This is a genomic window from Xanthomonas floridensis, assembly GCF_001642575.1.
GTDB classification, from domain to species: Bacteria; Pseudomonadota; Gammaproteobacteria; order Xanthomonadales; family Xanthomonadaceae; genus Xanthomonas; species Xanthomonas floridensis.
Window position 1 is genome coordinate 1 of sequence record NZ_LXNG01000013.1, and the last position, 57,671, is coordinate 57,671.

Annotated in this window: 33 protein-coding genes, 4 other RNA genes and 2 pseudogenes (1 of these 39 running past the window's edge); 31 read left to right on the forward strand and 8 right to left on the reverse strand. The window is 64.8% G+C overall.

Annotated features, from left to right (window positions below; translation table 11 throughout):
* Positions 1-113: 113 nt before the first annotated feature.
* The gene (locus A7D17_RS24840; protein ID WP_323209961.1) at positions 114-731 is read right to left on the reverse strand and encodes a DUF6531 domain-containing protein; all 618 of its coding nucleotides are present in this window, start codon (positions 729-731) and stop codon (positions 114-116) included.
* 476 nt (positions 732-1,207) lie between these two features.
* On the opposite strand from A7D17_RS24840, the pseudogene A7D17_RS08810 reads away from it, so the two are divergent.
* Positions 1,208-1,552, forward strand: a pseudogene (locus A7D17_RS08810) (chemotaxis protein CheW); the annotation flags it as partial.
* A gap of 302 nt (positions 1,553-1,854) precedes the next feature.
* On the opposite strand, the gene A7D17_RS08815 reads toward A7D17_RS08810, so the two are convergent.
* Positions 1,855-2,265: a SymE family type I addiction module toxin gene (locus A7D17_RS08815; protein WP_064508732.1), complete on the reverse strand. Its 411-nt coding sequence runs from the start codon at positions 2,263-2,265 to the stop codon at positions 1,855-1,857.
* A gap of 642 nt (positions 2,266-2,907) precedes the next feature.
* Between A7D17_RS08815 and A7D17_RS08825 the strand changes: the two are divergent.
* Both A7D17_RS08825 and A7D17_RS08830 read left to right on the forward strand, forming a co-directional pair.
* Positions 2,908-3,252 (forward strand): annotated as a pseudogene (locus A7D17_RS08825) (integrase core domain-containing protein); the annotation flags it as partial.
* A gap of 140 nt (positions 3,253-3,392) precedes the next feature.
* Positions 3,393-4,244, forward strand: a complete 852-nt coding sequence (locus tag A7D17_RS08830; protein ID WP_204377352.1) for a hypothetical protein — start codon at positions 3,393-3,395, stop codon at positions 4,242-4,244.
* Between the two features lie 181 nt (positions 4,245-4,425).
* On the opposite strand, the gene A7D17_RS08835 is transcribed toward A7D17_RS08830, so the two are convergent.
* Positions 4,426-7,527 (reverse strand): TonB-dependent receptor, encoded by a 3,102-nt coding sequence (locus tag A7D17_RS08835; RefSeq protein ID WP_064508807.1) that lies wholly within the window; start codon positions 7,525-7,527, stop codon positions 4,426-4,428.
* A 1,073-nt stretch (positions 7,528-8,600) separates the two neighbouring features.
* On the opposite strand from A7D17_RS08835, the gene A7D17_RS08840 reads away from it, so the two are divergent.
* The 12 genes from A7D17_RS08840 to A7D17_RS08895 all read left to right on the forward strand — a co-directional run bounded on the left by A7D17_RS08840 (position 8,601) and on the right by A7D17_RS08895 (position 23,977).
* On the forward strand, positions 8,601-9,341 hold the full coding sequence (locus A7D17_RS08840) for a flagellar motor protein (RefSeq protein WP_064508734.1): 741 nt from the start codon (positions 8,601-8,603) through the stop codon (positions 9,339-9,341).
* Between the two features lie 6 nt (positions 9,342-9,347).
* Positions 9,348-10,322, forward strand: coding sequence for a flagellar motor protein MotD (motD, locus tag A7D17_RS08845; protein ID WP_064508735.1), 975 nt, complete (start codon positions 9,348-9,350; stop codon positions 10,320-10,322).
* A gap of 1 nt (position 10,323) precedes the next feature.
* Complete coding sequence (locus A7D17_RS08850) at positions 10,324-11,106, forward strand: ParA family protein (RefSeq protein ID WP_064508736.1); 783 nt, start codon at positions 10,324-10,326, stop codon at positions 11,104-11,106.
* Complete coding sequence (locus A7D17_RS08855; protein ID WP_064508737.1) at positions 11,103-12,428, forward strand: chemotaxis protein CheW; 1,326 nt, start codon at positions 11,103-11,105, stop codon at positions 12,426-12,428. The genes A7D17_RS08850 and A7D17_RS08855 overlap by 4 nt, the downstream gene beginning before the upstream one ends.
* A gap of 114 nt (positions 12,429-12,542) precedes the next feature.
* Positions 12,543-12,851, forward strand: a complete 309-nt coding sequence (locus A7D17_RS08860) for an STAS domain-containing protein (protein WP_003489692.1) — start codon at positions 12,543-12,545, stop codon at positions 12,849-12,851.
* The gene (locus A7D17_RS08865) at positions 12,848-13,213 is read left to right on the forward strand and encodes a response regulator (protein ID WP_002806565.1); all 366 of its coding nucleotides are present in this window, start codon (positions 12,848-12,850) and stop codon (positions 13,211-13,213) included. The genes A7D17_RS08860 and A7D17_RS08865 overlap by 4 nt, the downstream gene beginning before the upstream one ends.
* Before the next feature lie 33 nt (positions 13,214-13,246).
* The gene (locus A7D17_RS08870; RefSeq protein WP_064508738.1) at positions 13,247-15,262 is read left to right on the forward strand and encodes a chemotaxis protein CheA; all 2,016 of its coding nucleotides are present in this window, start codon (positions 13,247-13,249) and stop codon (positions 15,260-15,262) included.
* A 246-nt stretch (positions 15,263-15,508) separates the two neighbouring features.
* On the forward strand, positions 15,509-17,779 hold the full coding sequence (locus tag A7D17_RS08875) for a methyl-accepting chemotaxis protein (RefSeq protein ID WP_064508739.1): 2,271 nt from the start codon (positions 15,509-15,511) through the stop codon (positions 17,777-17,779).
* 329 nt (positions 17,780-18,108) lie between these two features.
* Positions 18,109-20,379: a methyl-accepting chemotaxis protein gene (locus A7D17_RS08880; protein ID WP_064508740.1), complete on the forward strand. Its 2,271-nt coding sequence runs from the start codon at positions 18,109-18,111 to the stop codon at positions 20,377-20,379.
* 448 nt (positions 20,380-20,827) lie between these two features.
* Positions 20,828-21,361, forward strand: coding sequence for a hypothetical protein (locus tag A7D17_RS08885; RefSeq protein WP_064508741.1), 534 nt, complete (start codon positions 20,828-20,830; stop codon positions 21,359-21,361).
* A gap of 60 nt (positions 21,362-21,421) precedes the next feature.
* Positions 21,422-21,497: non-coding RNA, sX9 sRNA (locus A7D17_RS08890), on the forward strand.
* Between the two features lie 305 nt (positions 21,498-21,802).
* On the forward strand, positions 21,803-23,977 hold the full coding sequence (locus A7D17_RS08895; RefSeq protein ID WP_064508742.1) for a methyl-accepting chemotaxis protein: 2,175 nt from the start codon (positions 21,803-21,805) through the stop codon (positions 23,975-23,977).
* A 4-nt stretch (positions 23,978-23,981) separates the two neighbouring features.
* Here A7D17_RS08895 and A7D17_RS08900 read toward each other — a convergent pair.
* A non-coding RNA gene (locus A7D17_RS08900) (sX9 sRNA) lies at positions 23,982-24,056 on the reverse strand.
* 115 nt (positions 24,057-24,171) lie between these two features.
* Here A7D17_RS08900 and A7D17_RS08905 point away from each other — a divergent pair.
* On the forward strand, positions 24,172-26,961 hold the full coding sequence (locus A7D17_RS08905) for a methyl-accepting chemotaxis protein (RefSeq protein WP_064508743.1): 2,790 nt from the start codon (positions 24,172-24,174) through the stop codon (positions 26,959-26,961).
* Positions 26,962-26,965: 4 nt separating this feature from the next.
* Here A7D17_RS08905 and A7D17_RS08910 read toward each other — a convergent pair.
* Positions 26,966-27,039, reverse strand: a non-coding RNA gene (locus A7D17_RS08910) — sX9 sRNA.
* A gap of 518 nt (positions 27,040-27,557) precedes the next feature.
* On the opposite strand from A7D17_RS08910, the gene A7D17_RS08915 reads away from it, so the two are divergent.
* The 6 genes from A7D17_RS08915 to A7D17_RS08945 all read left to right on the forward strand — a co-directional run bounded on the left by A7D17_RS08915 (position 27,558) and on the right by A7D17_RS08945 (position 41,254).
* The gene (locus A7D17_RS08915; RefSeq protein ID WP_064508744.1) at positions 27,558-28,319 is read left to right on the forward strand and encodes a transporter; all 762 of its coding nucleotides are present in this window, start codon (positions 27,558-27,560) and stop codon (positions 28,317-28,319) included.
* Positions 28,320-28,332: 13 nt separating this feature from the next.
* On the forward strand, positions 28,333-30,624 hold the full coding sequence (locus A7D17_RS08920; RefSeq protein WP_239692158.1) for a methyl-accepting chemotaxis protein: 2,292 nt from the start codon (positions 28,333-28,335) through the stop codon (positions 30,622-30,624).
* A 261-nt stretch (positions 30,625-30,885) separates the two neighbouring features.
* Positions 30,886-33,135, forward strand: coding sequence for a methyl-accepting chemotaxis protein (locus A7D17_RS08925; protein WP_064508745.1), 2,250 nt, complete (start codon positions 30,886-30,888; stop codon positions 33,133-33,135).
* Positions 33,136-33,546: 411 nt separating this feature from the next.
* Positions 33,547-35,796, forward strand: coding sequence for a methyl-accepting chemotaxis protein (locus A7D17_RS08930; RefSeq protein ID WP_064508746.1), 2,250 nt, complete (start codon positions 33,547-33,549; stop codon positions 35,794-35,796).
* Between the two features lie 108 nt (positions 35,797-35,904).
* Complete coding sequence (locus tag A7D17_RS08935; protein ID WP_064508747.1) at positions 35,905-38,376, forward strand: methyl-accepting chemotaxis protein; 2,472 nt, start codon at positions 35,905-35,907, stop codon at positions 38,374-38,376.
* A 628-nt stretch (positions 38,377-39,004) separates the two neighbouring features.
* Entirely contained in the window at positions 39,005-41,254 is a 2,250-nt protein-coding gene (locus A7D17_RS08945; RefSeq protein WP_064508749.1) for a methyl-accepting chemotaxis protein, read from the forward strand.
* 4 nt (positions 41,255-41,258) lie between these two features.
* Here A7D17_RS08945 and A7D17_RS08950 read toward each other — a convergent pair.
* Positions 41,259-41,335, reverse strand: a non-coding RNA gene (locus A7D17_RS08950) — sX9 sRNA.
* A 534-nt stretch (positions 41,336-41,869) separates the two neighbouring features.
* Here A7D17_RS08950 and A7D17_RS08955 point away from each other — a divergent pair.
* From A7D17_RS08955 to A7D17_RS08995, 9 genes are all read left to right on the forward strand, one after another.
* Positions 41,870-44,542: a methyl-accepting chemotaxis protein gene (locus A7D17_RS08955; RefSeq protein ID WP_064508750.1), complete on the forward strand. Its 2,673-nt coding sequence runs from the start codon at positions 41,870-41,872 to the stop codon at positions 44,540-44,542.
* Positions 44,543-45,087: 545 nt separating this feature from the next.
* Positions 45,088-45,873, forward strand: a complete 786-nt coding sequence (locus A7D17_RS08960; protein WP_064508751.1) for a flagellar brake protein — start codon at positions 45,088-45,090, stop codon at positions 45,871-45,873.
* A 122-nt stretch (positions 45,874-45,995) separates the two neighbouring features.
* The gene (locus A7D17_RS08965; protein ID WP_029219732.1) at positions 45,996-46,481 is read left to right on the forward strand and encodes a chemotaxis protein CheW; all 486 of its coding nucleotides are present in this window, start codon (positions 45,996-45,998) and stop codon (positions 46,479-46,481) included.
* Positions 46,482-46,789: 308 nt separating this feature from the next.
* On the forward strand, positions 46,790-47,173 hold the full coding sequence (locus A7D17_RS08970) for a hypothetical protein (protein WP_003486337.1): 384 nt from the start codon (positions 46,790-46,792) through the stop codon (positions 47,171-47,173).
* 82 nt (positions 47,174-47,255) lie between these two features.
* On the forward strand, positions 47,256-49,634 hold the full coding sequence (locus A7D17_RS08975) for a methyl-accepting chemotaxis protein (RefSeq protein WP_064508752.1): 2,379 nt from the start codon (positions 47,256-47,258) through the stop codon (positions 49,632-49,634).
* A gap of 213 nt (positions 49,635-49,847) precedes the next feature.
* Positions 49,848-50,714, forward strand: a complete 867-nt coding sequence (locus A7D17_RS08980) for a CheR family methyltransferase (protein WP_064508753.1) — start codon at positions 49,848-49,850, stop codon at positions 50,712-50,714.
* The gene (gene cheD, locus A7D17_RS08985) at positions 50,711-51,307 is read left to right on the forward strand and encodes a chemoreceptor glutamine deamidase CheD (RefSeq protein ID WP_024937701.1); all 597 of its coding nucleotides are present in this window, start codon (positions 50,711-50,713) and stop codon (positions 51,305-51,307) included. The genes A7D17_RS08980 and cheD overlap by 4 nt, the downstream gene beginning before the upstream one ends.
* Entirely contained in the window at positions 51,304-52,380 is a 1,077-nt protein-coding gene (locus A7D17_RS08990) for a protein-glutamate methylesterase/protein-glutamine glutaminase (RefSeq protein WP_064508754.1), read from the forward strand. The genes cheD and A7D17_RS08990 overlap by 4 nt, the downstream gene beginning before the upstream one ends.
* A gap of 6 nt (positions 52,381-52,386) precedes the next feature.
* Entirely contained in the window at positions 52,387-54,714 is a 2,328-nt protein-coding gene (locus A7D17_RS08995) for a sensor domain-containing protein (protein ID WP_064508755.1), read from the forward strand.
* 291 nt (positions 54,715-55,005) lie between these two features.
* Here the strand turns inward: A7D17_RS08995 and A7D17_RS09000 are convergent, their stop codons facing one another.
* Together A7D17_RS09000 and acnB are read right to left on the reverse strand one after the other, a co-directional pair.
* On the reverse strand, positions 55,006-55,851 hold the full coding sequence (locus A7D17_RS09000) for an alpha/beta fold hydrolase (protein WP_064508756.1): 846 nt from the start codon (positions 55,849-55,851) through the stop codon (positions 55,006-55,008).
* A 195-nt stretch (positions 55,852-56,046) separates the two neighbouring features.
* Positions 56,047-57,671, reverse strand: the 3' portion of a protein-coding gene (gene acnB / locus A7D17_RS09005) for a bifunctional aconitate hydratase 2/2-methylisocitrate dehydratase (protein ID WP_064508757.1). The gene runs 967 nt beyond the window's last position; the window shows 1,625 of its 2,592 coding nt (coding positions 968-2,592); its start codon lies off the right edge, out of view; the stop codon is at positions 56,047-56,049.

Genomic DNA, 57,671 nt, shown 5'->3' on the forward strand with positions numbered 1-57,671 from the left:
TCGCGCCGTGTCTGCTTGCGCTTGCCGTTGTACTCCGCGTCGCCAAAGCTCAGCTGCATCGAGATCGTCCGCTCGGTTCGTTGATCCATTGTGGCAGTATCAGATGGAGTTGTTCAGACCTTCCCTAAGGCGAAGCCTGCGCCATCTGGCCTTTCAACTAACGTCTCCGAGTAATCAGGGCTGGCCTTCCAAAGCCCATCACTCAGCTGGAAGGTTATAGAGCTTCCATCTGGCCGAAACGCATTGATAGACTGCGTGTCCGTAGTCGCGCTCGTAGAGCGCTGAACCTCAAGGCTCCGATCAAAGAAATGACGCCATTGCGGCCCTAAAGAAGTTGATGTTACAGCTTGAGAGCTATTGTAAAAACGACGGAAAACTAGCCCGCTTGCACCATCGTAGTCCGTGTCCTGACGATAGAAATTTCCAGTTGCGGTGTTGATCGGATCACCTTCGAAAACTGATCCAGGCTTGTTCGTAGCAGCCGCACTATCTCGGCTACCGCGCGGGCCGGTTCCATCTCGGCTAGCGCCGATGCCACCGCTACATGACATATTGCAGCTACCGAGATTCTTCTTCGGCGAGCCAACTGAATACTTTGTCGCCTCGACAAAATAACCTAGCCCTATTGGATCATTTGGCCACATCACGAAAGCGCCTGTGGTGGTCGAGCTATATTTAATAACTGGCCAAGACGAGCAACCGGCTGGTTTCGAGATGCATCCCTTCGTCATCTGGCCAACGAGCCACTCTGCGCCTGCGCTAGCAGACCCAAATGATCGGCTGCCATAAATCGAGTTTACGTAATAGGGTGCGCCATAGTAAGAAGCCGCACTTACATTAAATGAGGCCACTAACAACAGCCCTATTGAGGAAAAAAGCCTCAGAAGCTCAATAACTTTGGAATTAGTCTTCCCCACATCACTCTCCCTGTGAAAAATTTTAAGATGGCTTGCGTTTTTTATATTTCTTGAGTCAGAAATTTGACACCACGATTCGCGAAGGCTAGCTGTAACGCAACTCCACGTCAACACTCAATTAGAAAATTCTTATCTATTTCACTTCATCTCCATAAACTTGGTTAGCACGTCAATGTTGCTGCTTTTTGTCATTGGATAGATCTTCTTGAAAGTACTTTCAGATGTAGAGGTATCAGCATTTAGAGCAGTTAACAGAACCGCTGCGCAACCGTTCGGCGTGCGCAGGCGCCGCTCGGAATCCTCATGTACCGCACGCCCCGCAGACCTCGCTGGGCTGGTTCGACGGCCGCGCCGTGCTGGACCGCCGCTCGCACACCCTGCCGCTGATCGACCTGCGCCGCTGGCTGGGCGTGCCTGCCGAACAACCGCCGCTATTGACGGTGGTGCTGCTGCAGGCCGGCGAAACCCGCTTCGGCCTGGTGGTGGACCAGGTGCGCGGCCGCGAGGAAGTGGTGATCAAGCCCCTGCCCCGTGCCCTGCGCGGCCTGCCCGGCTACGCCGGCGCCACCCTGATCGGCGACGGCCGCATGGCGCTGATCCTGGATGTGGATGGCTTGCGCTCCAGCGATCATTGAGGTTGGGGATTCGGGATTCGGGAATCGGGAATCGGGAATCGGGAATCGGGAATCGTCAAGACGATCCTGGTCGCCTGATCTAACGACAACGGCCGCGTACTGCGGCCGTTGTCGTTTCACTACAAGCATCGCTGTTGATCTATGTCGCTACGCGCGCAGGCATGGGCGCGATGATTTGGCGACGGTCAGGCTGCCGTGGAAGTGAACCTGGAATCGTTATTTCCCGTTGTGCGCTGGTGTGGCTGCGACGCTAGTGGCATCCGGCACCGAGGTCAATCGCAAGGGGTCTGGCAGCCGCAGCATCATCGCCGCACGCTGCGCGCCTTGGCCGGCACCTCCACCGGCGGCAACACCTCCATCAGCAGCTGCCCTTCGCTGGCGGTGATGCGCAGCTTGGTGCCGATGGCAAAGCCCAGTTGTTCCAGCCATAGGCCGCTGAGGCGGACGTGCGGCACGTGCTGGTCGCCGGCGTGGTCGTGGGCCCCGGGGTAATGGGTGTAGCTGACGGTGCATTGGCGCGGGCGGCGGGCGCGGCGGGGTGCGCGTAGCGTGCCGGGGCCTTGCGGAGAGGCGTCCGGGTCGGGCGGCAGCATCGGTGGCAGCTTCGTGCGGTCGGGTTCCACAACAACCCACTGCACCCGCTTGGGCGGCGCGGGGCGTGTGCGGGTGGGCCGTGCGCTGGCAGATGCCGTGGGTGGGCGGCGGCGTGTCATGGCGCCTCCGGGTGGTCGTTGGTGGATGCGGCAACGCACTGCTGCAACGCCACGGCTCTGCGTGCGAACCAGCGGCGCAAGGTGTGCGGCAACACAGCGGACTTGCAACTCAGCGGATGCGCGCAATGGGCGCTCACCTGCTCAACAGCTGCGCGCGCGTCGAGCCGGCGCAGCACCTCGCCCACATTCCACCGCAAGCGGTGAGCGAAGGTTGGCAACAGATCAACCGGCACAGATGCCGGCATGGATGGTGCGGTAGACATGGCAACGCCCTCCTGGAACAACCCAAGAACCGCCGCCAACGGCGACGGGATGTCGGGAGGTTCGAAACCGCACGTAGCCGGCGGGCATATTCCCCTTGCGGGTGTTGTATTAGCCGCCCTCCCGACGCAGGCATTGCGTCGGCTTGTACCTGCGGGATGCAGGCACAAAAAACCCACCGGTTTGACGGAGGTGGGTACCGCTACGTGAGGAGTTTCGACGCTCCTTGGGCCTAGATTGCAAGTACGCGGTCCGGCGTGTCAATACACGCTGGCAGGCCTCGCGCGGCTATGTGCGCCGCTGGCGCAGTTCCATAAGAGCCACGCAAGCCGAGCGCCCTCGCCTGATAAGTGCACCTAACCCCATTACGCCATTACGCTAGCCCGGGTGATCCGGTCGCTGGAGCAGATCACCGAGTGGCGCGGCAAGCCCGCCGTGATCCGCTGCGACAACGGCCCTGAGTACATCAGTGGCGCGTTGCTGTCCTGCGCGCAGCGGCATGGCATCCGGGTCGAGCACATCCAGCCGGGCAAGCCGCAGCAGAACGCCTACGTCGAACGCTACAACCGCACCATCCGCTCCGCCTAGCTCGCCCGAACCCTGTTCGAAACCATCGACCAGGTGCAGGACAAAGCCACCCGCTGGCTATGGACGTACAACCACGAGCGTCCGAATATGGCGCTCGGCGGCATCACGCCTGCCATGAAGTTGGCGATGGCCGCTTAGCTCCACTTCTGGCGATCGCTAAAAGCGGAGCGATTACCGTTAGAGCACAGCCCGCCTGCACGGGTCCGTAGCAATTGGTCCTGTAGATGGCCCTTCCGCTGCCCAAGAATTGAGTGAGGAGAGCGTACGTCGTGAGATCCGTGAGGTTTTCGAAGCAGTTTTCGCTACTTCTTCAAGAGGCCCATCTTGCAAAGAATTCGATCCTGTCCGGATTTGATCTGCTCTTGAAAGCCGAGTTCGGTGCGGATAAGGACGGGTACTTCTATTCCGCCTTTTTCCACCTCTCCATCGGAATTGAGAGAATTCTGAAGCTGGCGGTAGTTGTGGACTACATGATCAAGAACGATCTGAAGGCCCCCACAAAGAGCCAGCTAAGGTCCTACGGCCATGACATTGCCGGCCTGTTCGCCACCCGCAATGGGTTGCTTAAGGTCTATCGACCTTCGGCCGCACAGAAGGACGCGGTAGGTGTTGATGATCAAATTGTAGAGTTCCTTTCTCGTTTTGCCGTGTCAACCAGGTACTTCAATCTGGACGAAATCTCCTCATCTGACGCAAGCAGTGCGTCGAAGTCGCCGTTGTACGAGTGGTGGAACATTTGCGCTGCCCTCTACGATGAGTTCACTCCTTGGAGCGTGCGAGAAAAGCAGTCCTTGCAGCTTATGTACTCTATGGATCGGCAGAGGATTCCCAATGGCTTCACATGGGAGCTAGATGCGACCGGCCACCCGATGACCGTGTTTGATCAGCTCAATCGTAGGCGTATTGGCAAAAAGTCTTCGCACCTTGCTGTATGGCGGATGGTCGAACTTCTTAGGCCGGTTCATTTCCTCTTGGATGACATGGGGCGGCTGGCCCATCAAAAGGAGGCTGAAAAAGGTGAGAGTCTTCCTCTAGTGCCGCACTTTGAAGACTTCTTCTGGTTCCTCTTGGCAAATCGGTCTGACATCATGAAGAGGAAGTCGTCGTGGTTGCGCCTATTCAATTCCTGAGCTGAAGGGGTCTACTGGGGGCTCTTATCGGCGTTCTGCGCCCTTGCGCAAGCGACTCCGTTTCTGCTCCCGTAGCAGGCTTGAACCGCCATTCCTGCTGCTTGAATAACGGTTCCAAGTTCACTTCTTTACCATCGCGCCCATACCGCCACGCGGCAGGCATGGGCGCGACACGTTGGCGCTAGAACTTGTAGGTCAGCCCGAGGTACGCCAGCCGGCCGGCGTAGCCGCCGGTATAGAAGCGGGCGCGGGTGTCTTCGCCTAGGTGCGAGCGTGACTCCTGCTTGGTCAGGTTCAGCACCGAGGCGGTGAGGCTGAGCGCCGGGGTGATGTTGTACGCCGCGTTCAGATCGACCTGGTAGTACGGCTCCTCAAAGACGTTCAACCCGTTGACCAGGCCTTGCACCAGCTCGCCGCGACGGTTGTACGAGGCGCGCAGCAGCAGGCTGTCGGTCTCGTAGAACACGGTGAGGTTGGTCTGGTTTCTGGCGCTGCCCGGCATGGAGGTCTTGCCGGCCTCGGTGCCATCCTCCAGCCGCACCGCCGCCTTGCTGGCATCGTTGTAGGTGTAGTTGAACTGCACACCAAGGCCGAACGGCAGCGTGTGCTGCGCGTAGAGCTCCACACCCTGCGAGACCGCGTCCTGGCCGCCGGCCTGGGTGCTGTAGTTCTGCACGGTGACCGGTTGCCCGTCGACCATCATGTTCACGTCGCTGATGACGTCGACCGCAAAGTTCTCCACGTTCTTGCGGAACAGTCCCACACCTGCCACCGAGCCCGGCTGGAAATACCATTCCAGCCCCAGGTCGAACTGGTTGGCCTTGTACGGCTCCAGGTTCTTGTTGCTGCCCGAGCCGTACCAGCCCTGCTCGCTGGCACCGCCGGTCAGGCGCCGGTCGGCCACGTACTCGGGACTGTAAAACTCCAGGCTGCCGGGCGCGGCGATGTCGTTGTAGCTGGGACGTGCGATCACCTTGGCGGCTGCCGCACGCAGCAGCAGGTTCTCGGTCAGGTCGTAGGCCAGGTTGAAACTCGGCAGCACGTCGGTGTAGTTGCGGTCCAGCCCGCTGACCACGAACGACTCGGTGCGTTGCACGCTGTCAGCCAAGCGCCAGTAGCCTTCGGTCCCGCAATAGGTGTCGGCCGGGGCGCCGCCGGGCATGGCGGCGCCCTGCTGGCAGGCCAGCGGATTGCCGTCGGCGCCATCGAAGAAGTAGTCGTTGTAGGCGGTCACCTTGTCGGTGGAATCGGCACGCTGGCCGGTGCGCGCCACCCGCACGCCGACGTTGCCACGCAGCCGCTCGGTGTGGAAGTTGAGTTGCAGGTAGGTGGAATAGATCTCCTCGTCGACGTTGTAGACGAAGTTGTCTTCGCTGCGGGTCTGCATCGCACCGTAGGTCTGGTTCAAATAGCCGATGTAGCCCGGGAAGTTGATCGCCGGGAACGCGCTGGCGTTGACGCCACCGGCCAGGTTGTCCTGCGCGAACAGCAGGCCCGGCGAGAACTGGGTGGCGATGGCATTGCAGCGCCCGTTCCAGTAGCGGTTTTCATAGTCGCTTGGATCGGTGCCCGGGCACACCCAGTAGTTGTTGCCGGTACTGCGGTGGATGCCGCCGTCGCGACGCTTGAGGCCGAACTGCAGCGAGTCGACGACCTCGCCATCGAAATGCCAGGTGGTATCGATCTGTGCGTACTGCTGCTGATTGGTGTTGCGGGTCCAGGACGAGCCGGTCGAGCCCAGGTCCACCTGCAGGATGCCGTCGCGCAGGTTCTGCATCAGCTGCGGCGAGAATGTCATGGACGGCGTGCCGGTCAGGTCCCAGGCGCTGGCGAAGTTGCCGTTGCTCCAGCTGCCGTCGGCGTTCTGCAGGCGCGGCTTGATCGGCAGGGAGAACTGCAGCTCCGGCCCGCCCTTGGCCCAGGTGCGGCCGACCTTGAACGCCACGTCCACCTGCTCGCCACGCCATTCGCCGCCCAGGTCCACCGTCTGCGACTGCGATTTCTCGATGTTGTAGCTGCCGGTGATCTGCGGCGTCGGCACGGTGCAATCGTCCGAGCCCCAGCCGCCCGGCGGCAGGCCGGCCGCGGCGGCCTGCGCCTCGCTGCAATAATAGGTCTTGCCCGGACGCAGGCTGTAGGCGGCGCCAGTGACGATGGTGCCGCTGGGATCGAACTGCAGCCCGTCGAGCAGACGGCCGCCGCGCCAGTTGCCGTCGCCGTTATAGCGGGCAATGTTCCACTCGGGAATCTTGATGGTATTGGTCTGCGAGTCCTGCGACAGGTCGAAGCGGAAGTAGTTCGCGGTCAGCGTCAGGTCGTCGGTCGGCTTGAACTGCAAGGTCAGTTGCCCACCCTTGCGCTCGCGCTCCTCGCGTTTGGCGTCCAGGCTGACCGCCGTCGGCATCATGAAACCGGTGTAGTAATTGCTGTCCTGGTCCCAGAAACCGGTACCGCCCCACCAGTTGGCGTTGAAGTCCGACGGATTTCCATTCACGTCGACCGCCGGGCCGACTTCGTCGCGGCCGTACCACTGCCAGCTCTCGGTACTGGCATTGAGCGTGCGAGCGGTGCGCTTCTGCTGCGTGTAGCCCACGAAGACACCGAAGCGGTTGTCCTTGTCGTGCCACGAGTACGAACCGGAGAACTGGCCGTCGGTCTTCTTGCTGGTATCCGACCAGGTGCCCTCGGCCGAGACGAAGCCGGAATGTGGCTCCAGTTCCAGCGGGCGCCGCGTCTGCAGGATCACCGTGCCGCCGATGCCGCCTTCGTCGATGCGTGCTTCCGGGGTCTTGTACAGCTCCGCACTGCCCAGCAGGTTCGATGGCAGCAGCGTGTAGTTGAACGAACGCGTCGGGTCGCCGTTGGATTCGGCGGTGGCAATGTAGTTGCCGTTCAATTCGGTCAGCACCAGCTCCGAGGACAGGCCGCGCACACTGACATTCTTGCCTTCGCCGCCGTCGCGGCTGATGACCACGCCGGGCACGCGCTGCAGCGCATCGGCCACGTTCTTGTCGGGGAACTTGCCCACGTCCTCGGCGGTGATCACATCGACCACGGCGTTGGCGTTGCGCTTCTGCTCCAGGCTTTTTTCGATCGCGTAGCGGTAGCCGGTCACCGTCACCGCGTCCAGGTCCGTGGCCTGCACCTGGGCCTGACCCGCGGGCGCTGGCGTGCCGTCGGCCTGCTGGGCGGCAGCGGTGGTAGAGGCGGCGCTCGCGAACAAGGCGATGGCGATACCGGCGGACAGCCTGCTGCGGTTGCGTGCGAATGGCGTGCAGTTCATTTCGATCATGCTCTCTCAAAAGTGATCGGCTTCGGCGGATTTGCGTCGATCCAACAAGCGGACAAGACCCCTACGCGAGTGACACAGAAACATCCGGCGCCGTTGCGGCAATCCGGCCCCTCCTCTTGCGTCCGCTTCCGCGCAACTACAATTAGATCGTTCTAATGCAGTGGAAAACTAAGTATCACAGCCCATGCGGCAGCGCATTCTGCCCCGCAACAGGCCGCGGCGTTGTAAGGCATCCACGATGACCGGTCGGGCTCGCTACGCTTGCATGCGGCACGGCACAGCCTGCTTCGTCGAAGGCAGCAGCAGCTCGATCACGGCCAGCAAAACGCCCTCGCCCGCATCCGCGCGCAAGCGGTTTACCGAAGCGCCTGCACACCCCCCATCATTTGCAACCGGGCTCAGCCATAGACAGGGTCGACATGCGTGTTGACTCATTCCAGGACATGGCCACCACACGCCGCTTGGCTGCCATCGCCATCGCCACGGCAATCCGTACAACCTCTGCCCCAAGGTGGCCCGTCCCCTCACCCCAACCCCTCTCCCGCAAGCGGGAGAGAGATAAGGGGCTTGTGCAGACGACTTCGTCCTTCTCCCGCGTTCGGAGAGGGTGCCCGAATGGCATGCGATTTCATCCATCTCCTGCATGCGTTCGTCCTCCTGCGTGCGTGCGTTCGTCCCTTCTCCCGCGCGCGGGGGAAGGTGCCCGAAGGGCGGATGGGGGCGGCATCGCCGACAGGGATGCCGCCGAGAGTCGATCAACACAGACGCTCCCCAGATGAAAACGCACCAGTCTTTTGGTATTGGCCGCGTGGTCACGATGCGCTACGGCTCCAATGAAGCGCAAGCGAAGCGCCCGCGCCCGCCAGTTCAACCCCGAGGTGCCCGTCCCCTCGCCCCACCCCCTCTCCCGCAAGCGGGATCGGGGCTCGTGCAGAACCGGCTCCAATGACGCGCACGCGGCGCGCACGCAAGGAAGCGGGCGCAGACCTCAGAACGACAACTTTCTGGCGCTCTCGACCATCTGGCTCTATCAAGTCCGCCGCGCCTGGGCCGATACCGCTTGCATGGACAGATTGAGCATCATCGGACTGGTGCTGGCGATCGTGGCGATCGTCGGCGGCAGCGTATTGAAAGGCGCCGGCATTTCGTCGCTGTGGTCGCCGGCTGCCTTCGTGATCGTGATCGTTGGCACGGTGGCGGCGATCCTGCTGCACACCTCGCCGGCGGTTTTCCGGCGCGCCTTCAAGATCCTGCGCTGGGTGATCCGGCCGCCTGCCAGCGACCGGCCGCAGCTGGTCGCCCGCATCGTGGAATGGAGCAATACCGCACGTCGCCAGGGCCTGCTCGGCCTGGAGGACCAGTTGCCGCGCCTGGATGATCCGTTCCTGCGCAAGGGCCTGCAGATGCTGGTCGATGGCGTGGAGCCGGAGGCCATGCGCCACATGCTGGAAATCGAAATGGACAACCAGGAGCGTCAGGATCTTGCCGCGGCCAAGGTGTTCGAGGGCATGGGCATCTACGCGCCCACGCTGGGCATCATCGGCGCGGTCCTTGGCCTGATGGCGGTGATGAAGAACCTGGCCGACCCGGCCATGCTCGGCCACGGCATCGCGGCGGCCTTCACCGCCACCATCTACGGCATTGCCTCGGCCAACCTGCTGTTTCTGCCGGTGGCGGCCAAGCTCAAGAGCGTGATCCATTGCAGTACCAACGAGCGCGAAATGGCGATCGAAGGGCTGATTGCGATCGCCCAGGGCGAGAACCCGCGCAACATCGAGTCGAAATTGGCAGGCTACTTGCATTAACCCGCCATGGCCCGTCGTCGCAAACACCACGAAGAACATGGCAACCACGAAGCGTGGGCGATTCCGTACGCCGACCTGATGACCTTGCTGCTGGCGTTCTTCGTGGTGATGTACGCCATTTCCTCGCTCAACGAGGGCAAATACAAGGTCATGGCACAGGCGCTGACCAGTGCGTTCGGCGGCTCGTCCACCAGTGCCAGCCCGGTGCAGCTGGGCAAGACCCAGAGCCTGGGCGCCGACTACGACCGCCCGTCGGTGATCAAGGCCGGCGCGCCGATGGCCGCCTCCAACGGCCCCACCGACCCCACCCTGCTGCCGTCGATGGCCGCGCAGATGCGCATGCCGGTGTCGCTGCGCAACCAGACCCAGCTGGCACGCGCGCAGCGGCAGATGGATGCGGTGGAGCAGCAGCTGAGCAAGACGCTGTCGCCGCTGATCGACAAGAAACTCATCACCATCCGCCGCAACGACCTGTGGATCGAAGTGGAGATCAACAGCGACATCCTGTTCGGCACCGGCTCGGCCACCCTGGCCGGCGGCGCCCGCGGGACGCTGTCCACCCTGGCGTCGGTGCTGCGCGATGCGCCCAACGGCGTGCGCGTGGAGGGTTATACCGACAACCAGCCCATCGCCACTGCGCAGTTCCCCTCCAATTGGGAGCTGTCGGCGGCGCGTGCGGCCAGCGTGGTGCACCTGTTTGCCGACGACGGCATCGCCCCGCAGCGATTGGCGATGGTGGGCTATGGAGAATTCCGCGCACGTGCCGATAACAGCACTGAGGCGGGACGGAATGCGAACCGGCGTGTGGTGTTGATCATCCTCGCTGACTCGGCTGGCTCACTCGCACCCGATCCGCCATCGCAGTTACATGCGACCGCCGCCGGGGCGCCCAAGCTTCCCAAGTCTGACGGCGGCCAAACGGCCGTCACCACCGAAAGCGGCACAAGTTCCGTCCCCGCCGTAATTCAAGGAGTGCAGTGACATGCGTATCTGGGCAATCGCCAACCAAAAGGGCGGCGTCGGCAAGACCACCACGACCCTGGCACTGGGTCGCGGCCTGGCCGCGCTCGGCCACCGCGTCTTGTTGATCGACCTCGATCCGCACTCCTCGCTCACCCGCGCGTTCGGCGTGGCGGTCGACCCGCCGCCGCGCGGGGTACTGGACCTGTTCGGCACCCCGCCGAGCGATCTGGCCAGCCTGGCGCACGAAAGCGCCATCCCCGGCCTGTCGTACGTGTGCGCGCAAGCCGCACTGGCCACGCTGGAGCGCCGTAGCGCCAATCAACCCGGCCTGGGCCTGGCGTTGCAGAACGCGATGACCCGCCACGCCGGCCAACACGACTACATCCTGCTCGACTGCCCGCCCACCCTCGGCCTGCTGATGATCAACGCATTGGCCGCCTGCGACCGCGTGGTGGTGCCGACCCAGGCCGAACCCCTTGCCCTGCATGGTCTTGCCAGCATGGTGCGCACCGCCGACATGGTGCAGCGCTCGCGTCGCCGCGAACTGCCGGTGTCGATCCTGCCGACCCTGTTCGACCGCCGCACCCGCGCCGGCAACGAAACGCTCAAGGAAATGCAGACCACCTACGGCCCGGTGGTGTGGGAAGACGCCGTTCCGATGGACACCCGTATCTGCAATGCCGCCGCACTCACCGTCCCCGCCACCGGCGGTGACTATCAGGGCCGCGGCCTGTCCGCCTATCGGCGCGCGCTGGAATGGGTGCTGGCCGATGACGCGATGCGCATGGAGCAAGCCGCATGAGCAACCACACCGCCAACGGTGAGCTGGACGATTATCTGGAAGGCTTGCTGCACGATGCCGGCGTGGAGATTCCCGCTGCCGTCGCAAGCACGCCGGTCGCTGTTCCCATCGCGGCAGAGCCGGCCGCCGAGCCGGCCGCGGCGCTTGCCGCGATCGAAGACAGCGACCTCGCTGTCGCCGACGCGCCGGTTGCGGTCGCCGCACCACCAGACGTCATTGCCGCCGATCTGCTGGCCGACATGCGTCCGGAGCCGGCCCTCGCCATGCCGGTTGTCGCCACACCCAGTGCTGCCGACATCGCCGCCGATTTCCTGGCCGAAATGGATGCCGATCCTGCCTTCGCGCCGGTCGCCGCCAAGCCCAGCGCCGACGACATCGCTGCCGACTTCCTCGCCGAAATGGATGCCGACCCCGCCTTTGCGCCGGTCGTCGCCAAGCCCAGCGCCGCAGACATCGCTGCCGACTTCCTGGCCGAAATGGATGCCGACCCCGCCTTCGGGCCGCCGGTGGTTGCCGCACCGAGCGCTGCCGACATCGCCGCCGATTTCCTGGCCGAGATGGATGCAGACCCGGCGTTCGCTCCGGCCACACCCAGCGCGTTCCTGAGCACGGCCGATCTGCTGGCAGAAATGGACGCCGACCCCGCCTTTGGAACCGCACCATCTTCGGTGGACCTGCTGACTGCCGATCTGCTGGCAGAAATGGATGCCGACCCGGCCTTCGGGCTGGAGCCCGCAGCGGTCGCCGTACAAGCGCCTGCGCCAGCTCCTGCCGCGCTGCCGCCACGCGCGGCCCCGGCACCTGCCCGCGCCGCGCCGGGGCCGATCGCACCGACCGGGCTGCAGGCGCTGCTGGCTCCTGGCCAGGCCGACAAGATCCACGCCGAACGCCGCGCCAGCGAACGCAGCACCCGCTGGCTGCGCCTGCGCTGTGGCGAACAGACCTATGCGCTGGAACTGCTCAAGGTGCAGGAAGTGGTGCTGCCAGTGCCATTGCTGCCATTGCGCGGCACGCCCAGCGCCATGCTGGGCATCATGAACCTGCGTGGCCAGGTGGTGCCGGTGATCGATCTGGGCATCCACCTTGGCTCAACGCCGGTGGACATGGACCTGCAGACGCGGGTGGTGGTGCTGGAAGAAAACGGCGAGACCATGGGCCTGCGCGTGTCGGCCGTGGAAGACGTCACCAGCCTCACCGACCAGCAGATCGAACCGCCGGACAACGCCCGGCTGTGCCGCATCTCCAACAACCTGTTCCGCGGCGTCGCGCGCCTGGGCCATCAGCCGATGATCCTGCTCGATGCCACGCACCTGCTGCACTGAAACGCGCGTGAACCTGACCCCAGGCTTGCACAATCTGGCGTCTGGCCGATTCACCGTTAAAGCTTTCCCGCCCCCCGCCGTTAGTACGCATAGAACCATCCGTTCGGAGCAACAATGAGCACAGTGACATTGGGTGAGGATCTCGGCATCGAGACCAGCGCCGACCTCAAGCAGAAGCTTGCCGGATTCCTCACCCAGGACGGCGACCTGGTGCTTGATGCCGGTGAAGTCCGGCGTATCCACACCGCCAGCGTGCAGTTGCTCTGCGCCTTCGTACAGAGCCGCCGCCAGGCCGGTCTGCATACCGAATTCGATGGCTGTAACGACACCTTTAGGGATGCGGCCCGTCTGCTCGGCGTCACTGACGCGCTCGGACTTCCCGCATCCAATGACAACCTGAAATCTGTGGAGAACGCCGCATGAGCGCACGTATCTTGGTGGTGGACGATTCGGCGTCGATGCGCCAGATGGTCTCTTTCGCCCTCACCTCTGCCGGCTTTGCCGTCGAAGAAGCCGAAGACGGCGCCGTTGCGCTGGGCCGTGCGAAGGGCCAGCGCTTCAATGCGGTGGTCACCGACGTGAACATGCCCAACATGGACGGCATCTCGTTGATCCGCGAGCTGCGCCAGCTGCCGGACTACAAGTTCACCCCGATGCTGATGCTCACCACCGAATCGGCGGCCGACAAGAAGTCCGAAGGCAAGGCCGCCGGTGCCACCGGTTGGTTGGTCAAGCCGTTCAATCCAGAACAGCTGATCGCCACCGTGCAGAAAGTTCTCGGTTAATCCTTACTCGCTTCACCATCGGATCTCACGCCCATGAGCATGGACCTGCAACGTTTCCACGCCACCTTTTTCGAGGAAAGCCGTGAAGGGCTCGACGCGATGGAGGCCGGGCTGTTGTCCCTTGAAGAGGGCAACCGCGACCCGGAAATCATCAACTCGGTGTTCCGCGCCGCGCACTCCATCAAGGGCGGCGCTGCCACCTTCGGGTTCGAGGCCGTCGCCGGCCTGACCCACGTGCTGGAAACGCTGCTGGACGAGCTGCGCTCCAACAAGCGCCAGCTCGAAGCCAATGCGGTCGATGCCATGCTGGGCTCGGTCGACGTGCTGCGCGCCCTGCTGCGCGAAGCCGAACACGGCACCCCGGCCGACCCGGCCGCGGTCAAGGCCGTGCATACCCGCCTCAACGCGGTGCTGGCCGGCGAAGCGCCGACCGCTGCGGTGGTGGCCAAGCCCAAGGAAGAAGAACCCGAAGCCTGGCACATCGGTTTCACCCCGGCGCCGTCGCTGTTCATGAGCGGCAACGACCCGCTGCGCATCATCCGCGAGCTGGAGCATCTGGGCCCGCTGCAGATCGCCGCGCGCCTGGAGCGCATGCCGGGCTTTGAAAACATCGACCCGCTGGAAGCGTATCTGGCGTGGGATCTGGGCCTGATCGGCAAGATTCCGCGCAGCAAGATCGAAGACACCTTCGCCTGGGTGGTGGACGATTGCGAGCTGGACATCCGCCCGATGGCGGTGCCCGGCCCGCCGCCGAGCCTGGCGGTGGACGCCGTCACTCCTGTGGCCGCCGTTGCACCGGTCGCTGCCGCTGCCGCTGCCGCATCCGCTGAACCCGCTGCCGCTGCCGCAACGCCGGCCAAGGCTGCCGCCGCAGAAGCCGAGAGCTCCATCCGCGTCAGCGTGGACAAGGTCGATGCACTGATCAACCTGGTCGGCGAGTTGGTGATTACCCAGGCCATGCTCAAGCAGGTCTCCACCGGCCTGGACCCGGCGCATGCCGAACAGCTGTTCGCCGGCCTGGACCTGCTCGAGCGCAACACCCGCGATCTGCAGGAAGCGGTCATCGGCGTGCGCATGCTGCCGGTGGACGCGGTGTTCCGTCGCTTCCCGCGCCTGGTGCGCGACCTCTCCAGCCGCCTCGGCAAACAGGTCCGCCTGCGCACGATTGGCGAAAGCACGGAGCTGGACAAGGGGCTGATCGAAAAGATCGCCGACCCGCTCGTCCATCTGGTGCGCAACTCCATCGACCACGGTCTGGAAATGCCCGATGCGCGCCGCGCCGCGGGCAAGGAAGAAACCGGCACCATTACCCTGGCGGCCTCGCATCAGGGTGGCCACATCGTGATCGAAGTCAGCGACGACGGCCGTGGCCTCAATCGCGCCAAGATCCTGGAAAAGGCGGCCGAACGCGGTATTGCCGTGCCGGACAACCCGACCGACTCGCAGGTCTGGGACCTGATCTTCGCGCCCGGCTTCTCCACCGCCGATGCCGTCACCGACCTGTCCGGTCGTGGCGTTGGCATGGACGTGGTCCGCCGCAACATCCAGGGCTTGGGTGGCGAAGTACAGCTGGAAAGCAACGCCGGCAGCGGGACCCGCGTGTTGATCCGTCTGCCGCTGACCCTGGCCATCCTTGACGGCATGACCGTCTCGGTCGCCGGCGAAACCCTGATCCTGCCGCTGTCCTACGTGCTCGAAGCACTGCAGCCGGCGCCGGAAGATGTCCGCTCGATGGCGGGCGACGGCCGGGTGCTGCGGGTGCGCGGCGAGTATCTGCCGATCCTCTCGCTCACCAATTACTACGGCTTCGGCGGGCAGCAGTCCTCCAAGGAATCGCTGGTGGTGGTGGTCGAAGGCGACGGCCAGAAGATCGCGCTGGAAGTGGACGAACTGCTCGGCCAGCAGCAGGTGGTGGTCAAGAACATCGAGAACAACTACCGCCGCATCCCCGGCGTCTCCGGCGCCACCATCCTCGGCGATGGCCGTGTGTCGCTGATCGTGGACATCGGCGGGCTGGTGCGCTCGTTGAAGGTGCCGCAGGCCGCGTAAGGCAACACCACCGCGGCACGGATGCCGCGGCAGTCAACTCCATGATGCGATCGACGAACGATCGGCCGTGGAGTGATCGCCAGCAGTATGGGGACTGCCGGCATCAGCACCACCCGCCCGGCCCGACACGACCGGCGGGAGATTCTGGCCCTTTGTCCGGATCTTTCGACTCTGCCATCGTCATTCGCCCAACCACTGACGGGCGCCCACGAGGCCAGTCGTTCTCTGCAACACGAGAAGACCGCTATGAACTGGTTCCGTAATCTTGCCGTTGCCCGCAAGTTGGCCGTGGCGTTTTCCTTCACCGCATTGATCACCTTGAGCCTGGGCGTGTTTGCGCTGGCGCGCATGCAGTCGAGCGCACACCTGTTGCGCGAGATCGGCAACGTGTGGGCGCCGGCGGTTCAGCAGCTGAGCGAAATGCGCGCCTTGCTGGGCGAATTCCGCACCTACGAACTTGCCCAGCTGGCACACGCCGACGATCCGAAGGCGGTGCAGAATTATTTCGAACGCATGGACAAGGCGCGTGCCGACGTCGATGCGGCGCAGAGCGCCTATGCCAAGACCACCACGCCCGGCAAGGAGGCCGAGCTGTATGGCGAGGTCAAGCAGAAGCTGGCCGATTACTACAAGGCTAACGCGGCGCTCAGTGCCGCCGTGCGTGCCGGCGATGTGGTCACTGCAAACAGCGTGTCCGACGAGCAATCGCGGCCGGCGCGGCGCGACCTGTTCGCCAAGCTGGTAGAACTGACCAAGTTCAATACCGCCCACATGAACAGCGAAATCGCCGCGGCCGAAGCCACCTACCAGCGCTCGGTGAAGGTGATGATTGCGGCAATGGCGCTGGCGGTCCTGCTGGCCGCCTTTGCCGGCTGGTTCATTGCCCGCAGCATCGCCGGCCCGCTCGGCCGCGCCACCCGCGTAGCCGGGGCCATTGCCCGCGGCAAGCTGGACAACACCATCCAGGTCGATAGCCGCGACGAAGCCGGGCAGCTGCTGGCGAGCATGCAGGGCATGCAGCATCAGCTGCAGGCCGTGCTGGCGGCGCAGTCGGAAATGGCGCAGCGCCATGATGCCGGCCAGATCAGCTACCGCATGGATCCGCAGGCATTTCCCGGCGATTTCGGCACGATGGTGCACGACACCAACAGCCTGGTCGGTGCGCATGTGACCGTGCAGACCAGCCTGGCGCAGATCATGTCGCGCTATGCCATCGGCGACCTGAGCCAGGACATGCAGCGTTTGCCCGGCGAAAAGGCCGTGCTCAGCGAGACCATGGATACCGTCAAGGCGAACCTCTCGGCGATGAACCGCGAGATCAAGACGCTGGCGCAGGCCGCGGCCAATGGCGATTTCAGCGTGCGCGGCGATGCGCAGCGCTTCCAGTACGACTTCCACGCCATGGTGGACAGCCTCAATCAGCTGATGGCCACTGCCGATGCCAACCTGGCCTCGCTATCCAAGGTGCTGCAGGCCATTGCCGCCGGCGATCTGAGCGAACGCATGCACGGCCAGTTCCATGGTGTGTTCGCGCAGATGCGCGACGATGCCAATGCCACCACCGAACAGCTCTCGCGCATCGTCGGGCGCATCCAGCACGCCACCACCTCGATCAATACCGCCGCCAGCGAAATCGCCGCCGGCAACCAGGATCTGTCGCAGCGCACCGAGCAACAGGCGGCCAACCTGGAGGAAACCGCCGCGTCGATGGAAGAGCTCACCTCCACCGTCAAGCAGAATGCCGAACACGCGCGCCAGGCCAACCAGCTTGCGATTGGCGCCGCCTCGGTCGCCTCGCAGGGCGGCGCGGTGGTGGCGCAGGTGGTCACCACCATGTCCGGCATCGAGGTCTCGTCGAAGAAGATCGCCGAGATCATCAGCGTCATCGACGGCATCGCGTTCCAGACCAACATCCTGGCCTTGAACGCAGCCGTGGAAGCGGCACGTGCCGGCGAACAGGGCCGCGGCTTTGCGGTGGTGGCCAGCGAAGTGCGTACCCTCGCCCAACGCTCGGCCGGCGCGGCCAAGGAGATCAAGCACCTGATCGACGACTCGGTCGGCAAGGTCGCCGAAGGCTCGTTGCTGGTGGACCAGGCCGGCAAGACCATGGCCGACATCGTGGCCAGCGTGCAGCGCGTGACCGACATCATGGGCGAGATCTCTGCCGCCTCGCAGGAGCAATCGGCCGGTATCGAGCAGGTCAACCTGACCGTGACACAGATGGACGAAGCTACCCAGCAGAACGCTGCGCTGGTGGAAGAAGCCACTGCCGCTGCCCGTGCGATGGAAGACCAGGCCGGCCAGTTGTCGGATGCCGTGGCGATCTTCAAGCTGCAGGCCGCGCATGCGGTGACGGTGGCACCGGCACGCACCGCGCCGACGCCGCTGAAGCCGGTGAAAAAAGCCGCCATCAAATCCGCTGCCGCTCCGGCTGCCACCGCGCCCAAGACACGCGCGGCCACACGCCCGGCGCTGGCAGCCGCGTCCAACGGTGACACCAGCTGGCACGAGTTCTGACGCAACCGGTGTGATCGGCTGCGGTTGCGCAGCCTCCATGCACAGGCCCCGGCAGCGATGTCGGGGCCTGTGCGTTTGTGTGCGCACGTATCTGCCACTCGGCAATGTCGGCGGCCGGAACCCATTTGCGCATGTGGCATGTCGCAGCCCGCTGTCGGTGTGCGCGCACGATCAGCGGCATTGGCGCGCTTCATCCGCGCGTGCGGCTTGGCTGCCTGCGGCCAGAACAATGAACGCAGGCATGCTGCATTGCAGCATTCGAGTTCAGAAATTCCGCTGGCGAACGCTACCGGTGTACCTCTTTCCCACCCTCCCCTTCAGAGAACACCATGAAATTCCTGCATTCCATGACCGTCGGGCGACGCCTGGCGTTGGCATTCGCGTTGCTGATCATCCTGCTGGCCGGCTCCACCACGCTGGCGCTGTACGAATTCAAGACCGTCAAACACCAGGTCTCCATCATCATCGAAGTCAACAATCGCAAGGCCGCGCTGCTCAACCGGATGCGCGAAAGCAACATGCTCGGAGAACGCTACATTCGCGACTTCATGCTGGCCAGTCCGCAGCAGCTGCCTGCCGTCGACGCACAGCTCAAGGCCAACCGCGACCATTACGCACAGCTCTGGGCAGTGTTGAAGCAACTGCCCACCAATGGCGATGGCATGCGTGCACGGCAGGCCATCGAAGACAGCCTGACCGCTGCGCGCGCCACCAACAACCGCCTGCTCGGCATGGTGCGCGACGGCAATCTGGACGGCGCAAAGCACTTACTGCAGGGGCAGGCGCAGCCACTGCTGGAACGCCGCTCCAAGGCAATCGCCGCTGCCGTGGAACTGCAGAACCAGCAGAATGCCGCCGGGGCCGACACCATCCTCAGCAGCGTTGCACTGGCCAACCGCGCGCTGATCGCCTTCGGCCTGCTGTCGGCCGGCCTGGCCGCCGCGCTGGCGTGGCTGATCTCGCGCAGCCTGGTGCGGCCGCTGAAGCAGGCCACCCAGGTGGCGGAGGCCATCGCGCACGGTGATCTGGACAACCCGATCGGCCCGCAGCCCGGCGATGAACCTGGCCAGCTGTTGACCAGCATGCGCGGCATGCAGGACCAGCTCAAATCCGTTTCCGCCGCACAGCAGGAGATGGCGCGCCAGCACAACAATGGCCAGATCAGCTTCCGCATGGACCAGGACGCATTTCCAGGCGAATACGGCAGCATGGTGCGCGATACCAATGCGCTGGTGGATGCGCATATCGCGGTGAAGATGCAGCTGGCGCAGATCATGTCGCGCTACGCCATCGGCGACCTGAGCCAGGACATGGACCGCTTGCCGGGCGAAGAGGCCGTGCTCAGCGACACCATGGACGCCGTCAAGGCCAACCTGAGGGCGATGAACAGCCAGATCACGCTGCTGGCCCAGGCGGCCGCCGATGGCGACTTCAGCGTGCGCGGCGATACCGCGCGTTTTCAGCATGATTTCCTGGCGATGGTGGAGAGCCTAAACCGGCTGATGGCCACTGCCGACGGCAACCTGGGCGCGCTGTCCAGGGTGCTGCAGGCCATCGCCGCCGGCGATCTGACCGAGCGCATGCATGGCCAGTTCAATGGTGTGTTCGCGCAGATGCGCGACGACGCCAACGCCACCACCGAACAGCTCTCGAGCATCGTCGGGCGCATCCAGCAGGCCACCACGTCGATCAATGCAGCTGCCAGCGATATCGCCTCGGGCAATGGCGATCTGTCGCAGCGTACCGAGCAGCAGGCGGCGAACCTGGAAGAAACCGCCGCGTCGATGGAAGAGCTTACCTCCACGGTCAGGCAGAACGCCGAGGGCGCGCGTCAGGCCAACCAGCTGGCGATCGGCGCGGCCGCCGTGGCCTCGCAAGGTGGCGACGTGGTCGGTAAGGTGGTGGCGACCATGGCCGGCATCGAGGCCTCGTCCAAGAAGATCGCCGACATCATCAGCGTCATCGACGGCATCGCCTTCCAGACCAATATCCTGGCCTTGAACGCCGCGGTGGAAGCGGCGCGTGCCGGCGACCAGGGGCGCGGCTTTGCGGTGGTGGCCAGCGAAGTACGCACGCTCGCCCAACGCTCGGCCGGCGCGGCCAAGGAGATCAAGCAGCTGATCGACGACTCGGTCGGCAAGGTCGCCGAGGGCTCGGTGCTGGTGGATCAGGCCGGCAAGACCATGGCCGAGATCGTCGCCAGCGTGCAGCGCGTGACCGACATCATGGGCGAGATCTCCGCTGCATCGCAGGAGCAGTCCGCCGGTATCGAGCAGGTCAACCTGACCGTGACGCAGATGGACGAAGCTACCCAGCAAAACGCTGCGCTGGTGGAAGAAGCCACCGCGGCGGCACGCGCGATGGAAGACCAGGCCGGCCAGTTGTCCGACGCCGTGTCGATTTTCAAGATCCACGCCGGCGCAGTGCAACCCGCCGCCGCAACCCGACCTGCGCCCCTGCGCCTGTCGGGCATCACTCCCAAATCGGGGGCTAGCCTGGGTGCCCCGGCAAAGCGCACAGACAAAAACGTGCCATCGCGTGTGTTGCGCCCGGCCCTGGTGAGCACCCTGGACAAGGAGGCCAGCTGGCGCGAGTTTTAAGTCACCGATCCGTTGACCACTTCCCCTCGCATCCTCGTACACACGGCCCGACTGGAGCAGTCAACAGAACGCCGCCAGCAGTCGTCAGGTAAGCGCGGAAGACGGTGACATAGCGGAAGACACAAGCAACGCATGTTCGTTCCGAGCACCGGCCGCGCCAGCCTGGCAGCTGGGCTTCAGTGTTTTGACGCGCTCAGGCAGCGCCAGTGACCGTACAGTTGCTGCACGGCAACCTCCAAGACGCCCCGGCCCGTGCCGGGGCGTCCTGCCATTCAACCTCCGCGCTCCCGGCAGAATCACCAATCCCCTGCCATTGCCGATTTCACGAAGCCAACGATTCACCGCAGGGAGATACCGCTGGTCGAAACGTGATCAAGCGCAAGCAGATGCGGCCGATACAACCAGCACTGAGGGCCGCGCTGCCCGCGCCAGGTTGAAGGAAGTCCGCATGCATATCGCCAATTCCATCCGCTCCGCTCGCCCGTTGCTGGCTGCCGTCTTTGCCGTTGCCTTGCTGGTAGCCGGCGCCTCGATGCCGCCCTCGTTCGCGGCGCCGGCCGCGCCGGTATCGGTTCTGCTGGACAGCGTGCCGGTCACGGCACTGCAGTCGCTGGCCGTCGATCTGGTGCAGCTGCGCGAAGAGCAGCGTGCCCAGCTCGCCGCCTTGCACGATCCGGCGCAGGTGCAGGCCTACGACGAACGCCTGGGCAACCTGCGTCAACGCATCGCCCGGCACGCCGGATACTTCCAGGCCACCGCGCCGCGCGGCGAGCAGGCTCGCCAGTTCGCCGTGGTGCAGCAGCAGCTTGGCCAATACCTGGCGCAACACCGCCAGGCCAACCGCGCCCTGCATGCCGGCGATCTGCACGACGCCCAGGTCTTGTCGCTCGGCCATGCCGGCGATACCCGCCAGGTGCTATGGACCGAACTGCAGAATCTGCAGGCCTCGGTGGCCAGCAGCGGCAAGCCACCGCGTCACTAAGAGGGCCAACAGAACTACTGCGCAGCCGTCAGGCGGGCGCGGTCGGTGCTCGGAATCCTCATGTACCACTCGTACACGTCGGTTCCTGCGCGCCGCCCACACTTACCTGACGAGTGCTCGCGGCGTTCTGCTAGCCCCTCTAAGCGCATTCGGGCCCGACCCACCCGGCCGCACTGCCACCACCGCAATCATCGCCAGCCCCCACGCCGGCTTCTCGCGCATCGCTACGCTGCGGCCAGTCGTGCGTGTGCTGCCGTGTGCGCTGGCCTTGCATTAGCCAAGCCTGCGGCTCAGGTCGCGTAGTGGCAGCAAGGGCGCGGCACCGTCTTCCGCAACCGGTGGCGGCGCTAGCACACCTTGCGTCGGCCAATGCTCAACCTTTCTCTCTCCAGGTCGCTATTCGACTTATCCCGGTCACATTCCCTTAGTTGGATACCTGTCATGACGTTCAAGAGCTCGCTCGCAAAGACGTTGGCCAACGTGCCGCTCAAGCGCAAGTTTCTCGCCCAGACCGCGCTGATGGCGCTGGGCATCATCGCGCTGGCCATCGTTGCGGCACGCATGCAGTACGTTGATCTCACCGACACACGGCGCGATGGCCTCAAGAGCCAGATCGAAATGGCGATCGCGGTGGTCAACGGCTACGCCGAACGCGCCGAAAAAGGCGAGATGGACGTGGACACCGCCAAGAAGGCCGCGTTGAACACCTTGTCCACCATGCGCGCACGCGGTGGCGTGGACTACATCTACGTCACCGACCAGGCGCCGGTGATGCTGATGCACCCCACCCGCCCGGACCTCAACGGCAAGCCGTTGACCGATGTGCTCAGCCCGGACGGCAAGCGCATCTTTCCGGCGTTCGTGACCGCCGCGCAGGCCGGTGGCGGCTATGTCGATTACACCTGGGCCAAGCCCGGCCAGAAAGACCCGGTGCAGAAGACCTCGTACGCGGCGCTGTACAAGCCGTGGGGCTGGGTGATCGGCACCGGCGTGTACCTGGACGACACCCAATCGCAGGCGCTGGCATTCACCGGGGTGGTCACCCTGGCCGGCGGCGTGCTGGTGCTGCTCAACCTGTTGGTCGGCTGGATGATCGGCAACTCGATCCTGGAGCCGGTGGCACGCGCATTGGCGGCGATCAAGGGCGTGGCGCGCGGCGATCTGAGCGTGCGCACTGCCGCCCACGGCAACGATGAAATCGGCCAGATGCTCAAGGCCACCGACGAGATGGTGCACACCCTGGAGCGCTTCTCCGCGCAGACCAAGGTGATGATGCACATGCATGCCGGCGACGACGTCACCCACCGCATGCCGACCGATTTCCCCGGTGTCTATGGCGAATTGGCCACCGGCATCAACACCATGATCTTCGAGCACCTGGACGCCATCGTCGATGCCATCGGCATCCTCAACGACTATGCGCAGGGCGATCTGTCGCGCGATGCGGCGCGCCTGCCCGGCACCCGCGCAGTGCTGCACGAAGCGATGGACGCGGCCAAGGCCAGCCTGCTGGCGATCAACACCGAGATCAAGCGCCTGGCGCAGGCGGCCGCCGAAGGCGACTTCAGCCAGCGTGGCGATGCCACGCGCTTCAAGCACGATTCGGCGCGCATGATCAACGACCTCAACGCGATGATGGAGGTCAGCGACCGCAACCTGGGCAAGCTGTCCGAGCTACTGGCCGCGCTGGCCGAGGGCGACCTCACCGCGCGCATGGAAGGCCAGTTCCACGGCGTGTTTGCGCGCATGCGCGACGATGCCAACGCCACCGCAACGCAGCTGGCCGGCATCGTCGGGCGCATCCAGCAGGCCGCCGGTTCCATCACCGGCTCGGCCAGCGAAATCGCTGCCGGCAACAATGACCTGTCGCAGCGCACCGAGCAGCAGGCTGCCAATCTGGAAGAAACCGCTGCCTCGATGGAAGAGCTCACCTCCACCGTCAAGCAGAACGCCGAAAGCGCGCGCCAGGCCAACCAGTTGGCGATCGGCGCAGCCAGCGTCGCATCGCAGGGCGGCCAGGTGGTCAGCCAGGTGGTGGACACCATGTCCGGCATCGAAACCTCGTCCAGGAAGATCGCCGAGATCATCTCGGTCATCGATGGCATTGCGTTCCAGACCAACATCCTGGCGCTCAACGCAGCGGTGGAAGCGGCGCGCGCCGGCGAACAGGGCCGTGGCTTTGCGGTGGTCGCCAGCGAGGTGCGCACCCTGGCCCAGCGCTCGGCCGGCGCGGCCAAGGAGATCAAGCACCTGATCGACGATTCGGTCGGCAAGGTGGCGCAAGGTTCGGCACTGGTGGATCAGGCCGGCAAGACCATGGCCGAGATCGTGTCCTCGGTGCAGCGCGTCACCGACATCATGAGCGAGATTTCTGCTGCCTCGCAGGAGCAGTCGGCCGGCATCGAGCAGGTCAACCTCACCGTCACCCAGATGGATGAGAGCACCCAGCAGAACGCCGCACTGGTGGAAGAAGCCACCGCCGCAGCCAATGCGATGCAGCAGCAGGCGCGCCAGCTGGACGATGCGGTGTCGATCTTCCGGATCGAGGCCACGGTACAACCACACGCAGTTTCAGGTACGCGCGCACCCAAGTGCGTGGCTCTGGCGGCTTACTGAGCGCGGCAACACCACCTCGCGAGCAGTCGTCAGCCGGCTGTGGACGGTAAGCGGGAACCGGAATGTACGAGCGGTACACGACGGTTCCAAGCACCGCCCACGCCCGCCAGGAAGCTGCGCAGTAGCGTGATCAGCTGTTCCAACGCACCACCTCCACTTCGGCGGAATCTTTCCTCCCTTCTGCGGCCACGCCCATGACCTCCTCTTCCACGCACTCACGTTTCAGCGGACGCCTGGCGTACCGCCTGATGTTCGGTACTGCGGTCATCGCGTCGCTGTGCTTCGGCCTGACTGCAGCCATCACCTACTGGCAGAGCAGCCGTGCATTGAGCACCTCGGCGCAGGCCACGATGCAGAACGCCGCGCGCTACCAGGCCGAGCAGATCGGCAGCGAGCTCGGGCAGGCACTGACCACTGGTCAATCGCTGGCTACCACCTTGCTGGTGCAGCGTGCCAATGGTGGCCTCAGCCGCGATACCGCTGCGGCGCTCGTGCATGACCAGCTGCTGGACCATCCGGAATGGGTGGGCATGGGCACCTTGTGGGAAATCCAGGCCTTCGATGGCAAGGACAGCGAGTTCGCCAATGCCAAGGGCCACGACGCCACCGGCCGTTTCATGACCTATTGGGGACGCGACGGCCAGAAACTGGTGCGCGAACCGCTCACCGATTACGAAACCCCCGGCCTTGGCGACTGGAACCTCAAGCCGCGCGCACTGCTGCGCCAGACCGTGGCCGAACCCTACGACTACAAGATCGGCGGCAAGACCGTGCTGATGACCACCCTGTCCACGCCGATCCTGCAGGATGGCAAATACCTGGGCGCGGTCACCGTGGACGTGGCGCTGGCCGCCTTGCAGCAACGCCTGGGTGCCCTGCGCCCGATGCGCAGCGGTTATGTCGAACTGATCTCGCCCGCCGGCGTGGTGCTGTCCTCGCGCGATGGCGCACGCATCGGCAAGCCGGTGACCGATGCGCGGCATCGCAGCATGCTGGAGGCGATCAAGGCCGGCAAGGACTCGGTGGATTTCAGTCCCGATGCCGACGGCAGCGTCAGTGCGTATGTGCCGTTGCAGATCGGCAAGGCGCAGGAGCGCTTCGCACTGGGCGTGGTGGTGCCGTACGCAACCATCATGCAGCAGGCGCATCGCTTGCTGTGGACGATCCTGCTGGTAGGCCTGGGCTCGGCAGTGGTGCTCAGCGGCGCCTTGTTCCTGCTGCTGCGCCGCCAGGTGGTGCGTCCGCTGGAATCGGCGGTCGGCGTGGCCGACGCGATCGCCTCCGGCAAGCTCGATAACCACATCGCCGTGCAGCGCCAGGACGAAGTGGGCCGCCTGATGGGCGCCATGCAGCGGATGCAGGATGACCTGCGTGCACGGATCGAACGCGACACCGCCATCGCCAACGAAAACCTGCGGATCCGCACCGCGCTGGAACATTCCGAGATGGAAGTGTTGCTGGCCGACGAACAGCACAACGCAGTGTTCATCACCGAAGCGCTGCACACCTCGCTCAAGCACGGCGAACCCGCTTTCCATGCCAAGGGCCAGACCGGCTTCAGTGCCGATGCGGTGGTCGGCAAGCCGCTGGACTACGTGTTCGGTACCGACAGCGACGGCAAGGCGCGCTCGCAGCGGCTGCAGCAATTGCAGTCGACCACGCTGGAGCGCTACACCTTCGGTCCGGTGACCCTGGACCTGACCATGACCCCGCTCTACGCGGCCGATGGCCGTCGCAGCGGCAGCATGCTGCTGTGGCGCAATGTCAGCGCAGAAGTCAGCACGCAGAAGGAAGTGGCTGCACTGGTGCAGTCCGCCTTGATGGGCGATTTTGGCCAGCGGTTGGCACTCGAAGACAAGCATGGCTTCTACCTGGAATTTGGCCGCCAGCTCAACGGATTGCTGGAAACCACCTCGCAAGGCCTGGAGCGTATTTCCAGCCTGCTCAGCGCGCTGGCCGAAGGCGACCTCACCGTGCGCATGGATGGGCAGTTCGAAGGTGTGTTCGCGCGCATGCGCGACGATGCCAATGCCACGGTGGCGCAGCTGACCGGCATCGTGTCCGGCATCCAGACCTCGGCGACGCAGATCAATGCCGCCGCCAGCGAGATCGCGGCCGGCAATCAGGACCTGTCGCAACGCACCGAGCAACAGGCCGCCAACCTGGAAGAAACCGCCGCCTCGATGGAAGAGCTCACCTCCACCGTCAGGCAGAATGCCGAACACGCGCGCCAGGCCAACCAGCTCGCCATCGGCGCAGCCGATGTCGCCTCGCACGGCGGCAGCGTGGTCGCGCAGGTGGTCACCACCATGTCCGGCATCGAAACCTCTTCCAAGAAGATCGCCGAGATCATCTCCGTCATCGACGGCATCGCGTTCCAGACCAATATCCTGGCCTTGAACGCGGCCGTGGAAGCGGCGCGCGCCGGTGAACAGGGCCGCGGCTTTGCGGTGGTGGCCTCGGAAGTGCGCACCCTCGCCCAGCGCTCGGCCGGTGCGGCCAAGGAGATCAAGCACCTGATCGATGACTCGGTCGGCAAGGTGGCCGAGGGCTCGCACCTGGTCCACCAGGCAGGCACCACCATGGCCGAGATCGTGGCCAGCGTGCAGCGCGTGACCGACATCATGGGCGAAATTTCCGCGGCCTCGCAGGAGCAATCGGCCGGCATCGAACAGGTCAATCTCACCGTCACGCAGATGGATGAGGCCACCCAGCAGAACGCGGCCCTGGTCGAAGAAGCCACCGCTGCCGCGCGCGCGATGGAAGAACAGGCCGGCCAGCTCACCGACGCGGTGGCGGTGTTCAAGCTCAGCCAGACCGCCGCACCGGTGCAGGCCACAACGACCAGCAGCTCGGTGGTACGTGCCCTGCCCGCGCCCAAGCGCGCAACCGGCGGCGGCAAGCGCGTGGCTGCCCCGCTACGCCACACCGCCAAGCCTTCTGCGCACAACGCCGGCAACGATAGCCAGTGGCAGGACTTCTAGCAGCGGCGAACAGACCGTAGCAAGCAGTCGTCGGGGCGTGGCCGGCACGCTCGGAACCGGAATGCACGAGTGGTGCATGCTGCACCGAGCACCGGGCGCGTCCGCCTGAAGGCTGCACGCCAGTTGTGTCAGACGCTCCAAAACCTGGCGCACGGTGGCGTCCTGTCTCCCGGGATGTCACCACTGTAGTGAACGCGCGGGTGGTTGCTTGCAGCCTTGTACAGCTGGTGAGCGAACCCCCCGGCGGACCTGCCATCGTGCATGCAGTCGGCCGCTCCGAGTCGGGGCCATGTGACCTGCAGCGCGATGACACCCACAGGCAGCAGGCTGCAGGCAGCAGGCAGCGCAGCCTGCCCATGACGCGGGGCGCAATGCCCTCGCCACCCGCCGGTTGCAGGCCACGTCTGCAGCCGCGCAGCGTGCGCGCGCCATCCATCGGCCAAGCTTAAAGATTTATCTGGCGTTGCCGTTAGCGTGGATAACACCGACCGCCTGCGCTCCCCCGCCGCGACCGTCGCCTGAGTTCCGCATGCGCGTTGGTGCAGACATTGCGACCACCTGCATGCGCCCATTGCTGGTTCGTTGCAGGGGTCGCCATGAAGTCATCCGTTCTCGTCAGCTGTCTTGCATTGTGCGGCGTTGCCGGCCATGCCTGCGCCGAAGATCCGATCGCCACCGATCGCCCTGATTTCGTCGAGTCCAGCCTCACCGTCGGCCACCAGCGGCTGCAGGTGGAAACCAGTGCCGCCTGGGAACGCGATGCCTCCGTGGACGCGTATTCCACGCCGACGCTGTTCCGCTACGGCGTGGGCCAGACCTGGGAACTGCGGCTGGAAACCGATGGCTGGCAACGCATCGATGCGCCCGGGCAGCCCAGGCTCAGCGGCATGTCCGACGTAGCGCTCGGTATCAAGCACCATCTGGCCAGCTCCGACGACGGCAAGACCTCGCTGGCCTGGCTGCTGCATGTGGATCTGCCCAGCGGCGCGCAGGCGCTGCGCGGCCATGGCGCGCGCCCTTCGTTCCGGCTGGTGGCCGAATGGGACCTCAGCGACAGCATCTCCGCCGGCATGATGCCCGGGGTGATCTGGGACGACGATGGACAAGGCCACCGCTACACCGCCGGTATCTTCGGTGCGGTGATCGGCAAGGCCTGGAACGACCGCGTGCGCTCCTTCGTCGAAGTGGCATTGCCGCAAATCGCCAAGAGCGACGATGGCGGCAGCGTGGCCTTGCTCGACGTCGGCTCGGCCTGGCTGCTCAGCAACGACGTGCAACTGGATGCGGTGTACAGCCGCGGCCTCAACGACCGCTCGCCCGACCACGCCGTCGGCGTCGGTCTGTCTTTCCGCTTCTGATACGGGCTGCACAATGAAGATCATGCATATGTTGGGCGTGCTGGTGCTGGTCGCCGCGTTGGCGCTGCTCGCCCTGGGCGGTGTCGGCTACAACGGTCAGCGCGGGCTGCTGGATGCCATCACCGCGCAGGTCATTTCCTCCGATGCGCTGCGCAACCATATGCAGGCCGACATGATGCACGACGCCCTGCGCGGCGACGTCACTGCCGGGCTGCTCGCCGCATCGCGCCAGGACGATGCCGGCATCGCCGATGCCCGCGCGTCGCTGGGCGAACATGCCGGCGAATTCCGCGAGGCGGTGCAAGCCAACCGCAAGCTCCCGCTGGACCCTGCATTGCGCAGCGAGCTGGAAGCGGTGGCGCCCACGTTGCAGGCCTATATCGCTGCTGCCGACCAGGTCATGACGCTGGCCGAAACGCATGCCGACAGCGCTGCGGCGTACCGCGACTTTACCGACAAGTTCGGCCAGCTCGAAACCCGCATGGGGACGATCAGCGAGCGCATCCTGTCCTTGAACGAGGCCAACCGCAGCCAGGCCGAGCAATACAGCCATCGTGTGATGTGGCAGCAAGGCGGCGCCGTCGTGCTTGCATTCGTCTGCCTGGCGCTGGCCGCCGGCTGGATCCTGCGTTCGGTGTTTGGCCTGCTTGGCGGCGAACCGCAGCTGGCCATGGCCGCTGCACAGCACATTGCGCAAGGCCGCCTGGACCAGCCGATCCCGGTCGCCGCAAAACACGCGCACAGCCTGATGGCGGCGCTGTCGCGCATGCAGCGCGACCTGCGCGAACGCCTGGAGCGCGAGCGCAGCATCGCCGCAGAAAACCTGCGCATTCGCACCGCATTGGATAACGCCTCCACCGGCATGTACATCGCCGACCCGGACCTGACCATCATCTACACCAACAACGCGTTGCAGTCCTTGCTCCAGACCTATGCCGAGGATATCCACGCGTGCGCACCGGCGTTCAACCACGGTGTGGCCCTGGTCGGGCAACCGGTCTCGCTGCTGGAAGTGGGCAACGCGCAGGACGCGGAAATCTACCAGCGTCTGGACCGCCAGGGCGCCGCGCAACGCGAAGTGCGGTACCGCACGACCTGCATTACGCAAAACGTGTCGGCGATCCGCGACGAGCGCGGCGCGCATCTGGGCTTTGTCTGCGAATGGCGCGACCGTACCGCCGAAGCGCGGGTGGAACTGGACGTAGCCGATGTCGTGCGCAGCGCTGCGGCGGGCGACCTGTCCAAGCGCATCGACAGCAACGGCAAGCAAGGCTTTTTCCTGCAACTGGCGCAACAGCTCAATGCCTTGCTCGATGCCAATGCGGCCAGCATCGCCGAAGTCTCGCGCCTGCTCAGCGCGCTGGCCGAAGGCGACCTGAGCGCACGCATGCACGGCGACTTCCATGGCGTGTTCGCCAGCATGCGCGACGACGCCAACACCACCGCCGAGCAACTGGCGCAGGTGATCGGGCGTATCCAGCAGGCTGCCGGCAGCATCCACACCGCCTCCAGCGAAATCGCTGCCGGCAATAGCGATCTGTCGCAACGCACCGAGCAACAGGCCGCCAACCTGGAAGAAACCGCCGCCTCGATGGAGGAGCTCACCTCCACCGTCAAGCAAAACGCCGAGAGTGCGCGTCAGGCCAATCAGTTCGCCATCGGTGCGGCCGGTGTCGCCTCGCAGGGCGGCGCGGTCGTGGCTCAGGTGGTCACCACCATGTCCGGCATCGAAACCTCGTCGAAGAAAATCGCCGAGATCATCAGCGTCATCGACGGCATCGCCTTCCAGACCAATATCCTGGCGTTGAACGCCGCAGTGGAAGCGGCACGTGCCGGCGAACAGGGCCGCGGCTTTGCGGTGGTCGCCTCGGAAGTGCGCACCCTGGCGCAGCGGTCGGCCGGTGCGGCAAAAGAAATCAAGCATCTCATCGACGATTCGGTCGGCAAGGTCGCCGAGGGCTCGCAGCTGGTCCACCAGGCGGGCACCACCATGGCCGAGATCGTCGCCAGCGTGCAGCGCGTCACCGACATCATGGGTGAGATTGCGGCCGCCTCGCAGGAACAGTCAGCCGGTATCGAGCAGGTCAATCGCACCATCACGCAGATGGACGAGGCCACCCAGCAGAACGCCGCCCTGGTGGAGGAAGCGACCGCGGCCGCACGCACGATGGAAGACCAGGCCGGACAGCTGGCACAGGCAGTGGCGCGCTTCACGCTGGCCGATGCGCCCCACGCCATTGCAAAACGCAGCGCCATGCACGTATCGCCTGCGGCCGGCGGGCGTGCACTGGCCTCCACGCGATAGTGCGCCCGACGCCCCAATGGTCGCGCTCGGTTATCACGATCGGCGACGGGCGCATTGAGTCACAACGCGTGGTTTTGAAGGAGCAGTAACAGAGGCTGCCGTAGCAAGCCGGCTATCGGCAAATCAGCAGGTTTGCGCGGCAAATCCGCACATCAGCAGTGTGCGGCGGTGCCACTGTTCATCCTTGAAACATAAAGTATCCAGGCCCGGGGCCGTTAGCGTGCAGGACAACATCGCGACGCGACACCCCTGGAGTATTTGATGAACAAGTTCAACGACTGGCCCATTCGCCGCAAACTGATGTTTGCGTTCTGCCTCAGTGCGGTGCTCACTGCGCTGCTTGGCGGGCTGGGCTTCTCGCGCATGAAGCAGATGCAGCAGCAGGCCGTGCTGATCAATGAAGATGTGGTTCCGGTGCTGACCCGGCTCTCGGAGCTGCGCGCATTCGGCGGTGAATTCCGTATCTACGAATCGGGTCAGTTCGTCAATCTGCAGAACCAGGAACGCTACGACTACTTCCTGACCCGCATGGACGAAATCCAGGGCAAGTACGCGCAAACGCAGAAGGCGCTGGAAGCCAAGATCGCTGCCGGCTCGCCCCTGAAGGCCGGCTACGACAAGCTCGCCAAGGAAAGCGCCAGTTACTTCGAAGCCAACAAGACCTTGCGCGCGCTCTACAAGGATCCCGACTACGCGGCCGCGGTGGCTGCGAACAAGCAATCCGGCGACATCCGCAAGGTGCTGTTCCAGACCATCGACAAGATGTATGCCGAGCAATCCACTGCACTGGCCACCATGGTTGCGGCCAGCAGCGCCTCGTTCAAGATGACCAGTGCGGTGCTATTGATCGGCACGCTGCTGATGGCGGCCCTGTCGGTCACCTTCGGCTGGTTGATCGCGCGCAGCATCACCACGCCGCTGTCCAAGGCGCTGGGCGCCATCCAGGCCGTCTCGCGCGGCGATCTCGGCGCGCAGATCGGCACCACCAGCAAGGACGAAATCGGCCAGATGCTGCAGGCCACCGGCGATATGACCCAGTTGCTGCGCCGCTTCTCCGACGAGACCGCGCGCATGTCGCACCTGCACGCCGCCGAAGACATCACCCATCGCATGCCGGAGGATTTCCCCGGCGTGTACGGCAATCTGGCCGTCGGCATCAATACGATGATCTTCGAGCACCTGGATGCCATCGTTGATTCGGTCGCCATCCTCAACCAGTACGCCCAGGGCGACCTGACCCAGGATGCGCGCCGCCTGCCCGGCAGCCGCGCCGTGCTGCACGAAGCCATGGACGCGGCCAAGGCCAGCCTGCTGGCGATCAATACCGAGATCAAGCAGCTGGCGCAGGCCGCCGCTGCGGGCGACTTCAGCGCACGTGGCGATGCCGCACGCTTCAAGTACGACTTTGCGGTGATGGTGGCCGACCTGAATTCGATGATGGACGTCAGCGACCGCAACCTGGGCAAGCTCTCGCAATTGCTGGGCGCCGTGGCCGATGGCGACCTGACCGCCCGCATGGACGGACACTTCCACGGCGTGTTCGCGCGTTTGCGTGACGATGCCAATGCCACCGTGCAGCGCCTGACCGACATCGTTGGCCGCATCAAGCATTCCACCCTGGCCATCAACACGGCCGCCGGCGAAATCGCCGCCGGCAACCAGGATCTGTCGCAGCGCACCGAGCAGCAGGCGGCCAACCTGGAAGAAACTGCCGCCTCGATGGAAGAACTCACCTCTACCGTCAAGCAGAACGCCGAGCACGCACGCCAGGCCAACCAGCTCGCCATCGGCGCGGCCGGCGTGGCCTCGCATGGCGGCGCGGTGGTCGGCCAGGTGGTCACCACCATGTCCGGCATCGAAACCTCCTCCAAGAAGATCGCCGAGATCATCAGCGTCATCGACGGCATCGCGTTCCAGACCAACATCCTGGCCTTGAACGCAGCGGTGGAAGCGGCACGTGCCGGCGAGCAGGGCCGCGGCTTTGCCGTGGTGGCCTCGGAAGTGCGCACGCTGGCCCAGCGTTCGGCCGGTGCCGCCAAGGAGATCAAGGGCCTGATCGACGATTCGGTGAGCAAGGTCGCCGAAGGCTCGGCGCTAGTGAACCAGGCCGGCAGCACCATGAGCGAGATCGTCTCCTCGGTGCAGCGCGTCACCGACATCATGAGCGAAATCTCTGCTGCCTCGCAGGAACAGTCGGCCGGTATCGAGCAGGTCAACCAGACCGTCACCCACATGGACGAAGCCACCCAGCAGAATGCCGCGCTGGTGGAAGAAGCCACTGCCGCCGCACGCTCGATGGAAGATCAGGCCCAGCAGCTCACCGAAGCGGTGGCGCTGTTCCGTCTGTCGGCAGAACTGGAGTCGGTGACCCGCGCCACCCCGGTGGTGCGTCCGGTAGCGGTGGCACATGCTGCCAGCAAGCCTGCGACACCGGCAAAGGCCAGTAAACCGTTTGTGCGCGCAGCCGCGCCTGCGGTGGCTACCAACGAGTCGGATTGGGCGGAGTTTTAAGCACGCCGTCGGCATCTGTAACACGTACAAACGAAGCCGCGTTTCTGTATGGAAGCGCGGCTTTTATTTTGTCTGGAGATCTTGCGTGCTGCCACCGCATGATGTGCATCGCAGCGCCGGACAATTGTGGCTTGGCCGTCCTGTCAATGAAGTTCGCTGCCGCCATTGCTGAGCTCGAACGTGCTCCAGCCACCAAAAGGCCGCGTTCGCTTGGTATCACTTGCAGTGCCATGTTGGCGTTTTGTGTCGGATTTCCGGCGTCACCTTGATGACCGGACTTATGTTTTTTCAGATATGCAGGTATTAAGTACAGGCATGGGTTAGCCGCTATGTGAGATAGCAGCGCATGTAGTGCAAGTGATCACCTGCGCATGCAACGCCACCTTCGCTCCGTCTCACGGGACTCTCGCCATGAATGCATTGCTGCAGCGCTACAACGTTGGCCCACGGCTGGCCAGCGCGTTTGCCGTCCTGATCGTGTTATCCGGCATCATTGCCTTCATCGGCTATCGCGGCCTGAGTTCGGCGCGTGCATTGGTGGATGACATCGTGCACCAGAACATGACCAAGATCCGTCTGGCCAACGACATGATGAATGCCAATTTCATCATCGGCACGCAACTGCGCAATCTGGCACTTCCGTATGCCGAAGAGCGCAATGACGAGTTCGTCGGCGCGATCAAGTCTGCACGCGCCGATTACAACAAGGCGCGCGAGGCCCTGTATGCGCTGCCCGCTTCGCCGCAGGACCAGGCGATACGTACACAGATCGACAGTCTCCGCATGGCGGCAAGGACGCTCAACGACCAAGTCTTGCAATTGTCGATTGCCGGGAAGAATAGCGATGCCATACCGCTGTTGTTCAACAAGGCGAACCCGGCAACGCAGCAATGGCAGGACAAGATTGCCGAGAACATCGCACTGCAGGACAAGCTCGCTGCCGATGCCTCAGCGGTCGCGCTGAAGTCGATGGACGATTCGCGCAAGATGCTGGTCGCCGGCACCGTGCTGGTGGTGCTGCTCAGCGGGGCGCTGGGCTTGCTGATCACCCGTAGCCTGACCCAGCCGCTGAGCCGTGCCACCCGCGCCGCCGAATCGATTGCCGGCGGCAAGCTGGACAACGATGTGGACACGCAAGCCTCCGACGAAAGCGGCCGGCTGCTCAACGCGATGCGCAAGATGCAGGACCAGCTGCGCAACCTGATCGCCGCGCAGACCGACATGGCCAGGCGCCACGACGATGGCCAGATCAGCTTCCGCATCGATGCCGATGCGTTCCCCGGCGACTACGGCCGCATGGCCAACGACACCAACAATCTGGTGGCCTCGCATATCGCGGTAAAGATGAAGCTGGCGCAGATCATGGGCCGCTATGCCATTGGCGATCTCAGCCAAGACATGGACAAGCTGCCCGGCGAAAAGGCCGTGCTCACCGACACCATGGCGCAGGTCAAGCTCAACCTCGGCGCGATGAACTCCGAGATCAAGCACCTGGCGCAGGCAGCCGCCAACGGCGACTTCAGCGCCCGTGGCGATGCCGAGCGCTTCCAGTACGACTTCCGGGTGATGGTGGAAAGCCTCAACACCTTGATGGCCACCGCCGATGGCAATCTGCAGTCGCTGTCGGGCCTGTTGCAGTCGATCGCAGCTGGCGACCTCACCGCACGCATGAGCGGTGAGTTCCGCGGCGTGTTCGCACAGATGCGCGATGACGCCAATGCCACCGCCACCCAGCTGGCCGACATCGTCACCGGCATCAAGCAGTCGGCCGTGTCGATCAAGGGCGCCGCCAGCGAGATCGCCGCCGGCAACCAGGATCTGTCGCAGCGCACCGAGCAGCAGGCGGCCAATCTCGAAGAAACCGCCGCCTCGATGGAAGAGCTCACCTCCACCGTCAGGCAGAATGCCGAAAGCGCGCGTCAGGCCAACCAGCTGGCGATCGGCGCTGCCGGTGTGGCTTCGCAGGGCGGCGAGATCGTCAGCAAGGTAGTCGAGACCATGAGCGGTATCGAAGCCTCATCGAAGAAGATCGCCGACATCATCTCGGTCATCGACGGCATCGCCTTCCAGACCAACATCCTGGCCTTGAACGCGGCGGTGGAAGCGGCACGTGCCGGCGAGCAGGGCCGCGGCTTTGCGGTGGTGGCTTCCGAAGTGCGCACCCTGGCGCAGCGCTCTTCGGGCGCGGCAAAGGAGATCAAGGAGCTCATCGACGACTCGGTGCAGCGCGTGGCCGACGGCTCGGTGCTGGTGCACAGCGCCGGCAAGACCATGGGCGAGATCGTCTCCAGCGTGCAGCGTGTCACCGACATCATGGGGGAGATCTCCGCCGCCTCGCAGGAGCAGTCGGCCGGCATCGAACAGGTCAACCAGACCGTGACCCAGATGGACGAAACCACCCAGCAGAATGCGGCGCTGGTGGAGGAAGCCACTGCCGCGGCACGGGCGCTGGAAGACCAGGCGGTTGGGCTGACCGAGGCGGTGGCGGTGTTCAAGACCGACGCCGGCCAGGTGCAGCCAGCGGCGCACGTCGCCGCGCTGCGGCCGGCGGTGACGCCCGCGCTCAAGGCGCAGGTGGCGGCAGCCGGCCGTACCGCCGCCTCCAAGCCACGCGCGGTGGTTACTGCCTCCAGCAACGACACCAGTTGGCAGGAGTTCTGAGCCAAGCGGGCACAACAAGCTGAATGGCGAGGGTCGGCAGCGAGGCCGGCCCGCTCAAGGCATAACAGATATCGGCCGATAGTCTGCGTACGCCCATGAGACGCCCCGATGACCCTTTTTTCGCCCGTGCTGCCGCATCCTGCTCCGTCCGCCCCGCGCCGCTGGACCCGCCGCTGGGACGATCTGGGCATCGCCAGAAAACTTGGTGCGATCGGCGTGCTTGCGCTGGTCGGCCTGGTCATTCCGGTGCTGCTGTACCGCGGCAAGCTCAATGAGAGCGTGGCCATCAGCAGCAACGAGTTGCGCAGCTATGCGCCGCTCGGGCAAATGCTGGGCCTGATCACCGACCTGCATGCGGCCCATGTCGATAGCGGCAGCGCCGCCAGCGCAGCGGCCCAGCGTGCCGAACGCGATCTGCAGCAGCTGCTTGCCGCCACCGCCGCCCTGCCCGGCTTCGAACGCAGCCAGAAACAACTGCTCGCCCTGCAGCAGCGCCACGTGGCCGGCGCCGCCGCCAAGGACTACGCCGGTGTGAGCGAACAGGCATTCGCCGCGCTCGATGCACTGCGCGACGACAGCCAGTTGGTCTATACGCCCTACATCGAAAGCTACCACCTGGTGGTGGCCACGCTGATCTACAGCCCCGACGCCACCGAGTCGCTGACCCGCCTGGATGCCGCCAACGACCCGTCGCAGGCCGGCGACAGCCGCGCCATGCTGCGCGAGCAGCTCAGTCAACTGCAGCGCAACCACGTGCGCTTCCGCCATGAGCTGGACAAGGCCATGGGCCTGCTCGAACAGCCCGACCCCGCGCTGGCCGAGGCGGCCACCACCGAATCCACGCGCGCAAATGCGGCACTGGCCGCCCTTGGCACCGCCCTGGAAGGCAGCGATGCGCAGTCCGATACGCAGTGGAACGCCGCACTCGACACGCTGGGCCAGGCCATGCAGGACCTCAGCCGCACATCGCTGCAGGCCTTGCAGCGCCAGTCCGAACGGCACCTGGTGGCTGCACGCAACGCGGTCTGGCAGGCCATCGCCGGGCTGTCGCTGCTGGCGGTGCTGATTGCCGCGTTGTGCTGGTACACCTTGTCCAGGCTTACCCACAATGTGCGGCGTGCCGCCGCGGCAGCCGCCAACATCGCGCAAGGCGCGCTGGACGACCGCATTCTTGCGCCGTGCCGCGATGAAACCGGCCAGCTGCTGGACAACATGCGCCAGATGCAGCAGCAGCTGCAGCGCGTGCTGGCGGCACAGAGCGAGATGGCGCAGCGCCACGACGCCGGCCAGATCAGTTTCCGCATGCAGGCCGAGAGTTTCCCGGGTGCCTACGCGACGATGGTGCGCGACACCAATGCCCTGGTTGGCTCGCATATCGCGGTGAAGATGCAGCTGGCGCAGATCATGTCGCGATACGCCATTGGCGACCTGAGCCAGGACATGGAGCGCCTGCCCGGCGAAAAGGCCGTGCTCACCGACACCATGGACACCGTCAAGGCCAATCTGTCGGCGATGAACAGCGAGATCAAACTGCTCGCCCAGGCCGCGGCCAACGGCGACTTCAGCGTGCGTGGCGATGCGCAGCGCTTCCAGTACGATTTCCGCGCGATGGTGGACAGTCTCAACCACCTGATGTCCACCGCCGATGCCAACCTGCACGCGCTGTCCACGGTGTTGCAGGCGATTGCTGCGGGCGATCTCACCACCCGCATGCAGGGCCAGTTCCATGGCGTGTTTGCACGCATGCGCGACGACGCCAACGCCACGGTGGCGCAGCTGGCCGATATCGTCGGGCGCATCCAGCAGGCCACCGATGCCATCAACGATGCGGCCAGCGAAATTGCAGCCGGCAATCAGGATCTGTCGCAACGCACCGAGCAACAGGCCGCCAACCTGGAAGAAACCGCCGCTTCGATGGAAGAGCTCACCTCCACCGTGCGCAACAACGCCGACCATGCCCGCCGCGCCAACCAGCTGGTGGTGGGGGCCGCCAGCGTGGCCTCGCAGGGCGGCGACGTGGTGGGCCAGGTAGTCGGCACCATGGCTGGCATCCAGGCCGCGTCACGCAAGATCGCCGACATCATCGGCGTGATCGACGGCATCGCCTTCCAGACCAATATCCTGGCCTTGAACGCGGCGGTGGAAGCGGCGCGTGCCGGCGAGCAGGGGCGCGGCTTTGCGGTGGTGGCGTCGGAAGTGCGCACCCTCGCCCAGCGCTCGGCCGGTGCGGCCAAGGAGATCAAGCAGCTGATCGCCGACTCGGTCAGCCGGGTCGAACACGGCAACCAGCTGGTCGGCCAGGCCGGCCGCACCATGCAGGACATCGTCGATTCGGTGAAGAACGTTACCACCATCATGCAGGAGATCAGCGAGGCCTCGCAGCAGCAATCGCAAGGTATCGAGCAGGTTGGCCAGACGGTGGCGCAGATGGACCAGGCCACCCAGCAGAATGCCGCACTGGTGGAAGAAGCCACTGCTGCTGCGCGTGCAATGGAAGAACAGGCGCAGCAACTGCGCGATGCAGTCTCGGTGTTCCAGCTGCAGCCCGCGGCACCGGCCCGTTTCGGCCAAGCCGCCTGATCGCCAGAGCGTCTTGAGTGAACCCGTCTGCGGCGCAGCCCGCAGGCGGATCGCGGCGCAGCCGCTGCGACACGTGCCGATGGTGCGCATCGCCCATTGCCATGCTGACCGCGCGGCTTGCGCTGCCGCTAGGCCACGCATTGCCGCATGCCGCAAAAAGATCCCGCACTACCGATCCCGCGTCATGTCCGATCCTGGCGCCGCGATTGCCATGCGAATCCCACCAATCGGCTATCACGTACGCTCCGGCGTGTTCGCTGCATTCCGGTGTTCCACCTCGACGTACACGCAGCCGTCACGCCTTGGCACGTGATCGATCAGTGAAGCCCACGCGTCATGGCGAATCGCCGATAGCGCTGCCATAAGGCGTTTCGAGCCAGCTGTGCACACCCGCGTCACCTCGGTGACGGCCGCCCTTACGCGGCCCGGCAGTGGTGTTCAGTGGTCAACGGCAACGCCGTTACCGACCTCAAGCATGCAGACCTGCCCTGCAATCACGCCCCGCACGACCCACGGTCGGTGGACGCGATGGATCGGCCGGATGCCTGCCTGCACGGCCCGCTCGACGTAGGGACTACGCGACGCACCGATGCGCCCCCCCTTCCCGCCCATCGCTTTCGAGACCAACATGATCGCTCTTCTACAACGGTACAACGTCGGCAAGCGGCTGACTTTTGCGTTCGGCACACTGATCCTGCTGTCCTGCGGGCTGGTTGTCGCCGGCCTGTATACCGTGGCCCAGGCGCGCGAGCGCATGGACACCGTGGTCAATCGCAACATCGCGATCATGCAGCACCTGGAGGACATGACCAACGCCAGCTCCGCCGTTGCCGTGCAGTTGCGCAATCTCGTGCTGCCCACCTCACCGCAAGACAATCTGCGCTTTGACGGCATCATCAAGGACAAGCTGGCGGCCTACGAAGACACCCGGCGCACGCTGTACGTGTTTTCCGCATCGCCGGAAGCCGCCGCGCTGCGGCAGAAGATCGACCAGGCCAGTGAAACCGCCGGCAAGCTCAACGCGCAGGTCGCCGATCTTGGGCTGAACGCCAGGCCCGACGAAGCGCTGGCACTGCTGTTGCAAAAAGCCGCGCCGGCCACCGAACAATGGCAGAACGCCCTGGCCGAGTATTCGGCATTGCAGCGCCGGCGTGCCACCGAAGCCTATGAAGCCGCCACCGCGGCCATGGCGCGCGGCCGTGCCATGTTGATCGGCGGCGGCCTGGCGGTGGTGTTGATCAGCGGCCTGCTGGGCTGGGCAATCACCCGCAGCCTGGTGCGTCCGCTGTCGCAAGCCACCCGCGCCGCCGAAGCCATTGCCAATGGCCATCTCGACAACGATGTGCGCACCACCACCAACGACGAAACCGGCCGCCTGTTGCAGGCGATGAACAAGATGCAGGACCAGGTACGCAACCTGATCAGTGCGCAGCTGGACATGGCCAAGCGCCACGATGCGGGCCAGATCAGCTTCCGCATGGATGCAGCCGCATTCCCCGGCGACTTCGGCCGCATGGCCAAGGACACCAATGAGCTGGTCGCTGCGCACATCAAGGTCAAGATGCAGACCATCCACCTGGTGGAGCGCTATGCCATCGGCGACCTGAGCGAAGACATGCCGCAATTGCCTGGCGAAAAAGCCGCGATCACCACCGCGATGAATCAGGTCAAGCACAACCTGTCCACGATGAATCGCGAAATCAAGCATCTGGCGCAGGCAGCGGCCAATGGCGATTTCACCGCACGCGGCAACGCCGAGCAGTTCCAGTACGACTTCCGCCTGATGGTCGAAAGCCTCAACCACCTGATGGCCACCGCCGACGGCAATCTCGCCTCGCTTTCCAGCCTGTTGCAGTCGATCGCCGCCGGCGACCTTACCGCGCGCATGAGCGGCCAGTACCAGGGCGTATTTGCGCAGATGCGCGACGACGCCAACGCCACTGCCGAGCAGCTGGCCAGCATCGTCGGCCGCATCCAGCAGGCTGCCGATGCGATCGGCCTGGCATCGGGCGAGATCGCCTCCGGCAACCAGGACCTGTCGCAACGTACCGAGCAGCAGGCCGCCAACCTGGAAGAAACCGCCGCCTCCATGGAGGAGCTCACCTCCACGGTCAGGCAGAACGCAGACCACGCCAGCCAGGCCAACCAGCTCGCCATCGGCGCCGCCGCAGTGGCCTCGCAAGGCGGCAACGTGGTGGCCGACGTGGTCACCACCATGTCCGACATCCAGGCCTCGTCGAAGAAGATCGCCGAGATCATCTCCGTGATCGATGGCATCGCCTTCCAGACCAATATCCTGGCCCTGAATGCGGCTGTGGAAGCGGCGCGTGCCGGTGAACAGGGCCGCGGCTTTGCGGTGGTGGCCTCGGAAGTCCGCACGCTGGCACAGCGGTCGGCCGGCGCGGCGAAAGAGATCAAACACCTCATCGACGATTCGGTGGACAAGGTCGCGCAAGGCGCAACGCTGGTCGATCAGGCCGGCACCACCATGGCCGAGATCGTCGCCAGCGTGCAGCGCGTGACCAACATCATGGGCGAGATCTCGTCGGCATCGCAGGAACAGTACGCCGGCATCGAGCAGGTCAACCAGACCGTCACCCAGATGGACGAGACCACCCAGCAGAACGCCGCACTGGTGGAAGAAGCCACCGCTGCCGCGCGCGCGATGGAAGAACAGGCGCAGCAACTCACGGCCGCGGTGGCGGTGTTCAAGGTCGACACGCAGGCACCGGTGGCGCGCCAACTCGCTGCCATCGCCAATGCACCCGGCCATGCGCGCAAGACGCCACGCGCCTCTGTCACGCCGGCTAGCGCAACTCGCCCACTGGCGCGTGCATCCGTACCGGCCACCGACGCAGCCGATTGGCAGGAGTTTTAAGAACGGCGCACGGGACGTAGCGCGCACTGGTCAGGTGGGTGTGGACGGCACACCCAGAACCGGAATGTACGAGGGGTACATGCGGCACCGGGCACCGGCCACGTCCGCCTGACGGCTGCGCAGTCGGCGTGTTTCCCGCTGCAAGTCGCGTCCGTGCCTACCCAGGTCTGCCCACGGTGCACGGACCGTGGGCATCGATCACTATGCCTCGTTGGCCTGGCTGCATTGCACAGGGTATGACCGAGCCGTGACGCGCAATATCGTGGCGCACGGCCCCGGCGCCCAGCGCCGCCCAGTTGCAGATCTTCGATCCGCACTCAGTGGATTTTCTCGGCCGCTTCCCTTGAGAGAGGGAGCGGCTTTATTAGTGCCGCCTTGCGAACCTGATCACTGGTGCGACGCCGCAGCCACACCACCTGCCCACGCGAAACTTCACATCGACTTTACAAGTGATGCTGCGGCACGGCCGCTCTGAAAACGCTTTCACCATACCGAAGCTGAATCTATCGCACGTTTTCATGCTGATTTCGGCATAACGGATCAATTTCGAGCATCGGCGGCCGCTATCGCATTCACGCATCCGTAACGCCCTCCCCCGGGCAAGGTCGATCCCTCATGCATTTTTTCAACCGACTGTCTGTCGGCACGCGGCTGTCCGCATTGCTGACCCTGATCATTGCAATCTCGCTGGGCTTGCTGGCCCTGACCATCTACCGGCAATCGGCCGGAGACATCGAATCGCAGGTCAAGGCCGAACTGCGCTCGAGCACGCGATTGATGCAGCAGTCGGTGGCGATGTACGACGTCACCCTGACCGAGGGCACCGAACGCCTGGGCAGCGTCTTCGACGACATGCTGCCGCGCGGCGCACGCGAGCTGGACACTACCAACACCGTCACCATCGGCGAGCAGACCACGCCGTCGTTGCGCGCCGGCAATCAGGCACTGAATCTCAACTTCGACGCGGTGGATCGCTTTGCGCAGGCCACCGGTGGCGTTGCGACCATCTTTGCGCGTACCGGCGACGACTTCGTGCGCATCACCACCTCGCTGCGCAACAAGCAGAATGCGCGCGTGATCGGCACCCTGCTCGACCGCAAGGGCAAGGCCTATGCCGCGCTGTCGCAAGGCAAGCCCTTCACCGGCCAGGCGCAGTTGTTCGGCGAGCAGTACATGACCTACTACGCGCCGCTGCGTAACGCTGCCGGCGAAGTGATCGGCGCGCTGTTCGTCGGTCGCAACTACACCCAGGGCCTGGCTGCGCTCAAGGCGCAGGTCAGCACCACCAAGCTGGGCCAGGATGGTTATTTCGTCATCGTCGACATGGCACCAGGCGAGCGCCAGGGCCAGGTCATCGCCGCTCCGCCGGGCACCCCGGCAACCCTGTCGGCGCTGGTCGCGGCCGACCAGCAGACCACGCTGCAGGCCGTGCTGGACGGCAAGCAACCCAGTGCCACCCTGCAGCTGCGCGACGCCAAGGGCAATAGCCAGGCGTTCGAAGTCACCGCCCAGCGCTATGCGCCGTGGCAGTGGGCGGTGATCGGCACCCAGCCGCGCAGCGCCATCGACGGCCCGCTGGACAAGCTGATGGGCAGCATGCTGCTGTTCTCGCTGGTGGTGCTGGCGCTGTGCATCGCGGTGGTGTTCATCGCTGCGCGCAAGATGGTCACCCGTCCGTTGCTGGCCGTTGAACGCGTGCTTGGCGACGTGGCTGCCGGCCGCCTGGACAACCCCATCGAGATCGACCGCCACGACGAACTCGGCCGCCTGCTGCTCAATGCCCGCACCATGCGCGACGACCTGCGCGCGCGCCTGGAGCGCGATCACCTGATCGCCAGCGAAGCGCTGCGCGTGCGCACCGCGCTCGACGACGTCAGCACCAACGTGATGATCGCCGATGCCGACCGCCGCATCATCTACGTCAATCGCCCGCTGCAGCGCATGCTCAAGAGCGTGCAGGACGAGCTGCGCCGCGACCTTCCGCATTTCGATGCCGATGCGCTGATCAACGCCAGCATCGACCAGTTCCACCGCAAGCCCGAACACCAGGCGCGCATGCTCGACCAGCTCACCGGTACCCACACCGCACAGATCCACGTCGGTGGCCGCACCATGCGGCTGGTGGTCAGCCCGGTGATCGGCGCGGCCGGCGAACGCATGGGCTTCGTGGTCGAGTGGGCAGACCGCACCCAGGAAGTACAGGTGGAACAGGAGGTCGCTCGCATCGTGCAGGCCGCTGCCGCCGGCGACCTGAGCGAGCGCGTCAGCCTCGACGGCAAGCAGGGCTTCCTGCTGCTGCTCGCCCAGCAGCTCAACAGCTTGCTGGACAACAATGCCGACGGCCTGTCGCGCGTGTCGGCGCTGCTGTCCTCGCTGTCGCAAGGCGATCTCACCGCGCGCATGGAAGGCGACCTGCAGGGCGTGTTTGCCAGCATCCGCGACGACGCCAACGCCACTGCCGACCAGCTGGCCGGCATCGTGCGCCGGATCAAGGATTCCTCGCTGGCGATCAATTCGGCTGCCACCGAAATCGCCACCGGCAACGGCGACCTGTCGCGCCGCACCGAGCAACAGGCCGCCGCGCTGGAAGAAACCGCCGCCTCGATGGAAGAGCTCACCGCCACCGTCAAGCAGAATGCCGACAACGCCGACCAGGCCAACCGCCTGGTGCTCGACGCCGCCGGTGTCGCCGCCCAGGGCGGCGACGTGGTCGGCCGCGTAGTCACCACCATGGCCGACATCGACACCTCGTCCAAGAAGATCGCCGAGATCATCAGCGTCATCGACGGCATCGCCTTCCAGACCAACATCCTGGCGTTGAACGCCGCGGTGGAAGCGGCGCGTGCCGGCGAGCAGGGCCGCGGCTTTGCGGTGGTGGCCAGCGAAGTGCGCACCCTCGCCCAACGTTCGGCCGGTGCCGCCAAGGAGATCAAACACCTGATCGAGGACTCGGTCGCGCGTATCGGCAATGGCGCCGCGCTGGCGTCGGAGGCCGGCAGCACCATGCAGCAGGTGGTGAGTTCAGTGCAGCGCGTTACCGACATCATGGGCGAGATCACCAGCGCCTCGCGCGAGCAGGCCGCCGGCATCACCCAGGTCAATCAGACCGTGACCCAGATGGACGAAACCACCCAGCAGAACGCCGCGCTGGTGGAAGAAGCCACTGCCGCCGCACGCGCGATGGAAGACCAGGCCGCACAGCTGGTCGATGCAGTGGCGGTGTTCCGCCTGGAGCCGCAGGACCGCCTGAGCACCCTGCTGGCCAATGCACGCCACGCCTATCCCTGAGACGGCGACCACGACTGCTTGCAACAAACTCGCAGCGAGGAACACCGCGTCGCTTATTGTTAGCTTTAGTTGAAAAGGCTGCACACCGACCATCTCGACGGGTCCTTGCCCGCCCACCGTCGCGGGACCCTTGGCGGCATGGATGCCGCCACGGAGCTACATGGACGTACTTGCAGCGTGTCCCGCGATGGTGGGCGGGCAAGGGCCCTGCAGCAACGGCGAAGACGTCGAGGGCGCGGTGCCCTCACCGCTCGCGGGACACGCCGTCAACCCGTCCATGCGGGCTCGATGGCGGCATCCATGCCGCCAACGGTCCCGCAATCGGTAAGGACACCGCACCAGACAGTTTCCGGGCTGCTCTACTGAAAATTCTGCACATCGATCGTCATGACCGGTCCTTGCAGCGAAGGCAAAGATCACCAGCGCTACAAAGCAGGCGAACGCGTTTCGTCAGCGGCGCTTAAAGATTTCGCTTTGCCGCCGATATCAAGGCGACGCCAGGACAACCCGTCTGGCGCTTTCCCGCTTCCACTGTGCTTGTGCCCATGTCCCAAGGCGATACCTCAGAGCTGGATCACGACGCCGATCACCTCGCCGAAGGTGACGAACGCTATCTGCTGCGCAACAAGCGGCAGATCCGTGGATTGCTGCGCCAGCTGCTCGACCAACGCGCCATCGTGACCATGCACGTGGCCGGCCGCGACATGGCCGTGCCCACCGCCGTGCTGGAAGTGGACGAAGACGACGATTGCGTCATCCTGGACGGCAGCCACAACGACGCCTCCAACCGCGCTATCGAGGATGCCAAGTACCTGCTGTGCTATGCGCAGCTGGAGCGGGTCAATGTCCGCTTCCGACTGGAACGGGCCGAGCGTATCGAGCGCGATATCCACGTCGCCTTCCGCGCCGACCTGCCCGAGGCCATGTACCACATGCAGCGGCGCGAGTCGTACCGGCTGGAAACGCCGATCACCGACTCGCCCATCTGCACCATCCGCCAGGATGAAGCCCAGGGCGGCACGCTCAACCTGCAGTTGCGCGTGATCGATATCAGCAGCGGCGGCCTGGCCGTCTCGCTCACCGCCGGCATGCCCCTGCTGGAACCGCAGCACACCTACCGCAACTGCACCCTGCAACTGCCCGACACCGCGCCGATCTGCCTGCCGCTCACCGTGTGCAGCCAGCACAAGCAGACCCTGCCCAACGGCAGCGAAGGCTTTCGCGTGGGCATGCAGTTCAGCGACCTGCCGCGCGGCGCCGACGAAACCATCCAGCGCTACATCTTCCGGGTGGACCGCCAGCGCAACGCCCGCAAGAGCGGCGTGTTCTGAACCCGCCCGCACCACGCCTAGCGCGTCCCTAAAGTTGCCGAGCGCTGCGCCGATGTTGCTATGGCAACCCTCTTTCAACCTTGTGCCGCACCCGACACTCAGCCGCAACGCCCGGAGTTTCCATGAACGACAAAAGCACGACCACCGGCACCGGTGGTGAATTCCTCAGCTTCGCCCTGGGCGAAGAGCACTACGGCGTGGACATCCTGAAAGTGCAGGAAATCCGCGGCTACGACTCCGTCACCCGGCTGCCGGACGCGCCCGACTACATCAAGGGTGTGATCAACCTGCGCGGCACCATCGTGCCGGTGATCGACCTGCGCCTGAAGCTGCGCCTGAAGGAAGCGCGCTACGACGCCTTCACCGTGATGATCGTGCTCAATGTCGAAGACCGCGTGGTCGGCATCGTGGTGGACAGCGTCTCGGACGTGATCCCGCTCAACGACGACCAGATCCGCCCGACCCCCGAGTTCGGTGCTTCGGTCGACACCCGCTTCATCTCCGGCATCGGCACCCAGGACGATCGCATGCTGATCCTGCTGGACATCGAGACCCTGCTGGACAGCACCGAACTGGGCCAGCAGCAGCTGACCGAAGAAGCCGCCTGATTTAACGCGGGCAGCGTGGTACGCGCGGCCGTCAGAGGGAAGGTGGGTGCGTCAGGGATGCGATGTGCGGGTGCGCATCGCACCCCGGCGATCCTGCCCTCCGTCTGACGGCCGCAGCCATGTCCGGGCTAACGAAGTTGCGACCATCGGGTGTCAGGAGCGTCCCGACACGAGACGCACAGCCGAATCGAAGTGCGATGAGATTCACGTTTTTTGCATTCAAGTTGAACCGGAGCTCGCCGATAGCTGAATGGAAGCCCGCGTACACAAACGGGTCACCGTTCGACTTTCGATTCTGGAGAATCCACATGAAGTTCCTGCTCTCGCTCCTCCCCGTCGCTGCTCTCGTGATTGTTGCTCCCACGCTGTCGGCTCAGTCGCAGGAAATGATTCCACCGGAGATGGCCACCCGTTTCGTCGGCAAGGACGGCATGGTGTGCGGCAAGGTCGAAAAGGCCAAGTACGCACAGAGCTCGGAGGGTGAGCCCACCTTCCTGTACATGGGCGGCATGTTCCCGCGCCACACCTTCTCGGCCCGGATCGACGGCGCCAACCGCGGCAAGTTCAGCTTTGCCCCGGAAACCCTGGAAGGCAAGGACGTCTGCGTCCTCGGCAAGATCCAGCGCGACAGTTCGCGTGCCGAAATCGAAGTCAGCTCGCCGGCCAGCCTGAAGCTCGCCACCATCAAGTAATCGCAAAGCACATCGCCACGCCCATGCGTGGCGATGTGCTGTCTGGATTATGCGGACTGACTTCTACGGGGGAATCGTGTCAATGCAATGGATCAATAATCTGAAATTGATGCCGCGGCTGATGCTGGCGTTCGGCATCGTGCTGCTGATCATGCTGGTGCAGGGAATCATCGCGTATTCGGGCCTGGCATCGCTCAACAACGTCACCCGCGACCTGGCCGGCAACACCATGTCCAGCGTGCGCGAAGCCGGCGACCTGCGCGGCATGCTTGGCGAATACCGGAATGCGTCCTATCAAAATCTGGTACGCGCCAGCGATGCGGTCAAGCAGGAAGCCAAGGTCCGTGCCAAGAAGCTGCACGGCGAAATCGAGGAAACGATCAAGGGCTACCCCCGCCTGATCGAAAGCCCGCAACAGAAAAAGCTGTTCGACGTGTTCGTGGCGGACTGGAAGAAGGCCTCGGCCTCCTACGCCAGCGTCGACGAAATGATCGAGCTCAATCTCCCGGACGACGCCATCGACACCTTCGTCGGTGAAACGCGCACCCTGCACAACAAGGCCAAGGATTCGTTGGCCGCGTTGATCGCCGAAGACAACCTGCTTGCGCAGGCTGCCAAGACCAAGGCCGAAAAGGTCCACGCCACCTCCGTCTCGCTGACCGTGATGGTGCTGCTGATCGGCATTGCCGGCGGCCTCGGCCTGGCATTCCTGTTCGCCCGTTCCATCGTCAAGAGCATGCGCGGCGCAGTCACCACCGCCACCGAAATCGCCGGCGGCAAGCTGGATGGCCAGATCAACGTGCAGGGCCAGGACGAAGTGGGCGAACTGATGCGCTCCATGCAGCGTATGCAGCGCGACCTCAAGGAGCGCATCGAACGCGATCGCACCATCGCCGACGAGAACCTGCGTATCCGCACCGCGCTGGACAAATCCTCCACCGGCACCTTCATCACCGACCCCGAGCGGGTCATGATCTACGCCAACGACGCGTTCAAAAAGATCGTGGCGCAGTACGAAAGCAGCATCCGCCTGGCATCGCCGGAGTTCGATGCAAGCAAGGTCATCGGTCAGCACATCAGCTACCTGGGCCTGTCCGATGCCACCGTGCGCAAGGCCATTGCCGCACTGGAACGCGATGGCGTCACCAGCTTCGAAGAGCGCTTCGGTGAAGTGGTGCTGGCGCAGACCGTCACCGGCATCAAGAACGAGCAGGGCGAAACCACCGGCGAAGTCTGCGAGTGGCGCGATCGCACCATCGAAGTCCAGGTCGAAGAAGAAGTCGCCCGCATCGTGCGTGCCGCCGCCAACGGCGACATGAGCGGCCGGGTGGAAACCGACGGCAAGCAGGGCTTCTTCCTGCAGCTGGCCCAGCAGCTCAACGGCTTGCTGGACGCCAACGCCGCCAGCATCGAGCAGATTTCCGCACTGCTGTCGGCGCTGTCGCGCGGCGACCTGACCGTGCGCATGCACGGCCAGTTCAGTGGCGTGTTCGCGCAGATGCGCGACGATGCCAATGCCACTGCCGAGCAGCTGGCCGATATCGTCGGGCGCATCAAGTCCTCGTCCACCGCGATCAATGCGGCGGCCGGCGAAATCGCTTCCGGCAATACCGACCTGTCGCACCGCACCGAGCAGCAGGCCGCCAACCTGGAAGAGACCGCCGCGTCGATGGAGGAACTCACCTCCACCGTCCGGCAGAACGCCGAAAGCGCGCGCCAGGCCAATCAGCTGGCCATCGGCGCCACCGGCGTGGCCTCGCAGGGCGGCGACGTGGTGTCGCAGGTGGTCACCACCATGTCCGGCATCGAGGCCTCGTCCAAGAAGATCGCCGACATCATCTCGGTCATCGACGGCATTGCGTTCCAGACCAACATCCTGGCCTTGAATGCAGCGGTGGAAGCGGCACGTGCCGGCGAACAGGGCCGTGGCTTCGCCGTGGTTGCATCGGAAGTGCGTACGCTGGCACAGCGTTCAGCCGGTGCTGCCAAGGAGATCAAGGGCCTGATCGACGATTCCGTGCACAAGGTGGCCGAAGGCTCGGCGCTGGTGCGCAAGGCCGGCGCCACCATGGCCGACATCGTCGCCAGCGTGCAGCGCGTGACCGACATCATGGGCGAGATCTCCGCGGCCTCGCAGGAACAGTCTGCCGGTATCGAGCAGGTCAACCAGACCATCACCCAGATGGATGAAACCACCCAGCAGAACGCCGCGCTGGTGGAAGAAGCCACCGCCGCCGCCCGTTCGATGGAAGAACAGGCCGGTCACCTGGCCGAAGCGGTGTCGGTGTTCAAGCTGGACGAATCGGCCGCCCTCGCCACGCAGGCACGCCTGCGCCCGGTGGCCTCGCGTCCGGTGGCAGTCAAGACCGCCGCCAAGCCGGCGGTCCGCGCAGCGGCAACCCCGGCGCGCCCTGCCAAGTCGCAGGCCGCACTGGCCGACGGAAACTGGCAAGAGTTCTAAGTCACCGCTGTCACCCACAACGCCCCGGCCCTGCCGGGGCGTTGTGTTTATGCCTGTTGCAATTGGCACCTTACTGCGGTGACGCAGCGCAGCAGGCAGGTTCCGGCACGGCAGCGTCCACGCAACAGCATGGAGCGACCGCCACCGATCGACGGATTGGCGCTTCAGTTGCACGGCCCCATGGCCGATATCCAGTAATAGCTCAAGACGCGTATGGATATGACGACTACAACTCCCGCTTCTGACACACGCGAATTCGATTTCGGCGACCGCGACTTCAAGCGCGTTTGCGACCTGATCTATCAGCGTGTCGGCATCGCCCTGGCCCCGGCCAAGCGCGACATGGTGTACGGCCGGCTGTCGCGTCGTCTGCGCGTGCTCGGCCTGCGCTCGTTCCGCGACTACCTGGACCAGCTGGAAGCCGGCAACGACGAAGAAGAATGGCAGGCGTTCACCAACGCGCTGACCACCAACCTGACTTCGTTCTTCCGCGAGCCACACCATTTCGACAAGCTGCGCGAAGAACTGCAAAAGCGCGCCTCGCAGGCGCCGTTGAAGATCTGGTCGTGCGCCGCGTCCACCGGCGAGGAGCCCTACTCCATCGCCATCACCGCCTGCGAAGCCTTCGGCACGCTGACCCCGCCGGTGAGCATCGTCGCCACCGACGTCGACACCCAGGTGCTGGAAACCGCCTCGCGCGGCGTCTATGCCATCGACCGCGTCGCCTCGCTGGACGCGGCGATCAAGCGCAAGTACTTCCAGCGCGGCAGCGGCCCCAACGAGGGCAAGTGCCGGGTGATCCCGGCATTGCGCCAGCTCATCGAATACCGCCAGTTGAACCTGCTGGCGCCGCGGTACGACGTCGGCGGCCCGTATGCGGCGCTGTTCTGCCGCAACGTGATGATCTATTTCGACAAGCCCACCCAGCGCGGCATCCTGTCGCGTCTGGTCAGCCACATGGGCGACGACGGCCTGCTCTACACCGGGCATTCGGAGAACTACCTGCACGCGGCCGATCTGATCCAGCCGTGCGGGCGCACGCTGTATCGGCGCGCTCCGCGCGCAGGAGCCTCTGCATGAGTACCGCCGTGCAGGTCGACGATGTCATGCGCTACCGCGATTCGCGGTTCCAGACCATCACCGCCAAGTTGTTGCCCACCCAGTACCTGGTGGTGGACGACGACACCGCGTTGACGACCACCTTGGGATCGTGCGTTGCAGCCTGCTTGCGCGATCCGGTGCTCAAGATCGGCGGCATGAACCATTTCCTGTTGCCGGAAGGCCAGGTCGGCGACGGCGCACCCGCGCGCTACGGCAGTTATGCGATGGAGTTGCTGATCAACGACATGCTCAAACGCGGCGCGCATCGCAAACGCATCGAAGCCAAGGTCTTCGGCGGCGCCAACGTGCTCAAGGGCTTCACCAGCAACCCGGTCGGCACCCGCAACGCCGAGTTCGTGCGCCAGTACCTGCAGGCCGAGCACATTCCCATCATTGCCGAAGATCTGTGCGGCATCCATCCGCGCAAGGTGTGGTTCTTCCCGACGACCGGCCGGGTGGTCGTGCAGCGTTTGCCGCACGCACACGAAGCCGAAGTCGCCGCTGCCGAATCGGCCGTGCGCGCCCGTCTATCCAAAGCACCGGTCACCGGTGGAGTGGAGTTGTTCGAATGACGCTGGAAACTCCTGTGCGTGTGCTGATCGTCGACGATTCGGCGGTCGTGCGTCAGATGCTCACCGAGATCCTCTCGCGCGATGCCGGCATCGAAGTGGTCGGCTCCGCCGCCGATCCGTTGCTGGCGCGCGAGAAGATCAAGCGCCTCAATCCGGACGTGATCACGCTGGATGTGGAAATGCCGCGCATGGACGGCCTGGTGTTCCTGGAAAACCTGATGCGCCTGCGCCCCACTCCGGTGGTGATGATTTCGTCGCTGACCGAACGCGGCGCCGACACCACCTTGCAGGCCTTGTCGCTGGGCGCGGTGGACTTCGTGTCCAAGCCCAAGATCGACGTCGCGCGCGGGCTGGAAGGCTATGCGGAAGAGATCGTCAGCAAGGTCAAGATGGCCGCCAAGGCCAAGGTCAGCGCCCTGCATCGCCCCAGCACACCCAAGGTCACCCTGGACATGCAGTCCGCGCCGGTGCCGGGCAGCGCGCTGCGCTTTCGCACCACCGATCGTCTGATCGCCATTGGCGCTTCCGCCGGCGGCACCGAAGCGCTGCGCGTGGTGCTCGAACACATGCCCGCCGACGCACCGGCGGTGGTGATGACCCAGCATCTGCCGGCCAGCTTCAGCACCGCATTTGCCGAACGCCTCAACCGCCATTCGGCGATGTCGGTACGCGAAGCCAGCGATGGTGAAGCGATCCTGCCCGGCCACGCCTATCTGCCGCCGGGCGGCCAGCATCTGCGCATCATTCGTGACGGTGCGCGCTGGCGCTGCCGCATCGACGACGGCCCGCCGGTCAATCGCCACAAGCCCGCGGTGGACGTGCTGTTTCGCTCGGTGGCCGCCAATGCCGGCCCGAATGCGGTCGGTGCCATCCTCACCGGCATGGGCGACGACGGTGCACGCGGCCTGCTGGAAATGTTGCAGGCCGGTGCCCCCACGCTGGTGCAGGACGAAGCCAGCAGCGTGGTGTGGGGCATGCCCGGCGCCGCCTATAAACTCGGCGCCGCGCAGGAAGTGGTGCCGCTGGATCGCGTGGCCGAGCGCCTGATCGCCCTGTCGGCTCAGGCGCGCTGATCGCCCATGCCAGCGCTTCCCCCGCATCCGAACGACCCGACGGAGGCATCCGGCGCCGTCGATGCCGCGCCGCTGCTCGCTGCGGCAGGCGCGGCCGGACGCACTGCGGAGGGCGTGGCCATCGTGCCCGGCCCGCTGACGGCAGGCATGCGCATGCAGGGCGAAAGCGCGCAGGACAGGCGTTCGCGGCTGCTGGCCGAAGCCCTGGACGGCAGTAGCAGCGCCATCCTGATCTGCGACCTGCAATCGCGCCTGTTGTATGCCAACGATGGCTTCCAGCGCATGTTCGGCTACACCGAGGCCGAACTGGTGGGCCAGCGTCCCTCGGACGTCCTGACCCGCGCACAGAGCGACCAGACCGAGGTTGCCCGCATCCGCGACCGCGCCGATGCCCTGCAGCACACCCGCGCCGATCTGCTGGTGTATCGCAAGGACGGCTCACCGCTGTGGATCTCGCTCAATTTCAATCCGATCTACGACGCCCGGCATAACCCCTCGCATTACGTGGCGGTGCTGACCGACATCACCGATACCAAGATGCACGAGGTGCTGCAGCACCGCGTGCTCGAAGCCCTGGTGCAGGAACGCCCGCTGATCGAGGTGATGACGCTGATCTGCAGCGAAGTGGAGCGCATCGCACCGGATGTACTTGCCACGGTGATGAGCGCCGACAACCAGGGCTGCCTGCAGTCGCTGGCCGCGCCCAGCCTGCCGCCCGAATACGCCGATGCGGTCAACGGCCTGAAGATTGCGCCGGGTGCCGGCGCCTGCGGTACCGCAGCCTGGCGTGGTCGCCCGGTGATGGTGGAGGACATCGCCACCGACCCATTGTTTGCGCAGTATCGCGATCAATTGCTGCCGATGGGCCTGCACGCCTGCTGGAGCGCGCCGATCCGTTCCAACAGCGCACGCGTGCTGGGCACCTTCGCGCTGTATTACCGCAAGCCGCAACGTGCCGATGCCTGGCATGTGCGGCTCACCGAACTGTGCCAGCAGCTGTGCACGCTGGCGCTGGAGCGCGAGCAGATCCGCCAGCGCGTGCATCAGCTTGCATTTTACGACGCATTGACCGGCCTGCCCAATCGCATCATGTTCAGCGCGCGCGCCGAGCAGGCGCTCACCCAGGCCGAATATGCCGGCGAACCCGCCGCGTTGATGTTCATCAACATCGATCGCTTCAAGCTGATCAACGACAGCCAGGGACACGCGGCCGGCGATGGCCTGCTGCGCGACATCGCGCTGCGCATCACCGACCAACTGGCCGCTACCGCCATGCTGGCGCGCGTGGCTGGCGACGAATTCGCCCTGGCGCTGCCGCAATGCAGCGCCGAACAGGCCAGCGCCGCGGCCGAGCGCGTACTGGGCACCATCGCCGGCCCGCTGAGCGTGGGCCACATGACCGTGCATCCGTCGGCCAGCATCGGCGTGGCGATGTTTCCCGAAGACGGGCGCGACATCACTATCCTGCTGCGGCATGCGGATTTGGCGATGAACCGCGCCAAGAAGGAAGGCGGCGGACGCTTCCGCTTTTTCAGCTCGGACATGAACCGCATGGCGCAGGAACGCGTCGCGCTGGAAGCGGAGCTGCGCCAGGCCATTGGCCGCGACCAATTGCAGCTGCACTACCAGCCGCAGATGCACAGCGCCGCGCCGCATGCCCTGTATGGCGTGGAAGCGCTGCTGCGCTGGAATCACCCGCAACTGGGCGCGGTGTCGCCGGCGCGGTTTCTGCCTGTGGCCGAAGAGCAAGGCATGATGCCGCAGCTCAATGCCTGGGTGCTGCGCCGTGCCTGCGAACAGGTCGCGGACTGGCGCCAGCGGGGCGTGCCGGTAGCGCGCGTGTCGGTGAATCTGTCGGCAAGCGGCTTCGAAAGCCCGCGCATGCTCCCCGACCTGCTCCAGCTGATCGCCGACCTGGGCGTGCAGCCGTCCGATCTCACCCTGGAACTGACCGAAAGCGTGATGCTCTCCGGGCAGCCGGGCGTGCTGGAAAACCTGCATGCGATTCGCGAGGCCGGCATTTCGTTGTCGCTGGACGACTTCGGCACCGGCTATTCCAGCCTCAGCCACCTGCATCGCCTGCCGATCGACGAACTGAAGCTGGACATGAGCTTCGTACGCGACATCGAACACAGCGAAGATGCGCGCGCGCTCACCACCTCGGTACTGCGCATCGGCGAGCACCTGCGCAAGCACGTGGTGGCCGAAGGCGTCGAGAACGAGGCCCAGCGCCTGTTCCTGGCCGACCTGGGCTGCGAAGTGCTGCAAGGCTATCTATTCTCTCGCCCGCTACCGGCTGCAGCACTGGAAGCCTGGTTGGGCGCGCAGTCTTAGACGATTGCGGCCCTGGCGCCCGGTGGTACTCACGTCAGCCCTACCCTCATCCCGCGCTACGCGTCACCTTCCCCATGAAGGAGGACAATGCCCCGGCGGAAGAAGGGAAACATCATCCTGACAACTGCAGCCCTTCAGCCCTCTCCTACGAGAGAGCGCTTTGAGCTCCCCCGCTGCGAGAGCCCTCCCCTGCGAAAGAGAGTGCTTCAAGCCCCTCGCCTGTCAGTAAAGTAAGCGAGGAGCTGGGAGGGAACCATGCACCTCATCCCACGTCAGGCAAGGCCACTCCCCTCATCCCGCATGCGTCAGCTCTACCTCGGCCTGACCCACCGTCCGCTTCAACCATCCCAGTAACTGCGCGTTGACGAAGGCCGGGTTCTCCAGCGAGGCGATATGGCCTGCGTCCGGAATCAGCTCGTAATCGCAGCAAATGGCCTCGGCCATCATCCACACCTCTTCCGGCGGGCGCGGAATGTCCTCGGCGCCACCGAGCAGGAAGGTGGTGGCCGGATCCAGCGCAGACATCGCATCCAGTCGATCGGCTCGACCGAAGATCAGCCGGCCCAGTGGCACGATGGATGCGCGCAACTGCTCGGCAGACATCGCCGCCAGACGCTGCGCAAAGGCTGCCGGCAATGCGGAGTTCAGATCGATGCCAGGGCGGAAGAAGATCGGCACGATGGCCTCGATCAGCGCAGGCGTCACCTGCCCGGCCGTCTCGATCGCATCCAGCAGACCGAAATAGCGCGCACGCGTGGCGGCTGGCTCCGCACCCAGGAAGGTATCCATCAACACCAGGCTACGCACGCGTTCCGGCGCCATCAGGGCGAGTTCGGCGCCCCACATGCCACCTACCGACAGGCCCACCACCGCGCACTGCGGCAGCTCCAGCGCGTCCAGCAGGCCAAGCATTTGCCGGGCAAGATCGTCGATTCCCTGCGTGCCTGGCGGCAGTGCGCCCGATTGCCCATGCCCCCACAGCTCCGGAACGATCACCCGGTAGTGCTGCGAAAGCGCCTGGATTTGCGGCTCCCACATCGCTGCGTCCCACAGGTAGCTGTGGCCGAGCAGAATCGGAAACCCTTGACCGTGCTGCGTGTAGTGGAGTGTGTGACCTGCGATCGTGCAAGAGGGCATCGGCATCGACATAGATGGGAGGGCGGCGGAACTCTAGACCTCCCCACTTCAGAAATTTGTTGCAGCGCCGCAAGTCATTTAACTGCGATTTTTTTTTGATGCCCGTCACACCCAAAATGAGACGAAGTCATGGCCTGATAAACGAAAAACGCCCGGCACTGCCGGGCGTTTCGAGGTCCATCCGATCCGCTCGGATCAGGCAGCGACGGTATCAGCCACGTCCTGATATTCCTGGATCTGATCGAAGTTCATGTAGCGGTAGATCTGGTCGCCACTGGTCTTGATCACACCCACGTCGGCCATGTACTCGTCCTTGGTCGGGATCCGGCCCAGACGCGAGCAGATCGCCGCCAGTTCCGCCGAGCCCAGGTACACGTTGGTGTTGCGGCCCAGACGGTTGGGGAAGTTGCGCGTGGAGGTGGAGAACACCGTGGCGCCCTCGCGTGCCTGCGCCTGGTTGCCCATGCACAGCGAGCAGCCGGGCATTTCCATGCGCGCACCGGCCGCACCAAAGGTGCCGTAATGGCCTTCCTTGGTCAGTTCGGAGGCGTCCATCTTGGTCGGCGGGGCCACCCACAACCGGGTCGGGATATCGCGCTTGCCTTCCAGCAACTTGGCAGCGGCACGGAAGTGACCGATGTTGGTCATGCACGAACCGATGAACACCTCGTCGATCGCCGCACCGGCAACCTCGGACAGCGTCTTGACGTCGTCCGGGTCGTTCGGGCACGCCACGATCGGCTCGTGGATATCGGCCAGGTCGATCTCGATGACGGCGGCGTACTCGGCGTCGGCATCGGGCTGCAGCAGCTGCGGATCGGCCAGCCACTCTTCCATCTTCTTGATGCGGCGGCCCAGCGTGCGCGCATCGGCATAGCCTTCGGCAATCATCCAGCGCAGCAGGGTGATGTTGCTGGTCAGGTATTCGATGATCGGCGCCTTGTCCAGGTGCACGGTGCAACCGGCCGCCGAACGCTCGGCCGAGGCGTCGGACAGCTCGAACGCCTGTTCCACCTTCAGGTTCGGCAGGCCTTCGATTTCCAGGATGCGGCCGGAGAAGATGTTCTTCTTGCCCTGCTTGGCCACGGTCAGCAGACCGTCCTTGATCGCATACAGCGGGATCGCATTGACCAGGTCACGCAGGGTCACGCCCGGCTGCATCTCACCCTTGAAGCGCACCAGCACGCTCTCGGGCATGTCCAGCGGCATCACGCCGGTGGCGGCCGCGAAGGCCACCAGGCCGGAGCCGGCCGGGAACGAAATGCCGATCGGAAACCGCGTGTGCGAGTCGCCACCGGTACCGACGGTGTCAGGCAGCAGCATGCGATTGAGCCAACTGTGGATCACGCCATCGCCCGGACGCAGCGACACGCCGCCACGGGTGGAGATGAACTCCGGCAAGGTGTGGTGGGTCTTGACGTCGACCGGCTTCGGATAGGCGGCGGTGTGGCAGAACGACTGCATCACCAGGTCGGCCGAGAAGCCCAGGCAGGCCAGGTCCTTGAGCTCGTCGCGGGTCATCGGGCCGGTGGTGTCCTGCGAGCCCACCGAGGTCATCTTCGGCTCGCAATATGTGCCCGGGCGCATGCCCTGGCCTTCCGGCAGGCCGCAGGCGCGGCCGACCATCTTCTGCGCCAGCGAAAAGCCCTTGCCGGTGTCCGGCGGGTCCATCGGCAGGCGGAACAGGTCCGAGGCCGGCAGGCCCAGGAACTCGCGCGCCTTGGCGGTCAGGCCGCGGCCGACGATCAACGGAATGCGGCCACCGGCGCGCACTTCGTCGAACAGCACATCCGACTTCATCGCGAACTCGGCGATCACCT

What these genes read in the sequence shown, in the direction of transcription:
- A7D17_RS24840 (WP_323209961.1), bottom strand. Translation starts at nt 731, where the DNA reads ATGACGAAGGGATGCATCTCGAAACCAGCCGGTTGCTCGTCTTGGCCA.
- A7D17_RS08815 (WP_064508732.1), bottom strand. Translation starts at nt 2,265, where the DNA reads ATGACACGCCGCCGCCCACCCACGGCATCTGCCAGCGCACGGCCCACC.
- A7D17_RS08835 (WP_064508807.1), bottom strand. Translation starts at nt 7,527, where the DNA reads ATGAACTGCACGCCATTCGCACGCAACCGCAGCAGGCTGTCCGCCGGT.
- A7D17_RS08840 (WP_064508734.1), top strand. Translation starts at nt 8,601, where the DNA reads ATGGACAGATTGAGCATCATCGGACTGGTGCTGGCGATCGTGGCGATC.
- motD (WP_064508735.1), top strand. Translation starts at nt 9,348, where the DNA reads ATGGCCCGTCGTCGCAAACACCACGAAGAACATGGCAACCACGAAGCG.
- A7D17_RS08850 (WP_064508736.1), top strand. Translation starts at nt 10,324, where the DNA reads ATGCGTATCTGGGCAATCGCCAACCAAAAGGGCGGCGTCGGCAAGACC.
- A7D17_RS08855 (WP_064508737.1), top strand. Translation starts at nt 11,103, where the DNA reads ATGAGCAACCACACCGCCAACGGTGAGCTGGACGATTATCTGGAAGGC.
- A7D17_RS08860 (WP_003489692.1), top strand. Translation starts at nt 12,543, where the DNA reads ATGAGCACAGTGACATTGGGTGAGGATCTCGGCATCGAGACCAGCGCC.
- A7D17_RS08865 (WP_002806565.1), top strand. Translation starts at nt 12,848, where the DNA reads ATGAGCGCACGTATCTTGGTGGTGGACGATTCGGCGTCGATGCGCCAG.
- A7D17_RS08870 (WP_064508738.1), top strand. Translation starts at nt 13,247, where the DNA reads ATGAGCATGGACCTGCAACGTTTCCACGCCACCTTTTTCGAGGAAAGC.
- A7D17_RS08875 (WP_064508739.1), top strand. Translation starts at nt 15,509, where the DNA reads ATGAACTGGTTCCGTAATCTTGCCGTTGCCCGCAAGTTGGCCGTGGCG.
- A7D17_RS08880 (WP_064508740.1), top strand. Translation starts at nt 18,109, where the DNA reads ATGAAATTCCTGCATTCCATGACCGTCGGGCGACGCCTGGCGTTGGCA.
- A7D17_RS08885 (WP_064508741.1), top strand. Translation starts at nt 20,828, where the DNA reads ATGCATATCGCCAATTCCATCCGCTCCGCTCGCCCGTTGCTGGCTGCC.
- A7D17_RS08895 (WP_064508742.1), top strand. Translation starts at nt 21,803, where the DNA reads ATGACGTTCAAGAGCTCGCTCGCAAAGACGTTGGCCAACGTGCCGCTC.
- A7D17_RS08905 (WP_064508743.1), top strand. Translation starts at nt 24,172, where the DNA reads ATGACCTCCTCTTCCACGCACTCACGTTTCAGCGGACGCCTGGCGTAC.
- A7D17_RS08915 (WP_064508744.1), top strand. Translation starts at nt 27,558, where the DNA reads ATGAAGTCATCCGTTCTCGTCAGCTGTCTTGCATTGTGCGGCGTTGCC.
- A7D17_RS08920 (WP_239692158.1), top strand. Translation starts at nt 28,333, where the DNA reads ATGAAGATCATGCATATGTTGGGCGTGCTGGTGCTGGTCGCCGCGTTG.
- A7D17_RS08925 (WP_064508745.1), top strand. Translation starts at nt 30,886, where the DNA reads ATGAACAAGTTCAACGACTGGCCCATTCGCCGCAAACTGATGTTTGCG.
- A7D17_RS08930 (WP_064508746.1), top strand. Translation starts at nt 33,547, where the DNA reads ATGAATGCATTGCTGCAGCGCTACAACGTTGGCCCACGGCTGGCCAGC.
- A7D17_RS08935 (WP_064508747.1), top strand. Translation starts at nt 35,905, where the DNA reads ATGACCCTTTTTTCGCCCGTGCTGCCGCATCCTGCTCCGTCCGCCCCG.
- A7D17_RS08945 (WP_064508749.1), top strand. Translation starts at nt 39,005, where the DNA reads ATGATCGCTCTTCTACAACGGTACAACGTCGGCAAGCGGCTGACTTTT.
- A7D17_RS08955 (WP_064508750.1), top strand. Translation starts at nt 41,870, where the DNA reads ATGCATTTTTTCAACCGACTGTCTGTCGGCACGCGGCTGTCCGCATTG.
- A7D17_RS08960 (WP_064508751.1), top strand. Translation starts at nt 45,088, where the DNA reads ATGTCCCAAGGCGATACCTCAGAGCTGGATCACGACGCCGATCACCTC.
- A7D17_RS08965 (WP_029219732.1), top strand. Translation starts at nt 45,996, where the DNA reads ATGAACGACAAAAGCACGACCACCGGCACCGGTGGTGAATTCCTCAGC.
- A7D17_RS08970 (WP_003486337.1), top strand. Translation starts at nt 46,790, where the DNA reads ATGAAGTTCCTGCTCTCGCTCCTCCCCGTCGCTGCTCTCGTGATTGTT.
- A7D17_RS08975 (WP_064508752.1), top strand. Translation starts at nt 47,256, where the DNA reads ATGCAATGGATCAATAATCTGAAATTGATGCCGCGGCTGATGCTGGCG.
- A7D17_RS08980 (WP_064508753.1), top strand. Translation starts at nt 49,848, where the DNA reads ATGGATATGACGACTACAACTCCCGCTTCTGACACACGCGAATTCGAT.
- cheD (WP_024937701.1), top strand. Translation starts at nt 50,711, where the DNA reads ATGAGTACCGCCGTGCAGGTCGACGATGTCATGCGCTACCGCGATTCG.
- A7D17_RS08990 (WP_064508754.1), top strand. Translation starts at nt 51,304, where the DNA reads ATGACGCTGGAAACTCCTGTGCGTGTGCTGATCGTCGACGATTCGGCG.
- A7D17_RS08995 (WP_064508755.1), top strand. Translation starts at nt 52,387, where the DNA reads ATGCCAGCGCTTCCCCCGCATCCGAACGACCCGACGGAGGCATCCGGC.
- A7D17_RS09000 (WP_064508756.1), bottom strand. Translation starts at nt 55,851, where the DNA reads ATGCCCTCTTGCACGATCGCAGGTCACACACTCCACTACACGCAGCAC.